Source organism: Shewanella sp. 10N.286.51.B2 (genome assembly GCF_041469265.1).
Classification (GTDB): Bacteria; Pseudomonadota; Gammaproteobacteria; order Enterobacterales; family Shewanellaceae; genus Shewanella.
Genome location: NZ_JBFRKH010000043.1, coordinates 1 through 57,671, shown reverse-complemented (window position 1 = coordinate 57,671; position 57,671 = coordinate 1). Strand labels below are relative to the sequence as shown.

The 57,671-nt window shown below is 42.8% G+C and carries 41 protein-coding genes and 1 pseudogene; 18 read left to right on the top strand and 24 right to left on the bottom strand.

Annotated elements, in window-relative coordinates; translation table 11 throughout:
- Positions 1-111: 111 nt before the first annotated feature.
- Positions 112-663: a thioredoxin family protein gene (locus AB4140_RS11940; RefSeq protein ID WP_102476031.1), complete on the top strand. Its 552-nt coding sequence runs from the start codon at positions 112-114 to the stop codon at positions 661-663.
- Between the two features lie 99 nt (positions 664-762).
- Here AB4140_RS11940 and AB4140_RS11935 read toward each other — a convergent pair whose 3' ends face one another.
- On the bottom strand, positions 763-1,689 hold the full coding sequence (locus tag AB4140_RS11935; protein ID WP_372001058.1) for an exopolyphosphatase: 927 nt from the start codon (positions 1,687-1,689) through the stop codon (positions 763-765).
- 12 nt (positions 1,690-1,701) lie between these two features.
- Positions 1,702-2,997: an ATP-dependent RNA helicase RhlB gene (gene rhlB / locus AB4140_RS11930; protein ID WP_102436991.1), complete on the bottom strand. Its 1,296-nt coding sequence runs from the start codon at positions 2,995-2,997 to the stop codon at positions 1,702-1,704.
- Positions 2,998-3,150: 153 nt separating this feature from the next.
- On the opposite strand from rhlB, the gene trxA reads away from it, so the two are divergent.
- Positions 3,151-3,477: a thioredoxin TrxA gene (gene trxA / locus AB4140_RS11925; protein ID WP_055023577.1), complete on the top strand. Its 327-nt coding sequence runs from the start codon at positions 3,151-3,153 to the stop codon at positions 3,475-3,477.
- Between the two features lie 345 nt (positions 3,478-3,822).
- Complete coding sequence (gene rho, locus AB4140_RS11920) at positions 3,823-5,088, top strand: transcription termination factor Rho (RefSeq protein WP_076539336.1); 1,266 nt, start codon at positions 3,823-3,825, stop codon at positions 5,086-5,088.
- Positions 5,089-5,216: 128 nt separating this feature from the next.
- Here the strand turns inward: rho and nrfD are convergent, their stop codons facing one another.
- From nrfD to AB4140_RS11900, 4 genes are all read right to left on the bottom strand, one after another.
- Positions 5,217-6,164, bottom strand: coding sequence for an NrfD/PsrC family molybdoenzyme membrane anchor subunit (nrfD, locus tag AB4140_RS11915; RefSeq protein WP_102436993.1), 948 nt, complete (start codon positions 6,162-6,164; stop codon positions 5,217-5,219).
- Positions 6,161-6,733 (bottom strand): 4Fe-4S dicluster domain-containing protein, encoded by a 573-nt coding sequence (locus AB4140_RS11910; RefSeq protein ID WP_144211395.1) that lies wholly within the window; start codon positions 6,731-6,733, stop codon positions 6,161-6,163. Before AB4140_RS11910 ends, nrfD begins: the two co-directional genes overlap by 4 nt.
- 12 nt (positions 6,734-6,745) lie before the next feature.
- Positions 6,746-9,022, bottom strand: coding sequence for a thiosulfate reductase PhsA (gene phsA / locus AB4140_RS11905; RefSeq protein WP_303503614.1), 2,277 nt, complete (start codon positions 9,020-9,022; stop codon positions 6,746-6,748).
- 260 nt (positions 9,023-9,282) lie between these two features.
- Positions 9,283-11,127 carry a sensor histidine kinase gene (locus AB4140_RS11900; RefSeq protein ID WP_303503616.1) on the bottom strand — a complete coding sequence of 615 codons (1,845 nt, stop codon included), beginning with the start codon at positions 11,125-11,127 and terminating at the stop codon, positions 9,283-9,285.
- Between the two features lie 163 nt (positions 11,128-11,290).
- Here AB4140_RS11900 and AB4140_RS11895 point away from each other — a divergent pair, with 163 nt between their 5' ends.
- Positions 11,291-11,881, top strand: a complete 591-nt coding sequence (locus AB4140_RS11895) for a response regulator transcription factor (RefSeq protein ID WP_372001075.1) — start codon at positions 11,291-11,293, stop codon at positions 11,879-11,881.
- 181 nt (positions 11,882-12,062) lie between these two features.
- On the opposite strand, the gene rhlP is transcribed toward AB4140_RS11895, so the two are convergent.
- From rhlP to AB4140_RS11870, 5 genes are all read right to left on the bottom strand, one after another.
- A complete protein-coding gene (gene rhlP / locus AB4140_RS11890) occupies positions 12,063-12,941 on the bottom strand; it encodes a rhombotarget lipoprotein (protein ID WP_102437001.1) in 879 nt (292 codons plus the stop codon).
- A 346-nt stretch (positions 12,942-13,287) separates the two neighbouring features.
- Positions 13,288-14,025, bottom strand: a complete 738-nt coding sequence (locus tag AB4140_RS11885) for a fumarate reductase iron-sulfur subunit (RefSeq protein WP_372001055.1) — start codon at positions 14,023-14,025, stop codon at positions 13,288-13,290.
- Positions 14,025-16,016 (bottom strand): fumarate reductase flavoprotein subunit, encoded by a 1,992-nt coding sequence (locus AB4140_RS11880; protein ID WP_102437005.1) that lies wholly within the window; start codon positions 16,014-16,016, stop codon positions 14,025-14,027. Before AB4140_RS11880 ends, AB4140_RS11885 begins: the two co-directional genes overlap by 1 nt.
- Before the next feature lie 84 nt (positions 16,017-16,100).
- Positions 16,101-16,841, bottom strand: coding sequence for a fumarate reductase cytochrome b subunit (locus AB4140_RS11875; protein ID WP_102437007.1), 741 nt, complete (start codon positions 16,839-16,841; stop codon positions 16,101-16,103).
- Positions 16,842-17,053: 212 nt separating this feature from the next.
- Entirely contained in the window at positions 17,054-17,959 is a 906-nt protein-coding gene (locus AB4140_RS11870) for a LysR family transcriptional regulator (RefSeq protein WP_102519935.1), read from the bottom strand.
- A gap of 317 nt (positions 17,960-18,276) precedes the next feature.
- Here AB4140_RS11870 and prmA point away from each other — a divergent pair, with 317 nt between their 5' ends.
- From prmA to ftsZ, 5 genes are all read left to right on the top strand, one after another.
- Positions 18,277-19,158, top strand: coding sequence for a 50S ribosomal protein L11 methyltransferase (gene prmA, locus AB4140_RS11865; RefSeq protein WP_102437011.1), 882 nt, complete (start codon positions 18,277-18,279; stop codon positions 19,156-19,158).
- A gap of 173 nt (positions 19,159-19,331) precedes the next feature.
- Positions 19,332-20,300: a tRNA dihydrouridine synthase DusB gene (dusB, locus tag AB4140_RS11860; protein WP_102437013.1), complete on the top strand. Its 969-nt coding sequence runs from the start codon at positions 19,332-19,334 to the stop codon at positions 20,298-20,300.
- Between the two features lie 18 nt (positions 20,301-20,318).
- Positions 20,319-20,624 (top strand): DNA-binding transcriptional regulator Fis, encoded by a 306-nt coding sequence (gene fis / locus AB4140_RS11855; protein ID WP_011494902.1) that lies wholly within the window; start codon positions 20,319-20,321, stop codon positions 20,622-20,624.
- A gap of 267 nt (positions 20,625-20,891) precedes the next feature.
- Positions 20,892-21,899 carry a YafY family protein gene (locus AB4140_RS11850; protein WP_102530748.1) on the top strand — a complete coding sequence of 336 codons (1,008 nt, stop codon included), beginning with the start codon at positions 20,892-20,894 and terminating at the stop codon, positions 21,897-21,899.
- A 53-nt stretch (positions 21,900-21,952) separates the two neighbouring features.
- A complete protein-coding gene (gene ftsZ, locus AB4140_RS11845) occupies positions 21,953-23,110 on the top strand; it encodes a cell division protein FtsZ (RefSeq protein ID WP_102476033.1) in 1,158 nt (385 codons plus the stop codon).
- 49 nt (positions 23,111-23,159) lie between these two features.
- Here ftsZ and AB4140_RS11840 read toward each other — a convergent pair whose 3' ends face one another.
- The 4 genes from AB4140_RS11840 to AB4140_RS11825 all read right to left on the bottom strand — a co-directional run bounded on the left by AB4140_RS11840 (position 23,160) and on the right by AB4140_RS11825 (position 31,150).
- The gene (locus tag AB4140_RS11840) at positions 23,160-26,210 is read right to left on the bottom strand and encodes a UvrD-helicase domain-containing protein (protein ID WP_372001052.1); all 3,051 of its coding nucleotides are present in this window, start codon (positions 26,208-26,210) and stop codon (positions 23,160-23,162) included.
- Positions 26,211-26,408: 198 nt separating this feature from the next.
- A complete protein-coding gene (locus AB4140_RS11835; RefSeq protein WP_372001050.1) occupies positions 26,409-28,808 on the bottom strand; it encodes an ATP-binding protein in 2,400 nt (799 codons plus the stop codon).
- Positions 28,809-28,829: 21 nt separating this feature from the next.
- Complete coding sequence (locus AB4140_RS11830; RefSeq protein WP_372001048.1) at positions 28,830-30,032, bottom strand: ABC transporter substrate-binding protein; 1,203 nt, start codon at positions 30,030-30,032, stop codon at positions 28,830-28,832.
- A gap of 164 nt (positions 30,033-30,196) precedes the next feature.
- The gene (locus tag AB4140_RS11825; protein ID WP_102519929.1) at positions 30,197-31,150 is read right to left on the bottom strand and encodes a LysR family transcriptional regulator; all 954 of its coding nucleotides are present in this window, start codon (positions 31,148-31,150) and stop codon (positions 30,197-30,199) included.
- A 536-nt stretch (positions 31,151-31,686) separates the two neighbouring features.
- On the opposite strand from AB4140_RS11825, the gene AB4140_RS11820 reads away from it, so the two are divergent.
- The gene (locus AB4140_RS11820; RefSeq protein WP_372001046.1) at positions 31,687-36,663 is read left to right on the top strand and encodes a S8 family serine peptidase; all 4,977 of its coding nucleotides are present in this window, start codon (positions 31,687-31,689) and stop codon (positions 36,661-36,663) included.
- A gap of 121 nt (positions 36,664-36,784) precedes the next feature.
- Here the strand turns inward: AB4140_RS11820 and AB4140_RS11815 are convergent, their stop codons facing one another.
- On the bottom strand, positions 36,785-37,582 hold the full coding sequence (locus AB4140_RS11815) for a PepSY domain-containing protein (RefSeq protein WP_102440227.1): 798 nt from the start codon (positions 37,580-37,582) through the stop codon (positions 36,785-36,787).
- The gene (locus tag AB4140_RS11810; RefSeq protein ID WP_102440228.1) at positions 37,579-38,232 is read right to left on the bottom strand and encodes a peptidase; all 654 of its coding nucleotides are present in this window, start codon (positions 38,230-38,232) and stop codon (positions 37,579-37,581) included. The genes AB4140_RS11815 and AB4140_RS11810 overlap by 4 nt, the downstream gene beginning before the upstream one ends.
- A gap of 322 nt (positions 38,233-38,554) precedes the next feature.
- Between AB4140_RS11810 and AB4140_RS11805 the strand changes: the two genes are divergently transcribed.
- Together AB4140_RS11805 and AB4140_RS11800 are read left to right on the top strand one after the other, a co-directional pair.
- The gene (locus AB4140_RS11805) at positions 38,555-39,715 is read left to right on the top strand and encodes a Kelch repeat-containing protein (protein ID WP_372001043.1); all 1,161 of its coding nucleotides are present in this window, start codon (positions 38,555-38,557) and stop codon (positions 39,713-39,715) included.
- Positions 39,716-39,866: 151 nt separating this feature from the next.
- Positions 39,867-40,355, top strand: a pseudogene (locus tag AB4140_RS11800) (hemerythrin domain-containing protein); the annotation flags it as partial.
- Between the two features lie 226 nt (positions 40,356-40,581).
- Here the strand turns inward: AB4140_RS11800 and AB4140_RS11795 are convergent.
- From AB4140_RS11795 to lptM, 6 genes are all read right to left on the bottom strand, one after another.
- Entirely contained in the window at positions 40,582-41,295 is a 714-nt protein-coding gene (locus AB4140_RS11795) for an HAD-IA family hydrolase (RefSeq protein WP_372001041.1), read from the bottom strand.
- Complete coding sequence (xerC, locus tag AB4140_RS11790; RefSeq protein WP_372001039.1) at positions 41,295-42,215, bottom strand: tyrosine recombinase XerC; 921 nt, start codon at positions 42,213-42,215, stop codon at positions 41,295-41,297. Before xerC ends, AB4140_RS11795 begins: the two co-directional genes overlap by 1 nt.
- 69 nt (positions 42,216-42,284) lie before the next feature.
- Positions 42,285-42,917, bottom strand: coding sequence for a DUF484 family protein (locus AB4140_RS11785; RefSeq protein ID WP_102440240.1), 633 nt, complete (start codon positions 42,915-42,917; stop codon positions 42,285-42,287).
- Positions 42,918-42,991: 74 nt separating this feature from the next.
- Positions 42,992-43,819 carry a diaminopimelate epimerase gene (gene dapF, locus AB4140_RS11780; RefSeq protein WP_102440233.1) on the bottom strand — a complete coding sequence of 276 codons (828 nt, stop codon included), beginning with the start codon at positions 43,817-43,819 and terminating at the stop codon, positions 42,992-42,994.
- Positions 43,820-43,864: 45 nt separating this feature from the next.
- Positions 43,865-45,109: a diaminopimelate decarboxylase gene (gene lysA, locus AB4140_RS11775; protein WP_102476048.1), complete on the bottom strand. Its 1,245-nt coding sequence runs from the start codon at positions 45,107-45,109 to the stop codon at positions 43,865-43,867.
- A gap of 53 nt (positions 45,110-45,162) precedes the next feature.
- On the bottom strand, positions 45,163-45,351 hold the full coding sequence (gene lptM, locus AB4140_RS11770) for an LPS translocon maturation chaperone LptM (RefSeq protein WP_241901024.1): 189 nt from the start codon (positions 45,349-45,351) through the stop codon (positions 45,163-45,165).
- Positions 45,352-45,432: 81 nt separating this feature from the next.
- Between lptM and cyaY the strand changes: the two genes are divergently transcribed.
- Positions 45,433-45,762: an iron donor protein CyaY gene (cyaY, locus tag AB4140_RS11765; protein WP_076539407.1), complete on the top strand. Its 330-nt coding sequence runs from the start codon at positions 45,433-45,435 to the stop codon at positions 45,760-45,762.
- 67 nt (positions 45,763-45,829) lie between these two features.
- Here cyaY and AB4140_RS11760 read toward each other — a convergent pair whose 3' ends face one another.
- Positions 45,830-48,259 (bottom strand): class I adenylate cyclase, encoded by a 2,430-nt coding sequence (locus AB4140_RS11760; protein ID WP_372001036.1) that lies wholly within the window; start codon positions 48,257-48,259, stop codon positions 45,830-45,832.
- A gap of 257 nt (positions 48,260-48,516) precedes the next feature.
- On the opposite strand from AB4140_RS11760, the gene hemC reads away from it, so the two are divergent.
- The 5 genes from hemC to AB4140_RS11735 all read left to right on the top strand — a co-directional run.
- Positions 48,517-49,446, top strand: a complete 930-nt coding sequence (hemC, locus tag AB4140_RS11755; protein ID WP_102440236.1) for a hydroxymethylbilane synthase — start codon at positions 48,517-48,519, stop codon at positions 49,444-49,446.
- Between the two features lie 5 nt (positions 49,447-49,451).
- Positions 49,452-50,168, top strand: a complete 717-nt coding sequence (locus AB4140_RS11750; protein ID WP_102440237.1) for a uroporphyrinogen-III synthase — start codon at positions 49,452-49,454, stop codon at positions 50,166-50,168.
- 133 nt (positions 50,169-50,301) lie between these two features.
- Positions 50,302-51,507, top strand: a complete 1,206-nt coding sequence (locus AB4140_RS11745; RefSeq protein WP_157936125.1) for a uroporphyrinogen-III C-methyltransferase — start codon at positions 50,302-50,304, stop codon at positions 51,505-51,507.
- Positions 51,504-52,676, top strand: coding sequence for a heme biosynthesis HemY N-terminal domain-containing protein (locus tag AB4140_RS11740; protein ID WP_102440239.1), 1,173 nt, complete (start codon positions 51,504-51,506; stop codon positions 52,674-52,676). The genes AB4140_RS11745 and AB4140_RS11740 overlap by 4 nt, the downstream gene beginning before the upstream one ends.
- A gap of 430 nt (positions 52,677-53,106) precedes the next feature.
- A partial coding sequence (locus tag AB4140_RS11735; protein WP_372001034.1) for a retention module-containing protein occupies positions 53,107-57,671 on the top strand: 4,565 nt, incomplete at its 3' end.

Sequence of the window (57,671 nt, the reverse complement as noted above, 5' to 3'; positions counted from 1 at the left end):
TTTGAATTTTACTTATATTAGTGATCTAGCTAACAGCTAGCTAATATTCAACTTCACTAACCTAAGGTTAAATGATTGAATTGTTTTATTGTTCTTTCTTGAGGCCTTATCATGCATAACACTGTTAAAACATTATTAGCTACAACCGCAATTTTCTTTGGCAGCCATTTGGTTGCTGGCTCAGCCATGGCTGGCAGTGGTTGTTCATTCGATGAAGAGCAAACAGGCTTCATGGCAACATGCAGCGAGGAGAAACAAGAAGTGATTATTACCGGACTTGTTGATATTTCAACACTTGAAAAAGACTTACCAGGTTACGCTGCAGAGTATGAGCAGTATAAAATTGATGCTGCCGCATTAACTGAATTAAAAGCGGTAACTACCCCAACAAATATCGTGGTAATTATTGGTACTTGGTGCCCTGATTGCCATCGTGAAACGCCACGTTTCATGCGCCTTATCGAAGAAGCGGCCAATCCGAATATTACCGTGACTTACATAGGTATTGATCGCAGCAAAGTTGATCCAGAAGGCCTAGCGGCAGCATATGAATTCACCCGAATCCCGACCTTTATCATTCAGCAACAAGATGAAGAAATTGGCCGAATCGTTGAACGTCCAACAGTGTCGCTGGAACAAGATTTAGTCAACATTCTGAAATAGTCTGTTTTGAAAGCCTCTTGAGTTTTTTCAGGCAAATAAAAACGGGATCAAATGATCCCGTTTTTTGTATTCGATTTTTATTACAAGGTCATTAAAGCATTAAGCCATTCTTGCAGCCAACATGCTTAGCACTCCTTCACGCAGCGCACCACCCGATAAATTAAGCGACTCAATATCAAGTAACTCAAATAAGGCGATTAAAATCGCAATCCCTGAGGCAAATGTCGGTGCTTTTTCAGCAGATAAGCCTTGAATATGATGCAGTGACTCATTTTGCTGTGCCAACACTTCGTCTCTAAAACGATGCAGCACTTTCAAAGTGATGATCTCAGACAGCTCGCGATGATGAAGTACTGACACCACAGACTGTACAGCCCCTGATGCGCCCACAACGCCTTGCCAACCCAATTGTGTCAGTTGTTGCAAGCAAGGCTTCAGCGCCATCAGTACCGCAGCTTTAGCTTGCTCAAAATCAGCCATTAGATAAGGCGTTTGCTTAAAAAACTGTTGATTAAAGCGCACACAGCCAAAGTCTAAACTGGTTTTAAACAGCACTTGATTACCATTTCCAATAATAAACTCAGTACTGGCGCCGCCAATATCAATCACCAAGCGTTGGCCGCCACCTTCTGTAGTGGCCGCCATACCTTGGTAAATTAATTCAGCTTCTCGCAAACCACTAATGACTTCAATCGGATGACCTAAAATCGGTAATGCCCGTTGGTGAAACTCATCAGCATTGCTGATCACACGTAAAGTTGCGGTGGCAAATACCGCCACATGCTCAGCTGCGACTTGATGTTTATCAAGCATCTCAGCAAACATTTGCAAACAATCTAGCCCGCGCTGTAATACGGCTTCATCAAGACGGTTATCAGCCCCAATACCTTCAGCCAAACGTATTTTACGTTTGTATTTTGCAATAATAGTGGGTTGGCCGTTCAGGGTGTGAGCGACCAACATATTAAAACTATTTGAGCCGAGTGTTATCGCGGCATATGCAGGCATTGCAGCTGTCACTGTCATTGTCATTGTCATTTACGAATGTCTACGTGCCCTTTGAGGTGGACGTCCACCACTGCGATGCGCACCACTTCTCGCACCATCACGCGTACGTGTTGTTGGGTGCTTACGATGGATACGAACCGGTGGCGGTAAATCGTCTAGCAAAGCTTCACGATCATAATTAGTGACTGGTATTGAGTGCTTAATATACGTCTCAATGGCCGGTAAATTCAGTGCGTACTCTTCACAAGCAAAACTCACTGACACACCTTTTTGTCCCGCACGACCTGTACGACCAATACGGTGAACGTAATCTTCACAATCATCTGGTAAATCATAGTTATAAACATGAGATACATCAGAAATATGTAAGCCACGCGCCGCCACATCAGTTGCAACTAACACATCAAGCGCGCCTGAAGTAAATTGCTCTAAAATGCGAATACGTTTTTTCTGCGGTACATCACCGGTTAATAACCCCACTCGATGGCCGTCGCCTTCTAACCATGACCACACCTTTTCACAGCTGTGTTTGGTGTTTGAAAATACGATAGCCTTTTCTGGCCAATCTTCTTCCATTAATGTCAGAAGCAAACGCATTTTATCTTCAGTCGAAGGGTAGAAAATTTCTTCTTTGATGTTCTTTGAGGTTTTTTCGCCAGGTGAGACTTCAACTTTTTCTGGATCATTCATATGATCGTAAGCTAATTCCTGAACCTTCATTGATAACGTCGCTGAAAACAACATATTTAAGCGTGACTTAGCATCAGGCATACGCCTAAACAAGAAACGAATATCTTTAATAAAACCTAAATCGAACATGCGATCAGCTTCATCAAGCACAACGGCTTGAATTGCATTTAAACTGATCACACCTTGGCGTACGTAATCGATAATACGACCCGTAGTACCAATTAAAATATCAACACCAGCATCAAGCACTTGGCGTTGAACATCATAACTCTCACCGCCATAAACAATACCGACTTTTAAACCCGTATGTCGTGCAAGCAATTTAGCATCTTTGGCAATCTGAATCGCAAGTTCGCGAGTCGGTGCCATGATGATAGCTCTAGGCTGATTAATTTGACGACCTTCTGGCTCAGCAACTGAGAGAAGGTGGTGAAAAGTGGCCACTAAAAAGGCCATTGTCTTGCCAGTTCCTGTTTGTGCCTGGCCAGCAATATCTTTTTGTTGTAATAAAATGGGAAGAGATAACGCCTGAATTGGCGTACAAAATTCAAAGCCATTTTCGTTCAAAGCCTGTATAACCTCTGACTTCAGAGGGAAGTCGGCGAATCTTTGTGTTGATAAATGTGTTTCGCTCATAGCGCAAGCATACCCGTTAGTGTTGCAAAAAAAGACTCGATCGTTTCAAATAGCTACATTAATAGAACGGTCACTTGAAAAGCTATTTAACCGTCCCAATATACATGGTAAGCCATTAATAAACTAGCAATGGTGCCAAATCTGGAGATCTACATGAGCGATAAAATTGTATACCTAAGCGATGACAGCTTCGAAAACGACGTCATTAACTCAGAATTACCAGTACTGGTAGACTTCTGGGCAGAGTGGTGTGGTCCTTGTAAAATGATTGCCCCAATCCTAGACGACGTGGCTGAAGAGTACGCGGGTAAGCTAACTGTAGCTAAATTAAACGTTGACCAAAATAATGTTTCACCTGCTAAGTACGGTGTACGTGGCATTCCAACATTATTAATGTTTAAAGGCGGCGAGTTAGTTGCTACTAAAGTGGGTGCTTTATCAAAAACTCAACTTAAAGAGTTTATTGACGCACAAGCTTAATCAAGTCTATTTATAAAATCGCGGCACTATTGATTAATGACATAACCTGCTAACCCCGTTAGCAGGTTATTGCTAAAAAAAACGCTATTTTAGTGTAATGAACAACAATCAATTTTAATAATGTTGCGTGTTTTACGTTTGAAAAGTGACAATCGGCACAATATATAAACAATTTGTGCCGTTTTTTCGCTAAAATTCTGGACGCACTGCCCATATAGTGCTAATTTATTCATCAGATTTTTCAACCAAACCCCTACTCGCTTATCAATCGACTATTTCAATTTCGTAAGACCCAAAGAAAGATTGATTGCAGTAAGCATCGTCGCGTAATACAAGACCCCCAACATGAATTTAACTGAATTAAAAGACACGTCTATATCAGATCTGGTTTCACTAGCAGATAGCATGAAATTAGAGAACATGGCCCGTGCCCGTAAACAGGACATCATCTTCTCTATTCTGAAATCCCACGCCAAAAGCGGTGAAGACATTTTTGGTGGCGGTGTGCTTGAAATCCTCCAAGATGGTTTCGGCTTTTTAAGAAGCTCAGATGGTTCATATTTAGCAGGCCCTGATGACATTTATGTCTCTCCTAGCCAAATCAGACGCTTCAATATGCGTACCGGTGATACCATCTTTGGTAAAATCCGCCCACCGAAAGATGGTGAACGCTATTTTGCACTCTTAAAAGTTAACGAAGTTAACTTCGATAAGCCTGAAAATTCTCGCACAAAAATCCTCTTTGAAAACCTTACCCCACTGCATGCAGAAGAACGTATGCGTATGGAACGTGGTAATGGTTCAACAGAAGACATCACCTCACGTATTTTGGATCTATGTTCTCCAATTGGTAAAGGTCAGCGTGGTTTGATTGTGGCTCCGCCTAAAGCGGGTAAAACCTTATTGCTACAAAACATGGCGCAAAGCATTACCTATAACAACCCAGAAGTGGTGTTAATGGTATTACTTATCGATGAACGTCCTGAAGAAGTAACCGAAATGCAGCGCATGGTAAAAGGTGAAGTTATTGCTTCTACCTTTGATGAGCCAGCAAGTCGTCACGTTCAAGTTGCTGAAATGGTTATTGAAAAAGCCAAGCGCTTAGTTGAACACAAAAAAGACGTGGTTATCTTATTAGATTCAATCACTCGTCTTGCCCGTGCATACAACACAGTAATCCCATCATCAGGTAAAGTGCTTACTGGTGGTGTTGATGCAAACGCATTACATCGTCCAAAACGTTTCTTCGGTGCTGCACGTAACATCGAACATGGCGGCAGCTTAACCATTATCGCAACAGCGCTTGTGGATACTGGCTCTAAAATGGATGAAGTTATTTACGAAGAATTTAAAGGTACTGGTAACCAAGAGTTACACCTTTCTCGTAAAGCAGCTGAAAAACGCGTTTTCCCTGCAATCGACTTTAACCGCTCTGGTACTCGTCGTGAAGAGAAACTAACCACGCCTGATGAGCTACAGAAGATGTGGATTTTACGTAAAATCCTTAATCCTATGGATGAAGTTACCGGCATGGAATTCCTTATCGATAAATTGGCAATGACCAAAACTAACGATGAGTTCTTCACTGCAATGAAACGCGCTAAGAGTTAATTCTCTTTATTGTTTTAATACAGTAACGAAACTGAATACAAAAATGCCGCTAACTGAGTTAGCGGCATTTTTATTGGGTTACTTTGTTTGCTTAACTAAATGTATTGTTAGTTTCTTTAATACCGTCACTAGCTAATATAACTTTGTCCGGCATAAACCACGAAGTGTCTTAGTGCTAATACCCCTAATATGGTGCTACACGACACCGTAATCAAAAAGCCTTTAGTATGCTTCCAGCTTTTGGGTGATAAAGTGCTGGCAAGTACAGGAACCACTAGCCCTAATCCCACAACACCAATCCAGAATACACTCGCCCAAGCACCCGTCGTTATTGCAGAGGTTGCTGCTTGCGCTGCAGGTCCTGAAAAGTTGAGCCCGACAAATAACAATACTAAACAAAGCGCTTCATTAAATGCCACAGGGTATTCAATACGGTGAACTTGCTCGATGCAATCTGATTCTTTCTTACTAAAGAACAAGGTTGCCACCAAAATATTACCCGCTGAGCCCACTGACAATGACGATGCTAAGAATAACGCCGGTAACACCGCAGTATTTAATATCGGATAACTAATTAACGCCGATAATAAAAAACCGGTATACACTCCCACACCCAACGCTAACGCAAATATCAGTTTATTTAAACTACCTTCAACTTTACGGCAGACGTTTATCACTCCCGCTAACCAAGGTGCAAAGCGTATAACTTGCTTATCAAAAACTAATATCGCGAACACAAACACCAATGGAATGTAAACCATTAGCGCTAATACTCCCCATGCCATCACAGAGGTAAAATTATAGTTGAGCAGGATATGATAAAACTCAAACGGCTTAGTTAAATCAAGTACCAACAACGCCATGCCTAAACAAATCGCAGCTGGACCCAGTACCGCAGCAGCTTTGATAACAGGTAAGCCTTCAGTAGGCAGACCTCGGCTTTGCTTGTACCATTTTAGTCCTATAGCCACCAGCATTGAACCTGCTGATAATCCTGCCATAAATAAATACACTGCGATTATCCAATTCCAGACAACCGGATCATATTGCTCCATTGAGCCCCAGATATTATTCATGCTTTAATCCCCCCTCTACGGCTAGGAATACGATAGACCCTTGGCTTAGTGCCAAGATTCGCCTTGTGCTGATAGTGCTGTTTAGTATCAAGTAACTTACTGACTTCAGAAGTCAGATCATTGGCATCACCAAAGGTTAACGCTTGGGTTGGGCATACACTCACACAAGCAGGATCTTCACCTCGCGCTAAACGCGATTCTTTACAGAAATCACACTTATCAGGCGCTTTGGTTTCAGGATTAATGAAGCGTACTTTGTAAGGGCAAGCTGCCACACAATACAAACAACCAACACATTTACCTTCGTTGATAGAGACAATGCCGTCATCATTTACGTAAGCTGCACCTGTCGGGCAAACCTTCACACAAGGTGCATCTTCACATTGCTCACACGAAACACGATTGTACTTAAAATGTAAGTTTGGGAAGTTGCCATAAGGCCCTTCTACTCGAACCTGAATACGAGTAACCGACTCAGGGACATTATTTTCACTGCGGCAAGCTACGTTGCAAGCTTGGCAGCCAATGCACTTGTTTTCATCGTGCACAAGAACATAACGTTTAGTCATAATGAACTCCGCTTAAATCTTAGCTATTTTGACGCCGGTGGTATGTAGATTCATACCTGTAACCGGAGCAGTAATATCGGGAAGAAGGTTGCCACAATGAATACCTTTACCTGTGGCACGAGCAAGCTCTTTGTTTTTAGAACCACAGCCCATATAAGCAAACACGGTGTCAGGTCGAATACCCGGTGTCACCAATGCATGGCCTTCTTCACTGCCGGTGTCGTTATAAATCCGAATAGCATCCCCAGTGGATATATTCAATAACTCAGCAGTCACGGGGTGGATCCACAAGGCATTGTCAGACATGAGATTGGCTAACATCGGCACATTTTGAGTGGCGGCGTTGGTATGAACAGCGACTTTACCTTGGATAAAAAATAGCTCATCCGCTTTTTTCATAGTCACTTCTCGGAACTTAATAATTCCGCGACCCGGTGCCATTTGTTCCACTTTGTCGGAGCTCAGTTCAATCTTGCCAGTAGGTGTTTTAAAGCTCATGTGGCTAGCGTAAGTTTGATCCTCATCAGGGGTTTTAGCATTGGGGTAATCAGCGACAAAATCTTGCACCATACTCGGCTCACGTAACATAAGAGGTTTACCATAGCTCACCCAACCGTCACGTTTGATTTTGTTCAACAGGGCAACATCTTTATCAACTTGGAACAGTTGCAATGTTTCCATTGAATCCCAAGGAAAAAAGTCGCCTTGACCTAACTTGCTGGCTAATTCTTTCCAAATTAACCAGCTTGGTTTGGTATCACCAATGGTATCAACCACTTTTTGACGCACGTAGTAAGCAGGATTTTTACCTGACTTATCGACAATTTCTTCGTCACGCTCGAGGTAAGTTGATTCAGGCAAGAAGATATCGGCGTAGGCAGCACTTTCACTGATGTAGATATCACAAGCCACAATGAAGTCGAGTTTCTGCATCGTCTTAACAATACGCGCTCTGTCTGTCATGGTTTGCATTGGGTTAGTTCGGCTCATAACCCAACCATGAAGCTGGTAAGGTACGGCGTCTAAACTGGCATCCAGAATCGTTTGATATATACCACCAGATGACCACAATAAAGAATACTGTTCATCAACCATATCGATACGCTTAGCATCAATCTTAGGCATATTTTTTACGCCCGGCTTGGCTAACGTAGGTGCAGCCTTTTCACCAGCAAATTTGTTGTATGTCGACGCTTTCTTACCAAAGTACAAACCGCCTTTACGCTCAATATTGCCAACCAAGACGTTGGCTGCATAGATGGCGCGGCGCATTTCAAATTCTTCAGTGGTGAACGAAGAACGATGGCCAAAATCAACAAGTGCATGCGGTGCAGCTGCGGCATATTCGTGAGTAATACGGCGGATATCTTCAGCAGGCACATCAGTAATCGATTCCGCCCATTCCGGCGTATAGGCTTGCACTTCTTTAGCAAAATCTTCAAAGCCAGACACATATTGTGCGACAAAATCTTTATCGTATAAATCGTCCTTTATTAAGGTATGGCAAATTGCCAATGCTATGGCGACATCGGTACCAGGTTTAATGGCATACCACTCATCCGCTTTGTCAGCCACAATTGAAAAACGAGGTTCGAATACCACTAACTTGGCGCCCTTTTCCATTTGCGCATTCATCATACCTCGTGTTTCAGACATGTTGATGCCTTCATACAAGTTATGACCAAAGTTAATAATGTATTTTGAATTGCTTAAATCACGCTTGGCTTTAGTGCCAAACATCGCTTTAGCTGCGACAACATAACCCGCAGGACAAGTTGATGCATGGGTGAACGTATTAGGGCTGCCAAAAGCTTTAGCAAGATGAAATAGATGACCTGACAAGGAGCCAGATTTAGAAGAGAAAGCGACCGATTCTGCGCCATGTTTAGCTTTAATCTTATTAAGATTTTCAGCGATGATAGAATAGGCTTCATCCCATTCAATTTCAGCCCATTTACCTTCGCCACGCTCACCAACACGCTTTAGCGGTTTAACAATACGCTGCTTATCATAAAGCTGACTATGGCCTGCTCCACCACGGGCACAAACCGCACCGCCATATGACTTGGCATTTTTGTTGCCTAAGATAGAGACGTTTTTACCATTAACAACACGGGCCGAAATAGGACAGCGCGTAGAACACATTTCACAGATACTAGCGACTGATTCTTCACTTCCGTGTAGCTCAGTCTTACCAAGGGCAGCAATAGAACCAGGTAAGGTTGCAAATGCACACCCTGCGGTTCCAGCTCCAACGCCCTTGATAAAGGTTCGTCGATTTAATTTCATGGTTTATCTCCCAACTGACAATGTTGCCCAAGAACGAAATCGACGGTCATCAACCTAAACTAAGGTCTGCTAATGTGATTGTCGTGTTCCAAGGTTTGCACCATTGTTAACTAGGTTTGAGAGATTGAATATTGTGGTAAACCACATATCTACAAGTCTATAGCATGCTTTGTGACGCTATTCACAGTTCAAAAAATCACCATCACAAACAAGTAAGTTTTACTATTGTGGTAAACCACATATTGAACAAACTCAGAGGTTTATGCCTGTATTTTTTGCTTACTACCGCGCTTTTTTAATGCTATCAGCGCACTACAACCATGGGATTCATCTTCGCGATTTTTAAGTTTAAAGATTCCCTCATGCTCTTTAATCACGTCATTACAGATGGCTAACCCAAGACCTAAGCCTTCTTCTTTAGTGGTAAAAAAGGTCGCCATTACCGCGTCAGAATCTTGCGCTAAACCAGGGCCGTTATCGATGATCACGATATTGACTTGCTGATCCTTAAAGTGGATAGATATACTAATTTCCCCAGTAGTTTCATACAGATGTTCATCAATCGCATCAATACTGTTTTTAATCAGATTGATCAGTACTTGTAACAGCCCAACTCTGTCAGCGGTAATAAAAAACGGCTCACCTTTAATATCTTTAGCCACTTTAATATCACGCCGAGCAAGCTCCAGCCGCAGCAAGGAAATACTCTCATCCACTAGCGTTAGAATATTTACATCATCCATTACCGCTTCTCGGCGCTTCAATAAACCTCTAATACGGTGCACAACCTCACCCGCCCTAGTGGATTGTTTGTGGATTTTTTCTAGCAGTTCTATGGCTGTTTGATTATCTGGTAATTGATGACTTTGTAGGCGCATAATACCGCCTTCACTGTAGCTGGTAATAGCCGCTATGGGTTGGTTTATCTCATGTGCGAGTCCTGCACCAATTTCACCAATAATAGCTGCACTTTGCAGCCGTTCTAGCGCGATTTCTTGCTGCTTTAATTGGCGCTCCGATGCAATTAATGACTCACTTTTTTGATGAAAACGGTATTCAATCCACAAGTGATAAACCGTTGCGACCACAAAAAGAAGTACTGCAAAAATGCCCCAGTGGCGATTATCATTCAACCAATTTCGTAAGGTTTCCCAGCGGTTGACGTCAGTCACCTTAACCCTTAAATCACTAAAGAGTTGAATAACAGCAAGCTGACTGATTGGCGATGTCCATCCCATCAATTGCGCTTTAATGGCTGCGGGGTGGTCTGAAGGTAAATCCATTAATGCTTGGGTAATTTCTTTGCTGAGCACATTACTCACACTTTCGTTCGCAGCAAAAGACCAGTTAGGATAGAGTTTGGTACTGCATTGGCAATCAAAGCCTTCGGGCTTACTTGGATTTAAAACTCGGTAATCAGCAGCATTAATTAACCCTCTAGCAATCATGTCTTCAAAGGTACATAACGGCGTAATCGCAGCATCGACATTGCCGTCGCGTACTTGATATAACAATGGATCAAGCGGAAAACCTAAAAACTTGACCTCACTAAAGTAATCTTTGGATTTCATACCTAGCTTGTGCATTAAACCGATTGTGGCTTGATACCCTCCCAAAGCATTTGGGTCACTTGCTGCAATCACTTTGTGTTTTAAATCAAATAGGGTGCGATAATCACTATTGGCCTTCACTATAATGGCTGATCCAATAGCCGATGTTGCCCCATTGTGGCGGCGCGATCGCATCGTCGCTAGCCAAGATAATGGATATTGATTGGAGAGATAAAGATATTGTCCAGGGTTGGTAATAATGAATTGAATGCTACCGAGTTCCATAGCCTCATTAAGCGCCTCAAAATCTCCTGGATAGACATTAAAATTCACATCATCAATATGTTTATTTAAATATGCCATCATCGGAGCCCAGCGCTCAGCTGCTTGTTGGTGCCCCCAATTAGCTAATACACCAACATTGAACTCTTGAGGCTTATGCCCGTGAGTACTCAACGCTTGAATGCGCATTTCTTGATTAATAGGCTCAGAAGAGGCTGAAAACGCTGGATACATTGAACATATAACCAGTAAACCCAATATAAAACGCAGCAAGTTAGCATCCTTAATAAATGAACTTTAATAAGCTTACGTTAGAGTCGTCCCTAATCAACGTGATGTGATTCATGCTTTGTGTAAATAAAGTTAGCTAAAGGTTTCAAACTGAGATATTTATCAATTATCGATATGGAGAGTTAAAGGAATTAGCGTGCAAAATATAACTTCTGGCCCGGTATATCTTGTCGATGATGATGAGGCCATTATTGATTCCATCACTTACTTGATGGATAGCTACCACTACAAAATCATTAGCTTCAATTCAGGCAGTACATTCCTTGAATCAATCGATCTGACCCTGCCCGGCTGTGTCATTTTAGATGCCAGAATGCCGGGACTCACAGGTCCTGAAATTCAACAATTATTAAGCGAAGCTCACAGTCCATTATCGGTAATATTTCTCACCGGCCACGGCGATGTTCCCATGGCGGTAGATGCCTTTAAAAAAGGCGCTTTCGACTTTTTCCAAAAACCAGTCCAAGGCAATGTGTTATCGAAATCTATTGAGAATGGTTTGAGTTACAGCGCCAATCAGCATTGGAAGCTTTCTAATATTCGCCTTATTGAAGGATTGTCTGCACGTGAAAAGCAAATATTCGAGCTCGTTATCGCTGGTAATACTAACAAGCAAATGTCGAACGAATTGTGCGTCGCGGTGAGAACCATCGAAGTGCACCGCTCGAAGCTCATGGATAAACTCGCAGTAAACAATTTGGCAGAATTAATGAAACTCGCGCCGTTGGTTCACTAACTAATTTCTCGTAAAACTGTTGATAAACACATATCTCCAGTAATCGATTTTAACTGTTCAAGTACTCGCAGAAAGATAAGCTAACGATGAGTTCTTCACTACAATAAAACGCGCTAAAGCTAACGTTTATTTGGCATTAAAAAACCACCATTAACGGTGGTTTTTTGTGTATTAATATTGATTAACCGCGACATGCTCTACGTCTAAATCCAAATACTATCAGCATGCTAAACATTGCCATATCTAACAGACCAAGTGCGCCACCTTTACCGCTATAACCTTCACTATGCGTTATTTTCACCTGCTCAGGGTTTTCTTTGACGCGCTTTTTAAAGCTATCCAATTGCGTTTTTAAATTCACCACCATATTATCAGCCGACTGCTCAAAACCCTGAATACTGTCAGCCCTTAACTCCTCGCTTAAATTAATCGGAGTTGAACTGCCCGATATCTGGCTGGTTCCGGGCGCCCTAAATAGCATCATTTTACTGTCGATATCGTAAACCACAGTATCCATTAGCGTATTGGTGTCATTTTTCTCACCTGATACCACATAAGCACCGACAATAGTCCAATAGCTCAATGATAGTATGCCTTCATCAGTAAACTGCACTTGGTCATAAGAAACCAAAGCAATCACGTCTATACCATACATAGTTTGTATTTGAGATAAATTAGCAAAACTGCCACCAGCAGTTAAATACGCAGTGGGGATCACTTCGATGCTGCTCACAAAATCCAATGCCCTAAAATTACTAGCAACACTTTCTAAAATTTCGCTTTTCTTCGATTCTGATAACCCTGCAGAATAACTATTTCCGGTCCAAGAGTTTCGAGATGAGCTGTCATGCTGACTTGCTGGTACAAACGCAACTCCAACCCGCAATGGAAGCGTTAACTGGGGGATGGCTGGGGTAATAACTGCGTCACTGGACTTCGGATAAAGGTAATCCATCACACTGCTTTTTGTGTTCACTTGCTGTGAGGCACACCCAGATAACAACAGCATAGCCACTATGCCAACCAACCCAATGTTCTTATTCAACGGCCAATGAATCATAAATCCCTCTACGTTTTTTGGTGTTTTACCTATTGCGAGTCATTGATTAGTAGCAGCCACAAATACTCATAACTAATACTCTTCAAACAACTGAATTAAAATGACTATATCATTACTACACATGATTGCATCGTATAAATTTAAACCCAAATAAACATGTTCTATTAAGATGTAGTCATCTTGAGATGTGAAACTGACAGTAGTAATAATACTGGATAAAGTTACTTTTCGACTGGACTCTATTTCCGCAGCTAATGCTATAAAGCGTGCAACGCTGAAAATATTTTGGCACAAAAAAGCCGCTTACCTAAACTGATAAGCGGCTTTTAATATTAAGCTGACTAAATTAACAGCTCACAATCGTTTGTGCCATTTTACGGCGTAAATAAGCAATTTGTTGCATATGCGGCAGATCTTTAGGACAGGCATCTTGGCAACCCAGTAATGTCATACAGCCAAATACGCCGTCTTGATTACCAATCACATGATAGAAATCTTCAGCAGTGCGAATATCACGGCTATCCATTTCAAAACGGGCAATTTTCATCATACCGACTGCACCAACAAAACTGTCTTTCATTTGCTTAGTGGCACACGCCGACACACAAACGCCGCATTCAACGCAGCGTTCAAGTTCATACAGTTTCGCCGCTTCAGCGGGATCCATTGGCGTTTCTAAGCGATGAATATCAATATCGTTCGCATCAGGTTGCAACCATAACTGTAAACGCTCAGCGAGCTCACGCATAAACTTACCGGTATCCACTGACAAATCACCAATTAACTCAAAACCAGGTAATGGCATTAAGGTAATTTTACCATCAGGGAAATTAGCCGTTAAGGTTCGACAAGCTAATGTAGGTTTACCATTAATCACCATAGCGCAGCTACCACAGATGCCCGCACGGCAAACAAAATCAAATTGCAGCGAAGGGTCTTGCTTTTCTCGCAGCATATTTAGCGCAATAAAAACCGTCATTCCCGGCGCTTCAGTGATCTCATAGGTGACCATTTTAGGTTTATCGCTTGGATCTTGTGGATCGTAACGAAAGATATTAAAACTGATAGTTCGTGGGCTGGTCATTAGCTCTTTTCTCCTGACGCCAAAAAGGTGTCACTTAATCTTTCATTACGCGGACGCAAGCTTTCTGGTAAATCAAATGGCATAACGGCTGCTTGTTTTTCAACGCGGTCTGCATCGTCACCCAGCTCAGCGAGGATTTTTTCAATTTCAACTTCACGGGCAGCTGTATCAGGATGCGCAATGGCATTGTCGTTACCATAACCACGATAACCTGGCGGCAACTCCATCTTCATCACATCAAGTTGCTCGTAAGTTAGCTTGGGCTCAAGGGCGTTTTCGTCTGGCCAAGTTGATAAAGTGCGGTTGAGCCATTCTTTATCATTACGTTGCGGGTAATCTTCACGAGCATGGGCACCGCGGCTTTCTGTACGGGCATTGGCGCCGCACGCAACCGTTAAGGCAACCCGCAGCATACGCGGCACACGTAACGCTTCCACCAGCTCAGGGTTCCCATGACGTTTTTTACATTTAAGGCCAATACTTTTACTGCGAACCAGTAATTCTTTTAATTCAGCAATGGCTTTTTCAAGCTCAGGACCATTGCGGAAAATACCTACGTAATCCATCATGATGCGCTGCATTTCCAGTTTGATATCAAACACATTTTCAGTGCCCTTACCGACTAACAAGCCGTTGATTTCTTGCTGCATCTTAGCCATGCTGGCTTCAATTTCGGCTGTATTGATTTCAAGGGTGTTCTTTTCACAAAAATCAGCCACGTACTTACCGATGATCATACCGCCAACTACAGTTTCAGCCAGAGAATTTCCACCTAAACGGTTAAAGCCATGCATATCCCAACACGCAGCCTCACCCACGCTAAATAAGCCTGCTAATTGCGGGCTTTCACCGGTAGCATTAGTACGAATACCGCCCATTGAGTAATGCTGAGTCGGACGCACTGGGATCCAGTCTTTGGCAGGATCTATGCCCAAGAAATTTTCACAAATCTCTTTCACTTCTCTAAGGTTGGTTTCAACGTGTTTGCGCCCAAGCAAAGTGATATCAAGCCATAAATGCGGCCCATAAGGGCTATCAACGCCTTTATCTTTACGCATATGTTCAGTCATGCGCCGTGAGACCACATCTCGAGAGGCGAGCTCTTTCTTTTCAGGCTCATAATCTGGCATGAAACGATGACCGTCTTTATCTCGCAGTAAGCCGCCATCACCTCGGCAACCTTCCGTGGTTAAGATCCCCACTGGTACAATCGCTGTTGGGTGAAATTGCACCGCTTCCATATTGCCTAATGTGGCAACGCCAGTATCTAACGCCAATGCTTGGCCAATGCCTTCACAGATAATGGCATTGGTAGAGACTTCATAAATACGGCCATAGCCGCCTGTTGCAATCGTCGTTGATTTACCAATATAGGCACGTAATTCACCCGTAATGAGACAACGGGCAATGACGCCGTGACAACGTTTGCCATCATGAATAAGCGATAATGCTTCAATGCGTTCATGGACAGGAATATCCATTTCAATGGCTTTGTTGTCAACGGCATACAGTAGTGAGTGGCCGGTGCCGTCGGCGGTATAGCAAGTACGCCATTTTTTAGTCCCGCCAAAGTCACGGGCATTAATTAATCCGTGGGCTTGCTCGGCTTCAGTAATGGTGACCTTTTCGGCGTTCACCACCACTTCACGATCGCCAGCACTAATACGTGACCAAGGCACGCCCCAATTAGCAAGTTCTCGCACCGCTTTAGGTGCGCAATGGGCAAACATGCGCGCCACATCTTGATCGCAGCCCCAGTCAGAGCCTTTTACTGTGTCTTGAAAGTGGACGTCTTCATCGTCACCCATGCCTTTAACTGTATTACCAAGGCTGGCTTGCATACCGCCTTGGGCTGCAGCAGAATGGGAACGTTTGGCAGGTATTAATGACAGCACCACGGTATCTAAACCACGCTCTTTGGAGGCGATTGCCACACGTAAACCAGCAAGACCGGCGCCGACAACTAATGAATCTGTATAAATAATTTTCACTGGCATTCCTTTAATACGGTATTAGGCTTTGTATTTCTAAGCGATAAACTCAATGGTGCATGACTGTGCACAGTCACTGTGTCTTTAACTCGGTACAAAAGGCGTTACGGGTAACTCCAACGATTGCCCAATAAAGATGTAGGTCAATAAACTTGCGATACCAATAATCATTAAGTAAACCACCATTATTTTGGCAAGCTTAAGCGCCGCCATACGCTTTGTGGTCACGCCCCACTTTACCGCTAGGCGATAGAGACCAAACATGGCATGCAATACCACAGCAGGTAATAGCAAGACATACAGCATCCACACATCTTGGTGGTAAACACGCTCAGCCGATAAATGCGGGCCGATTTCAGGATTGGTGATCATGTCAAACAAGTGAACGGGGGCGAGAAAGAACAGTAAAAAACCCGTAATTAACTGCCAAAACCAAATTTTAGTATCTTGGTGAGGCATAATGGTCATTTGACTTCTAAGTGCCCGCCATTGCTTTATTTGTGCAGGAAAGCGACGTAAGGCAAATACAGCGTGGATTAATAAGACTATCAGCATAAATGCCGAAATGAATTTAGTCAGAACAGGAAAGCCATGGCCAGTTTCACTGAACATGCCCCCTTCTAAGAAGTGGCCTACATGATAAAAGGCTTCTTTACTGATCAAAATACTCGACTCAAAATGCAGATGCATAATGATGAATATGCCAAGTAACAGGCCAGTTGCACTTTGAAGCATATCGGCCCGAGCGGCCCATACAGGATGAGAGAATCCGCTGGTCTTTTTTGCTGCAGAGGTTAGCGCTTCAAGAGCGGGTTGATCAGCCATAAATTTGCACGTCCTGTAAATTCAATATGACTTATGACCATATCAAGTTCACAAACGGTAGCAATAACCAAAAACCAGCAAGTGACCCAGATCACCCACCGCAAGGCAAGAGTCAGACGCAGATCACACCAACGCGAATCGTGAGATGTTAGCAAGCCACTGCGCTTTGAGATAAAGATTTGAACTTGATATCAAACCCTCTAAACATAAGACTAAATAGCCACAGCTTGTTGTAATTGCAGGCAATGTTGCCGCAGTTTATCACGCATTAACAACATGGCAGGGCTGACATGCTGTCGCCCTGCACAAATGAGATTCAACGGCATCGCCTCACTGGTAAATCCAGGCAATATCTGTTGCAGTCGACCGCTATTTAAATCATCTACAACATCTAAAGCCGATTTAAATACAATGCCTTGGCCTGATACTGCCCACCGACGAGTGACATCAGCATCATTGCTACTTCGATCACCACTCACCCGTATTTTAAAGCTCTGCTGCTCGTTAATTAACGTCCACAAATCATAATTACGTTCATCAACCTTATAAATTAAACAATTGTGCTGCGCTAATTCAGCTGGGCTTTTAGGTTCGCCATGATGCTGAATATAAGCAGAAGAGGCACATAACACCCGTTGAGTATGACAAATATTAAACGCCACTTGGCTTGAATCAGGCGCTACGCCATAACGTAACGCCATATCAATTTTATCGTGCTGAAAATGGCTAAGGCTATCGCCTATATGCAGTTGAATGGTTAAATCTGGATACTGCAGTAGAAAACTATCTAACCAAGGTAAGAATACATTCCGGCCAAAGTCAGAAGAGACTGAGATATTGAGCTGACCTGAGATTTTACCTTTTTCGGTTAACAAGGCTTGCTGGCCTAATTGCAATTGCGCCAGCGCCTCGCGACAATGGATCAGATAATGCTCACCTTCGGCGGTCAGACGCAAACTACGAGTGGTGCGAATAAACAGTACGCTATTTAACTGTTTCTCTAATCGTTTTAATGCTGCACTTGCCGCAGCAGCTGAAATATCTAGCTCAACTGCAGCAGCGCCAATACTGCCGCAATCAGCCACTCGCACAAACAGGTGTAAATCATTTATCTGCATTGTCTGGACCTTAATCTCACATCTTAATCATTCATTACTAAAATAATTTTGATAACGATACAAATATTACCCTCTAAATCATCATAGTCAATTTGACTCAAATACACTCATCGCGGTGAAATAGTCCCACAACCTGTCCACTTCTGAAGTGTAAAAGCCAATGTTTCACAACAAATATCAGCCGTTAAATAGTTATCATTTGGCGCGTTTTTGCTTTTTGGCCGATAAACCCAAAGGAATATCTGCCACCTCGTTATGGCATCAGCTATAATAGCCGCCAATTCATGTTTAATTTTATTATCAGTTAGGAAAATCCCATGCCTTGGATCCAATTACGAATTCACACTCATCGCGATCATGCAGACATGCTAGGCGACTTATTGATGGATCAAGGTTCTGTGTCTATCACCTACGAAGACGGCCAAGATGAACCAATTTTCGAGCCTAAACTAGGTGAAACACCTTTATGGCAAGACACCATATTAATGGCCTTATTTGATGCTGGCACTGATTTAGCACCGACCATAGAGTTATTAGAGTCAGTTCCCTGCTTAGGTAAAGGCTTTAACCATAAAATTGAACAAGTAGAAGATAAAGACTGGGTTCGTGAATGGATGGACAGCTTCCACCCCATCAAATTTGGTCAGCGTTTATGGATTTGCCCAAGCTGGCGTGACATCCCTGAACCAGACGCAGTAAATGTTATTCTTGATCCAGGTTTAGCCTTCGGTACTGGTACTCACCCAACCACCGCATTATGTTTAGAGTGGTTAGACAGCTTAGATTTGTCAGATAAAGAAGTTATCGACTTTGGTTGTGGCTCAGGCATCTTAGCCATTGCTGCATTAAAGCTTGGCGCGAAGAAGGTCACCGGGGTTGATATTGACTATCAAGCCATTGATGCATCGACAGCCAATGCCGAGCGCAACGGTGTTGTCGAGCAGTTGTCACTGTATTTACCCGAAAACCAACCAGAAAATTTACAGGCTGATATCTTAGTCGCTAACATCTTAGCCGGCCCACTGCGCGAGCTTGCCCCATTGATTGCAGAGAAAGTCAAAACAGGTGGTAAGTTAGCCCTTTCAGGCTTACTACAAGAGCAAGCAGAAGAAGTATCACAATTCTACAGCCAATGGTTCATCATGGATGAAGCGGCTCACAAAGAAGACTGGAGCCGCTTGACAGGCACCCGCAAATAACGGTAAAGGCAGCACACCCCTTATGGCAGCTAGTTTTACGCCAAAAGGGGCGCTGACGACTCCACAACTAAAAGTCAAGCAAAAAAGTTATCTTTAGTTCATTTATTGACCTTTTCAGGACGGTAAAAAAGGGCTAATATAGCGCCCCTTTGACGAGCATGGTGAATAACTCAATGCAAATTGGCCCCTATCAACTGAAAAATCAGCTGATCGTGGCACCAATGGCAGGTGTCACCGATCGCGCTTTTCGAAATCTTTGTTTACGTTATGGCGCAGGCCTAGCGGTTTCAGAGATGCTTTCATCTAATCCCGAAGTTTGGGATACCGATAAAAGCCGCCAGCGCATGATGCATTCTGGTGAAGAAGGTATTCGTTCAGTACAAATTGCAGGTGCAGATCCTGATTTAATGGCTGCGGCCGCCCAGTTCAACGTTGAACAAGGCGCTCACATCATTGACATCAATATGGGCTGCCCTGCCAAAAAAGTGAATAAGAAGCTTGCTGGATCAGCATTAATGCAAGATCCCCAGCTAGTAAAAGCGATTTTACAGGCTGTTGTTAGTGCAGTTGATGTACCGGTAACGCTAAAGATTCGCACAGGCTGGCAACCTGAACACCGTAATGGTGTTGAAATTGCTCATATTGCCGAAGATTGTGGCATTGCCTCCTTAGCCGTTCACGGCCGCACTAGGCAGTGTATGTATAAAGGCTTTGCCGAATACGACACGATTAAAGCAATAAAACAAAATGTCTCAATCCCTGTTGTTGCCAATGGAGATATCGACAGTCCAGAAAAAGCTAAGTTCGTCTTAGACTACACTGGCGCCGATGCTGTAATGGTAGGACGAGGAGCCCAAGGCAGACCGTGGATTTTTAGAGAAATTCACCACTACTTGGAAACAGGTAACAAATTACCGCCAGTTGAGGCAAGCGAGCAACGAGAAATCATGCTCGAACACCTTAACGCTTTGTACGAATTGTACGGCGAGTACAAAGGTGTCCGATTTGCTAGAAAGCACATGGGATGGTACCTAAACCAAGAAGAGCAGCGTCAATTTCGTGCTGACTTCAATAGGCTTGAAACCGCTGAACAGCAATATTCCCTTGTGGAATGTTACTTTGATGAATTAGTTAATTTTTAATATAAAGAGCAGAATAGAATGTTTGATCAGACAACTAACACAGAAGTTCACCAGCTAACCGTAGGTAAGATTGAAACCGCTAACGGTACAATCAAGCCACAATTATTACGTGACGCAGTTAAGCGCGCAGTAACAAACTTCTTCTCTCAGTTAGACGGTCAAGAAGCGTCTGAAGTATATGAAATGGTATTAAGTGAAGTTGAAGCACCTTTACTAGACATCATCATGCAACACACACGTGGCAACCAAACACGTGCAGCGAACATGCTAGGTATTAACCGTGGCACTTTACGCAAAAAATTAAAAAAATACGGCATGAACTAAGAAGCAATTCTTAAGCTGTTGTATTGAAACGGGCTTTCCAGCAATGGAAAGCCCGTTTTTGTTGATATGTCCCCCCATATGTACCCCCGTTGTTTTGTTGCCCCTTCCTGTATTCGATTCCGCTTTCCTTCAACGTAATTCCCAAGCTAAAACTTTAACTTTTACTCATGGTTAAATATCAGATAATGATACAAAAAATGCTTAGTGCGTCAGATTCTGTCGCAGGGTAGTATTATGCTCATGGCATAGATAATCGGGAGAACATCGATGCAAATCAATATCCAACGCCAAATTGCCATGCTGGAACAAATACCTGCTCATCCAAGGCGCATTACCGCTAATGACATCACTGCAAGACTGCAAAGTCGTGATTTTGATATTGGATTAAGAACCGTGCAGCGGGAATTAAAAGCCATGTACGACATGGGGCTGTTTGGCATAGTGCTCGATGACAGAAGCAAGCCTTTTGGCTGGTCGATTGCCGCCTGTTGGCGTGGTCTTAACTTGACCTTGATGGATAATCACATGGCATTGGCATTTTACACCCTAAAGCACAGTGCTAGCCAACTGCTGCCTCCCCAAAGCCTTAAGCAGTTGACCCCTTATTTTGACCGTGCAGATCAAATATTAGGAAATGATCCTGATAACCCTTGGCTTTACTGGGCCTGCCGCGTGGCGCAGTTACCTAAACCTTTTCCTTTTATAATTGAGCAGCAAGATCCACAAATATTTGAAGCTGTGCAATCGGCACTGCTTAACAAGCGCCAGATTGCCTGCCAAATAAAGCGAGTGATCCAAGGGAAAAGCTATTGGCTTGATTACACGCCCATTAATCCTGAAGGTATACAAATATCAGATGGTGTCGCACTACTGACCTTTACCATTGGCACGGTTGAGCCAAAACTTTTTGCCAAATCCATCGACTTACTACGTAATGTGCGAGTGCTGGACACCCCTTCCATTACTCGAAGTGAAGCTAATATTGCCCGTAGAAAAATGGAAAACCAAGCGGAGTTGATTGATATTGAATTGCTTTTTTCTGCATCAGCAAACTTTATCATGCGCAATGCCAAGCTCAGTGACAATCAAACTGTTAAGCAGTTAGAAGATAAACGCTATCTGGTTGAAGCAACCGTTGAAGACACCTCAGGATTAAGAACATTGTTGTGGAGCATGGCTGACAATGTCGAAGTGCTAGCACCGGCCAAATTAAGAGCCCATTTCACTCGATTAATTAACAAGGTCAATGCGCGCTACCAAAATGCTGCGTCTTAGGCTGTCGCATCCTTAAGTTACCCTGCATAGCATAACTTCAAGGAGATGAATCGATGTTTGACTTACTGACGCAAAACAGCCCATCACCTCGCATTGCCGTTTTCGGTGTGGGAGGCTGCGGCTGCAATACCATAAATCAACTTAGCCAATCTCCATTCAATGACAACGTCCTGCTGATTGCCGTCAATACTGATGCACAATCACTGCAGGCCTCTCAATCTAGCACTCGATTACAAATTGGCATTGAAGCCACTAAAGGATTAGGTGCGGGCGCTAAGCCCGAAAAAGGTCAAGCTGCTGCGCAGGAGTCTGAAGCACAAATAAAAGAGCTTATTGAACTCGCCGACATCATTTTTATTACTGGCGGTATGGGCGGCGGCACTGGCACTGGCGCCATCCCGTTCATGGCTTCAGTCGCCGCAGCGCTAAATAAACCATTAATTGCCGTGGTTACCACCCCTTTTAGTTTTGAAGGCCAGCAAAGGAATCTTCTGGCCAATAAAGGCGTCGATAAATTAATGCAGCACGCCAATGCTGTAATCGTGTTACCTAATGACAAACTGGCTAAAACTCTGGATAAGAAAGTCAGCCTAGTTAACGCCTTTTTTGAAAGTAACCGTATTTTGCAAGATGTATTGCTGGGGTTAACCACCACCATTAGCCAATCAGGTTTGATTAATATCGATCTCAATGATTTCATTGCGGTGGTAAATCACCATGGACGAGCCGCTATGGGAGTGGCGAAGCAAATGCCAGGTGCAGATATCCAAGTGACGATTAATAGCGCCCTTAAAAATCCATTACTGGAAGACGTTGAGCTGACTCATGCCAAAGGAGCGATTGTCAGTGTGATGGCATCTGAAAATATTGAGCTCAGCCAATATAATATGATTGGCGAAACCCTGCAGCAGCAACTCGACCCTAGTGCATTGGTGATAATTGGATTAACCATAGTGCCTGAGCTGGATTGCGAGCTGGAATTGATGGTGATTGCCACCGGTATTCAAGCCACAACCGACCAATCAGTAATCATTATGGATGATGCTAAAGTACCGCCTTCAACAGACCGCTTTGCATCAGTAGAGCTGCTTAATCTTCACGATTTTCTAAAAGAAAAGTCTGTAGGCAGTAACGATGATAATCATTGCTTAGCTGAGCTCGATGTCCCGACTTATACCCGTAACTTAAATCAAAAAACAGCAGGGCAATAATATCGGCCCCTAGGGTGAGCCGCTAGCTGCTGCTATATCTTTGATAGCATCAGAGAAGGCTCACTCCTTTCAAGTCGATCGACTTCGGCAGTACTAACTTGGCTTTATCAACTGCATGGGTGCAACTTTGCCTGCTGTTAGCCTTGCTACTTTGACGATGACTACCACGATAATTTTTACAGCCCCAGAATTCCCCCCGAGCGCTTTTTCTTAGCACCATATCTGCGCCGCAAACGCTGCATAACGGTGTGGTATGGGCGCATTGATCATTAAGACAGACTTTAAAGCCTGCAAAGCGTTTACGGGTCATGGGGCTTGCACAAAGCTCGCAGCCTTCTTCTTTGTGGTCGCACAAAGGAAAGTGGCAACAGGAATAGAATGATTTAAAGTTACCGGTTCTTTGCTTTAATACTCCTGTGGTGCAGCGAACACAGTTAATATCTTCAAACAGCCTTTGCACTATAGAGGTCGTAAATTCTGCTTGCTCAATGGCATAACCATCTTGAATAAGCTCTGTGACAAACGGGCTGACATCAGTCATATCAGCCAGTACATAGGCGCGATGCTTAGCACGGGTTAACGCCACATAAAATAACCGTCGCTCTTCAGCGTACTTAAAGTCTTCTTCTTTTGCTAAAAAGGCATCTAACAAAGGCGGGATGATTTTATTTGATGGAAAGCCATGCTGGCCGGTTTTCATTCCCATGATTACCACATAGTCAGCCTCTTTACCTTTAGCGCCATGAAAGGACTGACACTCAATGGTTATATTGGAGTATTGCTGATTCAGTAGTCTTAGGGCATTACTATCTGGCAGCTGAAACCAAAAGCGGGCCAGTAAGTACACTGTCGGTTGCTTTGCGCCAGCTTTAAGCTTATTGACCCTAGCACTAATCGCCGACAATGCTTGCGCTAACGCATTAGGGCTTGGGTTGTCAGCTGTGGCGGCTTCATGTTCGCCGCGCTTAATCACTGATACCGCCGCTTGGGTCACTGTCACGTTGGAGCGAATCTGTTTTTTAAGCTGCGCCGGATTTTGAGTGACAAACTGGGTAGCAACATCGCCAATGCTGCTATTAAATCTAAATGTTTGGTCAAGATAGCTTGTCGCAGCTGCGCCAAAATAGTCACTAAAATGGGTCGTTAGGCTGACATCTGCGCCACTAAAACGATAAATAGCCTGCCAGTCATCGCCAACACAAAATAATGAGGCTGTGGTTTTACTCTGTGCTGAGTAAGCCTGTGTTAATGCTTTAACTAAACGCGCTCTAGGCTCGGAGATATCTTGAAATTCATCCACCATAATATAACGCCACGGGCTAATGAATTGCCCTGTTTGTATATAGTTAAGCGCCTTGGCAATCATGTCTTCAAAATCGATATCGCCATTTGCAGCTAACTGCTGTTGGTAAGCGGTTAATATGGGCTGGAGCAATTCAAATGCCTTACGGCTTTGCTTGGGATCAGTAGCTTGATTAAATAGCTTGTCTAGGCCTTTATTATCAAGGCAAGCCGCTTTGTATAAACCAATAAGCTGACTAAATAATTTGGCTAATTCAGTCACCCGCCCAAGCTCATTAAGGGTTGCCAGTATCGCGTCATCGGGCAGCGGCGCATATTGCAGTTCAAATGCCGTTAATGCCTGTTGCAATTCTGCCGTTAACTGGCCCTTTTTATGCTGATAGTAAAATAGCTCAATACAGGCAGTATCATGCTGTTGATGTAACTCGCGTTTCCACTGTATCGACTCAAGATAAGCCTGATTATCGATATAACTGGCGGTATTATTAGCCTCATCAATGCCGTAATATTCAATATAAACATCATATTCTGGCAGGTAAAAATCAGGCTGGTACTGGCGAAAATCAACACTACTAACATCATGCTCATACTTGGCTTCATAGCGATATTCAATGCCGTTTTTAAATAGCCAGTTAGCAATATACAGTTCGCCGAAACTCTTAACCCGCTCGCCTTTAAGCGTGCGAATATCATTGTCAGTTAAGTATTGGAAGTACTCGCCTTCGGATTCAAAATCAAATGGGCTTTTTTCCACATAATAATATTGGCTAAAAAACTCACACAGCCGTTTGCGGAAAACCTCATCTTTAAGCAAGTAATCAAGCTGGAGTTGTAACCATTTCTCTTTGGCTTGGTCATCTTCTGCCAATGGTGACAAACTGGGCTGCTTGCCTTCCACTGCTGCAATAATCCTTAAACCAAGGCTGTGAAAGGTGCTGGCTTTTATTGCATCTGTGGCCAGTTTTTGTTTGATGCGGTCATCCATTTCATCAGCGGCTTTGCGGCCGTAAGCTAACAATAAAATATCCGCTGCTTGCGCTTGACCGCTGGCAACTAAATAGCCTGCACGCCCCACCATTACACTGGTTTTACCGGTGCCAGCCCCTGCCAGTAATAAATTGTTATCATCATCTATAACGCAAGCGCGGCGCTGTTTATCGGTTAATGGCTTTGATTCAACATTATCAAAAAAGTCTGCATATTTGACTAATTGCCTGTCAACATAAGCCGAACGAATTTGCGCTATCTTGGCGTTATTCCAATGATAAAAGCCAGATAATTTCACTAACGCAGCGTTAAGCGTTACCGATAACCCCGCCGATTTACACCATGGAAACCAGCGGCGATATTCACGTTTAATGCGAGGCTGCATTTGCCCAAGTAACGACTGACGTAAATACTTATTCGCTAAGGTATGCTCAATGCGGGCAACTAACTCACACAGCTGCTGCTCATGAGCTTGCGCCCAATATTGTTCAATGTCTTGTTTAAATTTGGGGTTAGAAAAATATCCCAGAAATGGCACCTGATAAAACTGGCCTTGGGCTTGAAATCGAAGCAAACTGCCTAAAAAGCTTGGGGTAAACTCGGCTGGCGCAACCAGTTGCTGCCAAGTAAATTGTTGCAGCTGAGGTACAGGTTTTACTGTAAACCAATGCCTAAATAAACGACCTTGCTGAGCACGAAACTCAATGCCATTAGCCGATAATTTAATGGCATCTGCAGCGCCTAAATACAGGCGCCCAAACCAACTATGCTTGATCGTTTTTTCTGATTTTTTAAATTTTTCTGGTAACAATTTACAACCTACGACTTAATGGCTGAACAGCAAACTATTGATATTTAGGCGTCACTATAGCTTAATCTTAAGCGCCTAAGCATGATCTTTATCTGCTAATGATTTAGCGATGGGCAATTGAGTTAACCGCAACTGGGGTTAATGAGATAGACAGGCGTTTTATGTAAGCAGGCTTGCGGGCTATCGCTATGAGTAAGCTCAAAAGATAGCGATTAAGATCTCGTCTAATTTAGAGCTATGAATAGGCTTAGTGACAACCTCAGTACACCCCATGCTGATCATATCGATACGGGTTTGCTCAAAAGCATCTGCGGTACAGCCAATAATTAACGGCTCATTAGCCAAGTTTAACGCTTTAATTGCCTTGGTCGCGGCAATGCCGTCCATCACCGGCATATGATTATCCATGATCACCAAGTCAAAGTGTGTTGCTTGCACTTTATCGACACCAATTTGACCGTTTTCAGCGACCTCACAATCAAAGCCGCGTTTGTTGAGGAACATCTTCATCACTTTTACATTGATTTTATTATCTTCAACAATAAGCACTTTTAAACCTGAGCCATCAAACATAGAGCTATGATGACCTGTGACCTGTTGCGGTTTGGCATCTAATTTAATCGGTATACTCACTCTAAACTGGCTACCTACCCCCAGCTCACTATTGAGTTCTATGCTACCTCCCATAACATTCACCAGCTCAGAGATAATCGCCAGCCCCAGCCCAGTGCCGCCAAACCGACGGGTGGTATCCGCTTCAGCTTGAGAGAATGCCTGAAAAACATAATCTTGTTTATCTTTATTAATACCAATACCGCTATCAGACACAATAATTTCTAATAACGGCTCAGCCTCATTATTGATGACGTTAATTGACGCGGCAATATGGCCTTGAGGGGTAAACTTCCACGCATTATTGAGCAAGTTTTGTAGTATTTGTTGAATTCGGATCTTATCAGCGACACAAACTTTATCTTGCTCGCCTGCCGACTCAAAGCTAAATGCCAAGCCTTTTTCATCGCACAAGGCTTTATAAATCGGTTCAACTTCCGACTTGAGTTCGTTGATGGTAAAACGGGTTAAATTTAAGGTTAATTTCCCCGCTTCAATTTTTGAAAAATCCAAAATATCATTGAGCACAGATAGCATGTGCTTTCCTGATCTCAATAAGGTATTGACCATCTCTTCTTGTTCAACATTAAGAGAAGTGTCTTTAATCAGTTCTGTCATACCTAACACGCCATTCATTGGAGTGCGAAGCTCATGACTCATTGATGCTAAAAACTGCGATTTTGAGATATTTGCGGCATCGGCTTTTTTGGCAGTGAGTTTTAACGAGTCTTCCAATTCTTTGCGCTCAGTAATATCACGCTCAACCGCCATAAAACCTTCTAGCTCACCTGAATCATCATACAGCGGCCCAATTTGCACCTCTAACCAATAGGCTTCGTTACTCTTGGTGTAGTTAATTATCTCAAAAGTACCAAAGCCTCTATTTTTTATTAGCTCACCAATTTTACGAGCCGTTACTTTGCTAGTCTTTGGCCCTTGCAGTAAATCTGCGGGTTTCATGCCCAACACTTCATGTTTTTTATAGCCTGTCATCTTCTCAAATGCACCATTGACCCAAATTATTTTGATATCAGGATCGGTAAATACCACCGCATCTCGCATATATTTGACAACCCGCGCAAGTCGAGTTGATTCAGCCTCTTTATTTTTTAAATTTTCCGCCTGTTGCTCAAGTAATTGCTGTGAGCGAGCTAATGACTGAAAGGGGGATACTAAGATTTTTCTACCCAAAAAATACAAGAGTAAAATGGTCATACTGGTAGCAAGCAGCATTCTAAGAAATAAGCTTCGTAAGAAGTCTGACTCTATTTTTTCAACAAATTGTGGCGATGATGCATACAGAAGATAAATATCAAATTGGGGGATCATTTTCGCTTGAGTCTGCCAGCCACCCTGGGGAGACATAGCCCAGTTAAACCTGTCTTGTCTGATCCCAAACCAATGATTTTTATCTGCAATTAATCGACCTATTAATTGCGAGTCATTTAACTGGATAATATAAGCAGTCAAGCCCTCAGCTAATGCGTGATATCGTATCGGCTCAGTGATTAATAAGTAATCTTGGCCACGCTCGTTAAAAAAGATATAGTTGTTATCATTAAGAATTGACTCATCATTAATCCCCTCAACCAGGTAATGTCTTAGTTGCTCCCCAAGCTCAAACTCAAGATAAATGCCCTCGCCAGCAAAGTCATACAGGTTCACAAAAGTATCTACATCATGTGGTTTTATCAGTGATAGTTGGTCATGTAAGGTATGTTTATCAACAACACCTTCTAGCGTCGCGCTGATAACATCAGGGTAAGTGGATATTTTATTAACATCCCTTTCATGGGCGCCGATGAACTCGGCAACGTATTGTTCAATTGCAGAAAATTTACCTTTTAAATTCTCTTCATTGATGAGTTTTGCAGTTTCAGCGGCCTGATTGGACACAAAAATATAACTGGACGCCATAAAGGTAATGGCCCCCAACAAAATAAACAGCGAAAATAAATGCATTCCATTTTTTTTATCAAACCACATAATAAATTCGACGCCTTAGGCTTACTGCTCAATCAATTTAACCGCATTAATATCATCGTATATCGCCATACATAAATCGTTTTCATCTAGCGCCTCATGGGCATCTGGGGCGCTATGGCTAAATACACTAAATGGTGCCTGATATTGTTTTATTAATCCGTCAACCGGCGCTGTCATCGACTCCAGTGCCTGCTTCATTGCGATGCGATTAGTGACTATATTGTCAGTAAAACTGACATTATTGGCGGCTGCGATAAAAATTTTACCGAGATCATAACCATGAACAAAGCCTGCCGGCGATTTGATGTTTTTATCAACAAACTGCTCTGGAAACATAGCTTTAGCATCATTAAAAACCTGCTGATTAAAATCAGTTACCTCTGAGCTATAAAAATTAAAGCATGATTGTATGAAGTGTAAATTTGCTTTATTGCGGATCTCAAATGGCACCACAGTGGCAAAATCCCCACCGGTAATCCCCCAGTGACTGTATATTGAAATATCCAAACCCAGCTCAGCCACAGCGGCTACGATTAACGCCCCTTCTGTAGACCCTGCGACCATAAATAAGCAGTCAACTTGTTCTTTTTGGGCGGTTGCTAATAATAATCTTGCTTGCGCTGGGTTTATCCCCCAAGCAAACCAAGTTTCCCCCACTTCAGTCATGCCATAAGCCTCAAGGGCAGAAGTCATACTGCGATAATTAGATTTACCCCAAGCGGTATTTTCGAGCATCATGTGTGGTTTTTTACATTGTTTTTGCATCGCAAAATCAACTAAGTGCTTGCCAACTTTTTGATCATCTACCGAAAGCCGAAAAACAAAATTATCTTTTGAGGGGTATCGAGTAATTGGTCCACCAGCAGCCCAAGGGACAAGGGTGAGCAATTGTGACTCATTAATAAAATCTCGATATTTTATTAATGGCGGGGAATGCAGACCGCCTATAAACACTATCCCATTAGGATCTTTCAAAAAACGGTCCATATTCTTTTTGCTTCTGCCGACATTACCTCGATGATCTAAGGTGACAAATTCCACACCAAGGCCACCAAGTTTATTATCTGCCTGTTCAAATGCGACTTTAAAACCCTGTTCAATTGCTAATGACGATTCAATATGACCCGTTCTATCGGCATCAAAGTAAACTTTAAAAAACTTAGGAGAGGCGAGTATCTCGAGGGAATAACTAAATAATAGAAGCAAAAATACAATTTTAAGCATACTGACAATCCTTGGTTGGCATGCGGCAATTTTAGTCAAGCATCTTAGTTATAGCCTACCCTCTGAAAATAACCATATAAATTGTAATGCTATTTGTGCCAGTAACGCAGTCATGCCAAGCTAAGTTAGTTTGATACTCGTTAGGTTTGCCCTACTTTTCAGCCTTACGCAATTTGTATATCTAAGTTTTCAAGCTCATTAACTGAGTCCTTAACTGAGTTAGCTCGCTGCACAATAAACTCGCTAAACACCTTAATCGATTGGCTTTGTTGGTTTTCTGCTAGGCTAACAATACTGAACTTAGCATTCAGTTTCGGCATCAATTGCGGGCTAAGCTGCACCAAGGTGCCCGCTAATAATTCATCACGTACTGCTATTTCTGGAGTTAGCACTACTAAATCTGAATGAAAAATAGCGTCTTTAATTGAGTGAAGCTGATCAAAACGAATTAAACCGGCAAAATCATCTCTTTGTAATTGAAATAAGTCTTCAAATTGATTGGCGATGGTAATGGGCAATTTCAATGGGATCGCCAAAGGATAATCTCTAAATGTCGCTAAATATAATCTCGGCAGCTTAGTAAGCGGGTGATCAGGACGACAACAAAATATCACCGGAAATGGTGGCAGCGCTTGTAAGTGAAGTAATGGGTTATCTTCAAGCTCAGTCACTTTGGCTTCCGCAACAAACAAATCCAACTTTCCTTGAAGTAACAGCTCTGTTAATGATTGCCAATGATCCACTTTAAAATCAATGGTCATTTTGGGACAAGCCTGAATAAACTGCCCCAATATAGGGCCCACTAAACAGTTTGATGGAATAGGGCTGGCGCCAATGCTAATTTCATGCTCATTTTCACCATGAAAGCTGGCGATATCGCGTTTTAGTTTATCGTGCTGCTTTACAATGTTTTGGCTATGAGCTAATACCATTTCCCCCAAAGGGGTTAGCGTCATATTTTTAGAGTCGCGCTGAAATAGCTTACCACCAACTAATAATTCGAGTTTTTGCAAGCTTTTGGATAGTGACGGCTGAGTAATATTTAACTCTGCGGCAGCTTTATGAAAGTGTTTTAATTCAGCCAATACAACAAAGTATTTAATGTGACGTAATTCCATATCAATCCTACTTATATTTAAACTGAATTATTTAAATTAATATTTTCGTGCTAAAATTTATAAAATAATGTTCACCAACTAATCTTTATCAAATAACATAAAACACTAACTATTAAGCCAACTATTAAATAAATTATTATCTCTAGCTATAAAGATACTTAACGCTATTTAGCAGTAAAAATGTACCATTGTTATTATTTTATTAGTAAAGCTAATGGCGATAGTTCAATTAGCCTAATAATCACAACAATCACCCTGTAGTGACTGTTTCACTTTGTATCACCATAGGCGCCAAGTAAACTCAATTCACTCCATTTAATCTCTTATATAGCTGATATTTTTATCTAAAAAAAGTCAAACCATTGGTTTTTAAGCTTATTTATTTTATTATTTGATCGCTAGCCTTTATTGTTTTTCACAAAAACTATCAGTTGATTCATAAAATGCATTGGCCGCTAACGCAATTACACGTTAAATATTCATGTGACAAATTTGTTAAAAATTTGCATTCACAAATAATAACGGAAGAAACGACAATGAAACTGAACAAAGTTCATATAATGACCCTAGCGGCCATTTATGCGGGTGCTGCCGGAGCGAGTGCTGATAGCGCCAATGCTGATGGTGCATACTCGGCCAATATTAAGCCTATAGTTATTACCGATGCAATTAAGCAATATAACGACAATAAAAATAAAGATCGTTTATCTGGAGAGGTAGTGACACAAACTCGAAATAGTAATGGACGTAATGTTCATCGTGCTATTTCAAGTGTTGATCAAAAAGTTCCCTTTGTTTATGAAGATGATGTTGAAGGTGAGCAAACTTATATTATTCAGTTATCTGACAAGCCAGTTTCATTATATCAAGGCGGTGTTGCTGGATTAAATGCTACGACTCCTCGAACCAGTAAAATCCCGGCGGCATTAAGCCCACAGCTGCATGATAAAGTTGATATCAATAGTACCGATGTACAATCATATCGTAGTTACCTTAGTGAAAAACAAGCTAGCGTAAGCTCGCAAATTACCAGCTTGGTAGGTAACACTAAAACTATCGCTAACTATCAGCTTGCCTTTAACGGTATGTCGATGCGTATGACTCAAGATCAAGCAGCAAGCGTTGCCGGCTTATCTGGTGTTGTCAGTGTGACCCGTGAAATCATCTACCAATTACAAACTGATGTGGGTCCACAGCATATCGGCGCTGACAAGTTTTGGACCGGTGAAGTCACTGGCGAAGAATTTACCGGTAAAGGTATTGTTGTAGGCGTGCTCGATACCGGGATTAACACCGACCATGAATCGTTTGCAGCACAAGGCGATGATGGCTACGTACATCAATTACCAGCACGATATGATGGCTACATTGGTGATTGTGAGCTAGAAGAGTTTGCCAGCATGTGTAATGACAAGCTTATTGGTGTGCGCTCTTACCCTGTGATTACCGACACTTATAGCGATGAAAGTTTTCAACCTGATAAAGGCTGGTGGGAAATCGAAGGTCCATTAAGACCTGCAAATGGCGAAGATTACAACGGCCATGGTTCACACACCGCCTCTACCGCTGCCGGTAATATCATATTAGATAGTACCTATATGGTGCCTGATGTTGGCGTAACCAGTGACGGCAAACCAACGGACTTAATGTTACCGCGTATTTCAGGTGTCGCGCCGCACGCTAACGTCATTATGTACCAAGTGTGTCACCCAGGTGACGGCAGCTTTAATAATTATACCGGCTGCCCTGGTTCTGCATTACTTGCGGGTATTGAAGATGCAGTCGCCGATGGCGTAGATGTGATTAACTACTCAATTGGTACTGCTTATGGCGCATTCCCATGGGAAGACCCAATGGAGATGGCCTTTTTAGCAGCACGAGAAGCCGGTATTTCGGTATCAGCCTCAGCGGGTAACTCTTTTGACCCTTCTGAAGCAAATGTACGCCGCGGCGCAATTGATCACTTATCCCCTTGGGTGACCTCTGTTGCAGCAACCACTCATACACGTGAGTTTAGTGTTGAAGGTAAAATGCTTACTGGCGCAACTGGCGGCGAGCAAGAGCTACCAGAACTTGTTGGCGGCGGGATTACCGAAGGTTATACAGGCCCTGTGGTTGAAGCAAAAGCCTACGGCTGGGAATATGAAAAATGTAATGAAGCCTTCCCAGCAGGCTTTTTTGATAACTCTCCTGAAGGCATTCCATATGACACTGCGCCAATTGTAGTTTGTAAGCGTGGTGATATCGCTCGTGTACAAAAAGCCATTAACGTAGCCGAAGGCGGTGCAGGTGGTTTTATTTTACGTAACGCCAGCTCTACAGAGTCGGTTAATAACGACCCTTATGTGATCCCCGGTATTCACTTGCCTTATAGTGGTTATTATGGTGATGCTTCAACTAACTGGTTTGGTTTATCAAGCTGGTTATCTAAAGGCAGTGATCATCAGTTAACCATCACGGCTTCAAATGTGGTGACGACTGAACGTGTGCCTAATGCGTTAGCTGACTTCTCATCTCGTGGACATAACTTTGATAACCCTGAAGTCATGTCACCAAACCTTGCCGCTCCTGGTGTTGATATTTATGCGGCATGGGCTGATGAAATGCCGTTTTCTGGTGTTGGTATTCCAGGTGACTACAACACCATTAGTGGTACTTCAATGGCAGCACCTCATGTTGCAGGTGCAATGGCATTATTAAAGCAAGCACAGCCAAGTTGGACACCGGCACAAATTCAGTCAGCATTAATGATGACTGCGAATTTAGCTGAAGTGACTCGCACGGTTGAAACTTACCCCTTTGTTGATTTAGAGCCAGCAGGCTTTAGTGATGCAGGTAGTGGCGTGATTAACGTTGCTCGCGCATTTAAAGCGGGTTTAATCATGGACGAAACCGGTGATAATTACCGCGCGGCTAACCCTAAAAATGGCGGCACAGTCAATACCCTCAACGTGCCATATTTTTACAATGAAGGCTGTAGCGGTACTTGTACCATGATGCGTACATTTACAGCGACCGCAGATGGCAACTGGACTGTTGATGCACAAGCGTTAGCAATGGAAGGGGCTGACATGTTGTCGCTTGAAGTGTCACCTAAGACATTTAGTCTTAGCAAGGGTGAAACACAAGCCATCATGCTCACAGCAACAGTGTTAGAAGTGCAAGCACCGGGTGCAGATTCATCATCTCTACGCTTACTAGGTGATGTGACTATTACCCCAGCAAGCACGGATATGCCAATGCAACATTTACCGGTTAGCATTCGCTACAGTGGTACCAGTATGCCTGAAAATGTGGTCGGTAATATCCACCGTCAACAAGGGCATATTTTAACCCCTGAAATTAACACTGAAGAAATTCAAACCTTTAATAGCCGCATTAATGGCTTAGTTAAAGCTGAAATTTTTGATGTGCAAATGCAGCGCAGTGATGTGCGCGACTTAGACAATACCGCGCAATCACGTATTGATGATGGCCAAGTGGTTAACTTCTTTGACGTACCAGAAGGCACTAAGCGTATTGTGTGGGAAGTGGTTAAAGCTGACTATAATGCTTATGCATCAATCGATATTGGTATGGATGTCAATAACGACGGTGAAATCCAGTGGAATGAAGAAGCCATTTGTTATTCTCGTATTGATAACAACGATTACTGCGCGATCAATAATCCAACTCCAGGAACTTACTGGGCTTATGGCTCTAACTATAAGTATGATTATGAAGATGCAGCTAACCTTGCTGATAATATGACCTTCGCTTTAGCTATCATCGGTGATCAAGATGACGCTAATCTGACTGCCGTTGGCCCAGATTCATCAAATGGCATGGACCCTTACCGCGTACAGTTAAACTATGATTTAGCTGATGCTGTAGAGGGCGATGTTTATTATGGTTATGTGGGAATTGGTAGCGACAGCTATAACGATGATAACTTAGGTTATATCCCAGTACAGCTTATTCATGACGGTAGCGACACCGAAATTGAAGCAAGCCATACTAGTGCCAAGGCCGGTGATATTGTTGAGTTTGAAGTCAGCCTAGCGCCTAACTTGTTAGGTGGTGAGCGTCAGTTAACCTTAAGTACTGAACTCGCTTCAGGCTTCCAGTTAATTGAAGACAGCGTTCAGGTTTCTGGCTTACCACAATACACTGAAGACATGACAATTGATGGTAATACCATTGCCTTTAATACTGTGCAACCTTCGTCATTAGATACCCCACGTCACTATGTGTTTACCACGAGTCTAGAGGATGCGACGTGTCGTATTCCTGCGCAAATGCAGGCCGCGAGTGACACCTTTGTGGATGTACCAAGTGAGTTTGGTTTCTCTGATTTAGGCATTACTGGCTACTCTAACCAATATTTGAGTATTCCAATGTCAGCGAATGATTTACCTCACGTACCTTTATACGGTGCAGAGCAAGACATGCTGCATGACTTACTTGAAATCTCACCATTTGGTTATGTGAAATTTGACGAAATGCCAGATTTCTATAATTACCATTATGAGTTTAATGATGTGTTCCAAAGCTTCCCTGACACTATGGTTGCCCCATTGTGGCGTGGTGATGTGATGATGCCAGAAGTGGCATTCCGTGAAGATATCGGCGCAGTCACTAACCTAGTATATGGTGCTGTGGTTGATAATTATTATGTGTTCCAGTGGAAAGGTGGTGCAGAAATTAATAACCGCTTTACCGGTAACCGTAACCCAGATGCATCAGCTTACTTTGATGTTGAAACCATTATCTCAACTAAGTTAGATTTTGCCCCTGGTGCCCATGAAATCATGTTTGGTTATCAAGCGCTGCAAACGGCTAACGATCATTTTGGTTCAATTGGTCTACATGGTTATTACGGTGAGCGTGGCACCTACCAGCCTGTCGGTGGTTGGTACAATGACGGTTTTGCCTACAATAACGTTGATGAAAAAGTGGCTGAAGGCATGCTAGTTTGTGCTGATTATCAAGGCCCTGAAAGCTCAGCATTAACGGTTAGCTTCTCTGCCCGTGTATCAGCTGCAGCTGTTGGAATGGATAATGCAGTAAAGGTTAGCAGTCAATACGCTGATTCAGAGTTAGTGACGGTATCCCATACGGTTTCATCAGCAAGTAATATTCAAGTTGCAGGTTTTACAGACCAAGTAATTGAAGAGAATAGCTCTCTTACAATGAATGTTGTCTATGCTGACCTTAAAGGCACAGTCAATGGCATTATGGTGGCAGGTGATAACATCACTGCTAAAGTTGAAGGTGATAGCATCACGATTACCCCTGATGCTGACTGGTTTGGTGAAACCATGGTATCTGTAACTGTGCATGATATGGCTTACCCGTCTGATCAAGCAACCACCAGCTTTAAGCTAACGGTTAACTCTGATGGCGTAGAGCCTGTAGCGCCAGCACCTGAAGTTCCTGTTGTTGAAGAGAAAAAATCAAGCGGTGGTAGCTTAGGCTTCTTAGCATTAGGTGTACTAGGTTTATTCGCTGGTCGTCGCCGTAAGCTTCACTAAATATTAAGCTTCACGATTATATAGGCATGTTAAGCAAACAATACCTATGAGAAAGGCCCTCTGATGAGGGCCTTCTTTTTAGTTTGATTTTATTAAACCATGAAAATAACTACACTTAAACTCAGCTTTTAACCTTTAAGAACCGCGTTAATTTATAACGCTTATTCACTAAGTTCTCTCCCACCCAATACAAACCTGACAGTGATAAAAACAAGCCCATTAAGCCAAAAAACCAACTGAAAGGATTATTGAAACTGCCTTGATGTAAGTAATCCATAAAATGTAATTTGAACATCAAATCTGCCAGTTCAGTGTCGCTATTTTTGTGGCCAATTAACTGGCCATTAATGGCATTGATGTATATTCGTGTCTCAAGATCATCATCCATGTTGATTTGCCATAAGGGATTGCATTCTTTAGGCCACTCGCTAATCGGCGGCTTAAGTTTATTAGCACTGATAACGCTGCCAGGCCCCCTATAACTGTCGATGGCCAGCGTGGTTGCTAACGATAGGTCAATATGAATCACTTCACCGCTATAGGCATTCACTAAGGTTTGCTGCTGACACTCATGTTTATAACGCATTGCGGTTTCAGTCAGTAAATACACGGGATTGCTGTCCAATGATATGAGTGCTAATTGCTGTTGATTCGGATGGTTTGTCAGTACTTGCTTTGCCGTTATTAGTTCTGCAGCATTGAAATTATAGTCTTCATGGGCAGCATGATGACTATATGCCATGCCTTTTAGCGCCTCGTGTGGGGTGATATTAAAGTAAATACCAGTCCCTAGCCAAATCAAAAATTGTAGGCTAACTAACGCGCCTACCCAGTAATGCCAGACTCGGATCAAATGCTGTAACCGCTTGGCTTTCTTGCCTGGTATTTTACTTGTTCTCACGCTCGATTTAGCACTCATTTCACATACCTCTTTCGGCGTTGCCACACTAACACCAGGCCAGAAAAAACAGCGATAAATGCGCTTATTGAAGTATAAAAGAGTAACTGATTATCAATGGCTTCACCGTCGTTATAATCCATGATGTGCCACTTCCAAAACAAGTCAAACAAGCGCCAGTATTCATGTCGGCGGGTTACCACATCGCCACTTTTAGCGGATATATAGAGGGTTGTCATGCCAATATCATCAAACTCAGCTCGCCACACAGGTAGATGCCTTGCAGATAACTCAGCTGGTGCATTGTGTTCGATAAGGCTAATGGAGCTTAATTGGGTCGCTGAAACCGATGGTAAATATAAAGCTGCGATTTGACGTGCCTGTTGCTCATTAAAGCGTTCAAGTACCTGACCCGTTTGCGCATCGATGAGCAGCTTATCATCTGTTAAATTGACTTGATAAACCGCTTTACTAAGCACGCTTTTAAGGGATATTTGCTGGGCTTTAGGGTAATTTTGATAGACGTTACCTACCGAGTATTGCACTTGAGAAGGGTCAATAACTTCTACTTTGCTAACCACATGATCACTGCGAATAAAGCCAATATCCATCAACACAAAGTAGCTACCGGTCACGCTCCATATGATGATGGGAATCGCCAGCACCAGCATTAGCCACCGATGGAGAAAGTGGGCTGAGAATATTTTTCTATATGATTTATGGATAATCAAAATTTGTCGTTACCCTTGTTATTATTTTAATTTATGGTGCGAATACAGTTAATTTCCACTAAATAATAAGCGTCTAAATTACCTGAAACACCTTAATTTTCATAGAAATTTAATTGTGATACTTTCTTATCAAGGCTTCGCTCGATACTTTATTTTGTGTAAAGTATGCTTGCATATACCGAAAAAAATACTGCTTACCATACGAATAATTACACTGCTCGCTACACTAATAAATACAGTGCTAACCCACAAAAGGATTTACATGAAACTGCCTTTAAAACTCAACTCGGCTATCTTATTAATCATTTCTGCACCGATTGCTTTTGCAACCTATACGCCCTTGCCTGAGTCAGTTTCAAATAATGCCATCGCCAAAGTCACTACAGATAATGCCCAGTATTTACTGAGTTTTACCGGGCTTGCTGAAGCAAAAGATTATCTCGCGGTGCATAATAAAGCGTGGGCGCTTGATTTATCGAGTCCCAATAACCAATGGCAGCCCATTAAAGATGTTCCTTTTGTCGCGCCTTTGGCTGGAAGATTAGCTTCTATAGCTGTGGGTGTTGATGATCAAGCTTATGTTTTTGGTGGCTACACTGTGGCTAAAAATCATGAAGAAATTAGCACTGTCGATAATTACCGTTTCGACATCAGCGCTAATGAGTACCAACGTATTGCCGACATGCCCGTCGCTGTTGATGACACGGCTGCCAGTGTTTACCAACAACGCTATGTATATTTATTTGGTGGTTGGCACAACGACGGCAATGTTAATTTAGTGCAAGTGTATGACACTCAAACCGATACTTGGTCTCAGGCAAGTCCGATACCTGCCCCGGCGGTGTTTGGTCAAGCGGTGGCCATGGTTAACAATAAAATTGTCTTGTGCGATGGTGTGAAAGTTCAGGCTAATATAGGTAAACGTCGCAGCTATGCATCATCACCCGTGTGTTTATATGGTGAACTGAACCCAGAGAATCATTTAAGAATTAGTTGGCAATTACTGCCACATTATTCTGTTGCTAAGACGGCAAAAAGTGACATGAACAAGCCTGCTATTGCGCATTATAGAATGGCGGCAACAGGTGTAGGCTCTAATAAAAATAGCAATAAAGACAGTGATAGAGACAATAACAAAGCAGGCTACGCCATCTTTATTGGTGGCAGTGACAACCCATACAATTATAGTGGTATCGGTTATAACGGCGCTCCCAGTACCCCACAGCAATATCAATATAGCTTCGACTTTGCTAGCAACAGCTGGCTTACCCCAATAAGGCTTGCAACACCCTCAATGGATCATCGCGGCCTCATTTGTCATCAAGATAAGCTGCTAAGAATTGGCGGCATGGTGAGCGAGCAAAAAGTCAGTAATCTTGTGTTGAGCTCACCGCTAAAAACTGATCAAGGTTGCACTCAATAGCAGTACTCATAAAGAGACATATTGCGCCATAAAACGTGATCCAGATAACACTTTTATGGTGCTTGTATTGAGCAACTTAAAGATGCATATAATATGCATGTAAATTATATGCATCTTTGGAATATTCATGACCACAGCTTCAAGCTTTGAGCAATTACAGGCACTGCCCCTCGCATCACTCATTGATTATATTGAAGTGACTCATCATCAATATGTACGTGAAACGGCGCCTTTACTGGTGGAATACACCCAAAGAATGGTGCAAGCACATGCTAGCGACCATGCAGAAATTCAGCCTTTAGCTAACCTTGTACAGGCCTTGGTTTCAGACTTAATGCCACATCTTATGAAGGAAGAACAAATTTTGTTTCCTGCCATGAGACGTTTAGGTGATGGCTTGGAAGTGAACGGGTGCTTTGGTCATATCGGTAACCCAATCAATGCCATGGAACACGAGCATGACCATGCTGGCACCATCTTGCAACAATTACGAGAATTAACCCAAAACTATCAAGCTCCTGAAGGCGCTTGTAGTACTTGGCAGAAGTGTTACAAGACACTTGCTGAGTTTGATGCAGACTTACAGACCCATATTAATATTGAAAATAACCTGTTATTTCCAGCGGCATTAGCACTGTAAATAGAGCCAGATTTGTTTTATCCCAGTTTCATCATTGTTTTCGCTCCAATTTAACATTCATCATGTTTAATGGTTCTTGCTCCCCAGCAGAACCATTTTTTTTTGGCTATTTTTCGCCAAAAGCAGCCAAAAAAAATGCCCGTTAAGGCACTTATAATTTGAAAAACACAGTTCAAAGTAAGGGAGTTAAAATAAACTCTTTTACAAATAGATATTGCTAAAAATATTAGCCAAACAAGCTTGTAAGATCATCTAATTGATGGATTTCAATATGGGGTAAAATATATTTGGCTTGCCTGTTGTCACTCGCTTGATGATTTAACCACACACTTTGACAACCCGTTTTTCTGGCACCTAACACATCACTAATGGAGTGATCGCCAATATGCAGTAATTCACTGGGTTTAATGTCTAAGTGGCTACAACTGAGATCAAATAAGTCACTGTAAGGTTTCATCCTAACCCCATGACCGGGATGCAGCACAAATTGCAATACTTCATCAAGACCAATGCGCGATGCATCAACATTACCATTGGTAATACCCACTAACGGAAAGTGCTTTCCTAAACTGGCAAGGTAACTTAATACTTCATCCGTTATCTTAAAATCACTACGGTGAAAGCTAAAACATTGCATCCCTTGCTGGGCACCTTGGCTAGCTTGAGCTTCACTGTAGCCCCATAGCAGTAAGCCTTGGCGTAACACTTCATAGCGCGCGGCAGTGGTGTCATGGGCCAACTCTTGATGCTCTGCAATCACCTGAGATTTTAATAAGCGCCACTGGGAAACATCCCAATTTAACGGCGCTTTAAAGTTATCTTGCATAAAATGTGATAATTCAGCTTCAGCTTTAATAATGTGCGACACGTTGTCATACAGGGTGTCATCTAAATCAAAGCTAATAGCTTTAAACGGTTTCAGTCTTAGGTATTGTTTCATTATTTCCCCTTGGCTTTTTTCGCTCTAGGGTGAGCGCCATCATACACTTTCGCTAAGTGCTGAAAATCAAGGCTGGTGTAGATTTGGGTCGTTGACAGATTGGCATGACCCAGCAATTCTTGCACCGCTCTTAAATCAGCACTTGATTCAAGCATATGCGTTGCAAAGGAATGGCGCAATTTATGCGGGTGAACTTTTGCAGATAATGCTTGCTCCTGACCCCATTTATTCATCCGCAGTTGAATGCTGCGGTGAGATAAACGTTTTCCCTGTTGGCTGATAAATAACGCGTCACCGGCTTCAGCTGATGGCATTTCAGTCCGTGAATCAAGCCAAGTCTGTAACGCGCTAAGGGCTATTTTACCCACAGGTACAATCCGCTGTTTACTGCCCTTACCCATGACTTTGACTTCATGCTGCTGAAAATCAATATCGTGAATATCTAAACTCGCGAGCTCCGCCAGACGTAAGCCACTAGAATAAAACAGCTCCATGATGGCTTTATCTCGTTTACTCAAGGGGTCGCTAGCATCGATATCTAATAAATGCGTGACCGCATCTAAATCCATATTTTTAGGTAAAGGCTTAGCTTGCTTAGGGGCATTAAGGTTTTTCGCTGGATTGGCATTAATCACTTGCTCACGGACTAAAAACTCAAAGAATTGTTTTAAAGAAGATAAACATAAAGATAACGAGCGCGGGCTTAAGCCTTGGCGGTGAAGTTTGGCTAAAACGGCTTGTAATTGCTCACGGCTTACCGCCAGCCATGAATCATCATTCTCGGTTAATTCATCGTGAGTAAATATTATTTTGCTGGCACGATTAATTTCATACAGGTAATTGCGCACACTGTAGGGGGATAATTGACGTTCTGAAATAAGGTAGCGTTCAAATGAGGCTAACCAACTTAGCTGACTCATAACACTACCTCCAAGCAGATCATGATAAAGCTAAAACAGTAATGTTAAAGCTTAAAAAAGTTGTGACATTTAAAATTTCGGCAGCATATGGTCGAGTAAATCGCGTATTTGTTCAAAAAACAAATTATCCATATCCGGATGAAAATGCGCCGCATCAGCTGATGCAACCCCAAAAATCACCTGACCATTTTCATCTGACAGCTTGGTCAATGCTACTGAGCCGACTTCGCCACCAAATAAACGCTTAGACTCTGATTGGGTTAAGCGGCCAAAATAATAACCTTGCTGAATACGCTGACGCCAAATCTTAGCCAATTCGCTGTCAATATCATGCACGGTTATCAGCCTTACATGGGTAAAGCCGAACTCTTGCTTAAGGCTTTGTGACACCAACTGTCTTAATTGGCCTAAATCTTCACACTTTAGAATGTCTAAGGATAACTGCCGATTAAAGCGAAAAATTTTCTCGTTCTCGGTGGCTATCTTCATTAATGAGGTAATTTCTTCTTCAAGCTGGGTAACTCGGGTGCGCAGCATTTCTTGCCTGCGCTCGACCAATGACACTGCGCCGCGTTCGTGATGAGATAAACGCATCGCCAGCAATAATTCAGGGTAACGATTAAAGAACTCTGGATTTTGCAGCAAATACTCGCGGATCAGGTGCTCATCGATGGCTAAATCCTCCATCGATAATGTCGGCATGCTTAAGTCAGCGCCCAAATCAGCTGCTGCTTTGGCATTTTGGGCGAGCATTTTTTTGGTATTAATTACATCGGTCATAACTGGATTTGTCCATCAAATACATGTTCAGCAGGTCCAGTCATCCATAACGGCTTGCCCTCACCTTCCCAGTTAATGTTTAAACTACCACCGGGTAAGTCAACTTTAACTTGGTTATCTAACTTATTTTGCAAAATCCCAATGGCCACTGCAGCACAAGCGCCGGTACCACAAGCCAATGTTTCACCTGCGCCGCGCTCATAGACTCTAAGCTTAATATGGCCACGATTAACCACTTGCATAAAGCCAACGTTAACCCCTTTAGGGAAACGCTCATGACGGGTCAGCATAGCGCCAATTTCTTCCACCTCTGCAGTGGCAACATCATCCACATCTAATACACAATGGGGGTTGCCCATAGAAATGGCACCACAAAGAAACGTTTGCTTTGGGCTTGTTAATAAATAGGTTTTTTCGCTGCGTTTGGCCCGAAATGGGATTTTACTGGGCTCTGTGATAGGCACGCCCATATTCACGGTAACGCTGCCATCACGCTCTAAGCGCAGGGTCATTTTACCTGAGCTGGTGCTAACGCGGATTTTGTATTTATTGACTAACCCTTTGTTACGCACAAAACGCGCAAAGCAGCGGGCGCCATTGCCACACTGCTCAACTTCACTACCATCTGCATTAAATATGCGGTAATGAAAATCTAAATCTGGGTCGTAAGGCGGCTCGACTAATAGCAGCTGATCAAAACCGATCCCGAAGTTACGATCGGCTAATCGGCGAATTTGATCTGGCGAAAAAAACACATTCTGTGTTACGCCATCAACCACCATAAAATCATTACCTAGACCATGCATCTTGGTGAATTGGATCAAAAGTGTCTTCCTTTATCGAACTATTATGAACGTATTGATAAACTATTACGGCAGTATATGTTCACCTTGCCACAATTGTTCAATCTTTTCACGCTCACGGATCACTTGATTTTGATCTTTATCGACCATGACCTCTGCCACACGTGGACGAGAGTTATAGTTAGATGCCATCACAAAGCCATATGCCCCACTTGAACGTACAGCTAAAAAGTCACCTGCTGCCACATTTAACTGACGGTCTTTACCTAAAAAGTCACCGGTTTCACAGACTGGGCCGACCACATCATAAGCAAAGGTTTGCGCCGCAGTTTGGTTAACAGGGATAATGTTTTGCCAAGCTGAATACAACGACGGACGAATGAGATCGTTCATGGCGCCATCCACAATAGCAAAGCGCTTATCGCTGTTTTCTTTTAATGACAACACTTGAGTGACAAAAATGCCGGCGTTAGCTGCAATGGCGCGCCCGGGTTCAAATATCAATTTTAGTGGTCGATCGCCCAAGCGCTCAAGTAAGGCGGCGGCGTACACATCAGGATGCGGCGGAGTTTCACCATCATAAGTCACCCCTAAGCCACCACCGACATCGAAATGCTTAATTTCAATGCCCTGCACTGCTAAGCGGTCAATTAGCGCTAGCATTCGGTCCATGGCATCTAAAAACGGGCGCATTTCAGTTAACTGTGAGCCAATATGACAATCAACCCCTTTAACATCTAGATTAGGCAAACTATGGGCGCGAGCGAACACTTGCTCAGCTTCATCCATGGCGATACCAAATTTGTTTTCTTTAAGCCCGGTAGAAATATACGGGTGAGTGCCGGCATCCACATCTGGGTTAACTCGCAATGATATTGGGGCCACTTTACCTAAACGGCCAGCTACCTCATTAAGTTGCTCAAGCTCAGCGCTTGATTCAACATTAAAGCAATAAATACCAATATTCAGTGCTTGTTCCATTTCCGCCGTTGTTTTACCAACCCCAGAAAAAACCACTTTTTTAGGGTCGCCGCCAGCGGTAATAACCCGGGCTAATTCACCGCCAGAAACAATATCAAAGCCACTGCCTAAACGTGCTAATACGTTCAGCACCGCAAGGTTAGAGTTAGCTTTAACGGCATAACAAATTAAATGAGGGTGCGTTGCCACGGCATTATCAAAGGCATGCCAATGGCGCTCTAAGGTTGCGCGCGAATAAATATATAGCGGCGTACCATGCTCACGAGCCAATTGCTCTACTGAGCAGCCTTCAGCAAATAAGCTGTCTTGTTGATAAATAAAATGATCCACTATGCGATTCCTTGTTTATTATTCTGTAATACTTTTATGCGATAAAGGCGGCTTTAACCTAGCTTTTGAGGCAATTGTTGAGACTGAGTCTGAGGTTTAACTTGGTTTTCCTCAAGGGTAGACTCTGGCGGTTTTCGCTGTTCCTGATTGGTTTCTGCGTCAGGAGTTTTATATAAAGGGCCTTTTTGTCCGCAGCCTATAATGGATAGGCTAGCAAGCATTACGAATAAAAACAGTCTCATTTTTCTCAACATTCTATGCATCTGGGGAGTTATAGCCTTATAATCGCATTCATAACCTAGAAAGCACAAGGATTGAAATGCATGGCTATGACAGATACAGAGTTTCATCAATTGGCAGATGAGATGTTCAGCAAGATAGAAAATGCCATTGAAGCTGCTATTGACGAGCAAGATGCCGATGTAGACATCAATGCCAGTGGTAATGTTTTACAGCTTGAGTTTGAAGATGGTTCGCAAATCGTCATCAATAAACAAGAGCCGTTACATGAGCTCTGGATTGCGACTCGCTTTGGTGGTTATCACTTTGCGTTAGTTGATGGAAAGTGGTTTGATGAGCGTAATGACAATATATTCATGCCGTTTGTGATTGAGTCGATTAAAAAGCAAAGCGGTATTTCGCTGGCGATTTAATCCCTCAGGTGTACTAGCTCAAATTGTCGATATCTAAAGTGATAATGTCAGCAAAACTGAATTGGGTTTAGAAGTCTGAACTCAATTCATTTATCATCACCCCAAATGGCACCACGTTTAACTCACCGTTTATTCTTTCTAATTTAAAAAATTGCGGCATATTAAAATAATGCTGTGATGATACCCCCTGCTCAAACGCAAAGCTGTGGCTTTCTTTTTCCACCAACTCCTGCATCGACATATTTTCATATAATTGATGTTTAAGCTCGTTTGCTTCATCAATAATAAACACATCTAAAACATCAGGTCGCTGGCGTAAAAAGTATTGCTTTGCCCCTTTGGAAATATACAACTTAATCACATTGGGGATACCGCCGTAGGGATCAGCTTTGATGATGGCAGCTGGCGCATTCAGCTGCGGCTTTTTAAAACGCTGCACTTTTATCGGCCCAGCTTTAACCGCGTCATCACCCAAGAGGTTATACACCAAACCCATGGGATTAAAATATAAACCATAACGATGGCCGCCAAGCTGTAACGGATGCATTAACCCTGAGAAAGTGCGCGCCTCATAACAGTATTTGACGCATTGAGAAAAAATCCCCTGCAGCGCATCATGTAATTGTTTTTTCAGCCGCTGGGCACAGGCGACAATATTAATTTCTACTTGCTCAGGTTTACATTTTAAGCCTATAGCAACAAAAGACAGCGCCTCTAATAATCCCAATGGACCTTTAAAACGATGACAATGCCACTCGCCCCAACTATTGAGACAAATGATATCAATGGTAGACAACATATTTTGCTGTTTTTTGCCTAAGGAAAAAACATTGGAGTTCATGTAATCAATCATGATCTCTTGCCCTTGCCACTTGATGGTTGGGTCTTTATCAAGATTGGCCACAACAATAATTTTTTTATAAAAAAATGGCTGACACAATTCAGCTTTGGAGACTTTGCTTGTCGCCGTCATCAACGGATTAAGGCTTAATGCCAATTGAGTCAAGCGGGCTTTACGGTGTTTACTGCGGCCATACTCTTGCCACTGAGTGTCCGCAGTAGAAATATCATTCATCACCGCCCACGCAATCAATGCTGTGGGTGTGTCGGCTTTAATAATGGCTGACTCACCCAATAGCTGCCCAGAATTATGCGGCTGTCGATATAAGTAAAATCGTGACTCTTTAAGGCTATGGATAATGGTTAAATGAGGCTCGATTATTGAGCCGCTCCACAGCTTGTTTAAAGGTAATAATTGATGCTCATCGTCACTGAAATAAGTATGAAGTTTACGGGCAAGGATCCCTAATTCTTCCACTCTAAAGCGATCGCTTAATGCTTGTTTTGAGGCAAAGTCCAATAAGGTGCGATAACTGATTAGTAGCAATTCATTAAGCTGCTTGTTAAACCATTTAAGTTGCCCTGAATGCCAGTGCTGGCTGTTATCCAGTGTTTCTAACAAACTATGGGGCCAACCCCAGTCCTCAACCAATTGCTGCATTTTATCTCTGCGCCAATCTCTGGCCACGCAGCGATTTGTTAAGTTAACACCGCACTTAAGATAAAAACAGCGGCGGACAATTTCGAGGCGGCGCGTGTCCCGTCGCCCGAGTAGATATGCTTCAATACGCTGATATAAAATTAAATAGGCATCATTGGATTCAGCAAAATCCCCTTGCAGGCACTGTTGCCAAATCTGCTGGGTAATAAAATTTGCTTGCGGGTACTCTGCGGCATAGGTTTCCAGCAGCAATACCTTAAGCAAGGCTTTATGGGGTTTATTGAGCCCCTTATAGAGTTGCCATAATGAGGCGCCAAAATATTCAGTTGCCGGCATGGATTGTACATCGCCTAAAAACAACACTTCGTTATCAGCGTCAGCACCCGGCCACCACCCCGCCGCTTTACCAGACAAACGAATATGGGAGCGATAAAATTCTTCTAATAATAACCAATGCTGGGTGCTGCCACTGTGCTCTTCGCCAAGGGAGCTGTAACAATTATCAAATGCGCTGCATTCTCTAAACTGTAATGGGTGTACCAGATAAAAATTCACTTCAAAATCAAAACTTGCAAACCACTGAGTCAATTGGTCTGTTTTTTCAGTAACTAATGCTAAATCAGCATGACTTAAGCTTGATTTGTAAACCAACCACACATCAACATCACTTTTAGGGTTTTGGCCAAAACTTGCGGTGCTGCCCATGGAATACACTCCTTCGAACGCACTGGGCTGGGCTGCTTGCAGATCTAAACTGGGTAAATGCAGACTGTGACGCGCCTGTTCCATAGCAGGTGTCATGTCAAATTGGCTGATCCCAAAAGGCGTTAAAGCGGAGTTACTGCCGGGCAGTTGCACATTATGATGATGGATCAAATAAGGAATGATATCGAAAAGCTGTTGCTGAATTGGCGACAATAAGGATTTAACCCGTTCATATCGAACAAGATTGAGTTGATTAGCTATCTCGATGGAGCGATAAACCTTTTGATTCAAAGTATCATCCTGTTACTAGCACTAAGTTACTAATTATCAACATACTGCAGCGCAGTTAAAAACCATGTTGATTAGCGTTAAATAAATTAGTAGAAACGTGATCATGTTAGCACTTTTATTTAAATACACCAGCAAATGAGATCTGTATCACAAAAAAACTACGTGCATAGTTCAAACAATCGCTATCGATTTGTTACATCTGCTTTCTGGCAATGTTAGCATTATTGCAATTAAGTCTATTGATGGAACTCTTTGGCATGTCTCAAAATGTTATTCGTATCGCTACACGTAAAAGCCCACTTGCAATGTGGCAAGCAGAATTCGTAAAAGCAGAACTTGAACGTATTCATTCAGATTTAACCGTAGAGCTATTACCAATGAGCACAAAAGGAGACGTTATTTTAGATACGCCTCTGGCTAAAGTTGGCGGTAAAGGTCTTTTTGTTAAAGAACTTGAAGTTGCCATGCTTGAAAATCGCGCTGATATCGCGGTGCATTCAATGAAAGATGTACCGGTAGACTTCCCTGAAGGTCTAGGTTTACAAGTGATTTGTGAGCGTGAAGATCCACGTGATGCATTCGTATCAAACACTTACAAAACCATTGAAGAATTACCACAAGGCGCTGTTGTGGGTACTTCAAGTCTTCGTCGTCAATGTCAAATCCGTGCGGCTCGCCCAGATCTCGTCATTAAAGACTTACGTGGCAATGTCGGTACTCGCTTAGCTAAATTAGATAGCGGCGATTACGATGCGATTATCCTTGCTGCTGCAGGTCTTATCCGCCTAAAACTTGATGAGCGTATTGCCAGCTTTATTTCAGCTGAAGACTCACTACCTGCAAATGGCCAAGGCGCTGTCGGCATTGAGTGCCGCATGAATGACGAACGCGTTAAAGCATTGCTTGCGCCACTTGAGCATTTAGAAACTCGTTACCGTGTTTTTGCCGAAAGAGCGATGAATATGCGCTTAGAAGGTGGCTGTCAGGTACCAATCGGTGCTTATGCTGAAATTGATGGCGATAGCTTACATCTTCGTGGCCTAGTGGGTAACCCTGATGGCAGCCAAATCATTGAAGGTAATGTGACTGGTTTAAAAACTGATGCGGTTGCATTAGGTGAGCAACTGGCTGAAGATTTACTTAGCCGCGGTGCTAAAACCATTCTAGACGCTGTTTACAACCAGTAATCGAGATGAAAGTCTTACTGTCGCGCCCTGAGGGGCGCAATCAAGCTATGGCAGATAAGCTTAAAGCGAAAGGAGTCGACTTCATGGTCACTCCTTTATTAGCTGTGGTACCTACTCACAACCGGATTAACCCCAACACCCTCACCCAAGCTGACAGCTTAATTTTTATTAGCACTAATGCGGTAAAGTTTGCAGCCATTAGCCTTAATGATAAATTTCCAGATTGTCGCTATTACGCCGTTGGCCAAGCCACCGCTGATGCCCTGTCGCAATATAACATCACTCCTGAAATTGCCCCTGAAGACAGCCAGGACAGTGAAGGCTTATTATCACTGACATCATTAAGCGATATTAAAAATCAACACATTGTTATCGTAAGAGGTATTGGCGGCCGCGAAACTATCGCTGAGCAACTGACTCTCAGACAGGCCAATGTTTGCTACTGGGAAGTCTACCAACGCAGCCTGCCAAAGCTAGATTCAGCCTTGGTTTGCAGTCAGTGGCAGCAATTCGGCATTGATACCATAATCGTCACCAGTGGCGATGTGCTAGAGAATCTAATTAAACTTGTTCCAAAAGAGTTATTTGCATGGTTGCAATCATGTCATATCATAGTCCCCAGTAATCGAGTGGAGCAAAGAGCAAAAATAGTCGGGTTAACTCACGTCACCAATGCAAGTGGCGCGAATACTCAAGCTGTTTTAGCTGCATTATCTGTTTAATCATTAGCGAGTCATTTGTATTTGCGATAATGTTTAATCCTGCCAAACTGTAACTTTGCCTTATCGTGTTTTTGCTCGCATTAATGATTTGGTCGCACTGTGGATGATCAAACTAGGTACTCAAGGACAGCTCATGGAACACAACAAACAAGATCCTAATCAACAAGCTCATTCAGACAATGATGTGATTGAATCAACTCCTGTTATCGAAGCAGATAAAGTGAGCGAACCTGAGTCAGAAAATCCCTCATCAACCACACAAAAGCAAGCCACAAACTCTGAGGCTAGCCCAGAAAAAAAACACCGTAGTAAAAGTTCATGGTGGGTGCGTTTCAGTATTCTTATTTGCCTGATCATTGCCATTGGCGGAATAGGCCTAAGCTATCTGCTATGGATGGAACTGCAAGAGCAAAAACAGCAGCTGCAAACTCAAAACCAACAAACCAGCGTAATAGGTAGTCAAGTCACGCAAGCGCTGGTAGAACCCAATAAACGCATTGCAGTATTAGAAGCCCAGCAACAGCAAAATTCACAGGCTTATCAGCAACAAGCGCAGTTAGCTAAATCACAACAGCAATTACAGCAACGGGTCGCTACACTAGCTCAGCGTAATCCAAATAACTGGATGGCATCTGAAGCTGAATACTTAGTCCGTATGGCAGCTAGAAAACTGGCTCTTGAAAACGACCCTAAAACAGCAGCAAGTTTATTAACATCTGCTGATGAGCGTATTGAAGCAATGAAAGATCCCACCTTATTGCCGATACGCCGCGCACTTGCCAATGATCTCGCCCGAACTAATTCCATCAAAACCACTGATGTGGCAGGCACCATTTACGCTATTGATGGCATACTTAATCAGTTAGATACCTTGCCATTGAATCGCGCTAAAGCCCAAGCAGCAGAAGACTTGGCGGAGCAAAATGCCATCTCAGATTCAGTAGATGACTGGCAAAGTAATTTAGCCAAGACTTGGCATTCAGTAACGGATGGTTTTATCACTATTCGTAAGCGCACTACAGATCTTGAGCCGCTACTAGCCCCAGATCAGCAATGGTATCTGGTTGAAAATATCCGCAATAAATTACTCCAAGCTCAGTTAGCCCTGTATCAACATGATCAAGTTAATTATCGCCAATCGGTTGGCTTTGCGCGAACGTGGATCCAGCAATACTTTGATTTAGACGAAGATAAAACCCAAGAAGCGCTGCGGGCTTTAGATGCACTAATGACGGTCACCATTGAAGAAATAAACCAGCAAAAATTTGAGTCTACCCGATTACTTCAGCAGCTCATTACTTACGGTGAGTTGGTTCCAGCAGAGGAACCACAGTCATGATTAAAACTCTTGCATATGTGATTATCATTTTAATCGGTTTTTGTATCAGCCCATTTATCATCGGCAACACAGGCTATATTTATATTGCGGCGGGCGATTATCAAATAGAAACCAGTTTAGTCTTTGGTTTACTGGGGTTAATTTTATTTTATGCAGCGCTACAGATAGTTGAATGGCTGATTATTTTCCTACTGAATATCATTATTCATAGCCGCTATTTACCTGATCGCTGGCGCAAACAAGCCGCTAAAAAACATACCTTACAAGGGGCCTTAGCACTGGCAGAAGAAGACTGGCCTAGTGCTGAAAAAGCCATGTCTAAAGGCGCAGCAAAAGGCGAACTGCCGGCTTTGAATTTATTTGCCGCCGCCCGCGCTGCTCATCATCAACACAATAGCCAAGCCCGTGATCAATATTTAGCTCAAGCGGCAGAAGATCCGCTAGCACAAACCGCAGCCAGAACCTCAAAAACTCGCTACCTTATCCAACAGGGTCAATTAGCTGAGGCGAGAATAGAGCTACAATTACTCAATCCAACCAGTAAAAGTAAAACCCCAGTGCTAAAATTAGCCTTGGATTTATATCAGTTACAGGGTGACTGGCAAGCATTAAAGTTACTTTTACCTGCTATTAAAAAACGTCAAATCGTTACTGATGAGATATTTAATAATATAGAGCAACAAACTAATATTGCCCTATTGACTGCTGCAACTGAATCTAACGAACAAGATCTTGAGAAGTGTTGGCACTGGCTTAGTAAAACAGAGCGCAGTCAACCGACTCTCATCGCCATTTATGCTCGCGGCTTATGCCAGTATGAACGTAAAAAAGATGCCTTAAAGCTGCTTTCTAAGAGTTTGAAAGTCGAACCCAGTAACAGCATTTTATCGGCCTTGCCCCACATACTAGATGCTGACGATGATGAAATAAGAAAACTACTGCAACGTTACCAGCAAACCCATGAGCATGATGCTGGATATCAAGTGTGTTTAGCCAAGTTAGCCATGCAAAAACGTGATACTAAAGTCGCAAAAGAGCACTGGACAAAAGTATGTGACGTATCACCATTACGACAGCATTGGTTGGCATTAGCGCAAGTGCAAGAGCAACTCGGTGAAAATACCGCTGCACTACAAAGTTATCGAAAAGCGGCTAATGCTAGCGAGTAAAACTTGTGCAAATATTAAGCAATAATTTCATAATGAATTAATCGCTTTCTATAATCAGTTAGACACTAAAGCCTGCCATTTGGCAGGTTTTTTTATCGCTTTTTTCTACGTGAAACAAGCTAATCTAGCAACAAATATCTCATGAATAGCCTACCAACATCACCTAATTCTAATGTATTAAAAATTTAACATTTGCCTGTAATCACTTAGTTGTACTGATTTACAAGACTTTTCTATTTCCCTCTTAAATTCATTAGTTTATTACGAAGAACTAGATGGTCAAAAAATTGACCTATAGTAAGGCTACTGCTAAAATTGTTAACTTGCGGTTAATTTAACTTTCAAACTTATAACAGCAAATGCCTCGATATGCATAGTTATGCTAACACTATGAATATCAGGTTAAATGCGGGTTATTGGAGCTAAGGTCATGAGTTCTGTTGTAACGACAAAAAATGGTGTTTTAAATTCAACTAATGGAGAGATTACTCTCACATTGAACAATGAAACAAAAAACATTCTTCCAGGAGATACTATTCCTGCAGGGGCAGAACTCCAAGTAGCCGATGGCATTGCGTTTGTGGTGACCTTTGACGATGGCACTATTCTCAATGGTGACAACATAGCTGATAACTTATCGGCCGAAACTATCATAGATATGACCACAGATGAGCTCACTGAGATTGAAGCCCTACAGGCATTAATTGAATCCGGTGAAGATCCAACCGCTGAACTACCTGAAACCGCAGCAGGTGAGACAGCAACAAATCAAGGTGGTAGTGATTTCGCTTCATTAGCTCGTGAAGGCTCGGAAACTATTGCTACAGCAGGCTTTGATACCTCTTTTGATGCACCAGATATTTTAACCGCGAGTCTTTCATTAGGTGATGATGGCGTTGATGCGCTAAATAACAACTTTAATGTAGCTCAGTTTACCGATAATTTTGTCAATGGCGTATCCTTTACCACCTCTTCTGGATTATCAGGTTTTACCGGTGATTTGGGTTCACCGGGATCATTTGCTTACCTTCCTGGCGACACTATTACTTTCATGGTCGGTGGCGTCACTATTGCTACTTTTAGCGCCGATGTTATTCAAGGGGATATTTTATTCCTACAGGATATTGCTGGTACTTTGCTGTCAGATACCAACATGGATTATGTTGAGAACATGGCTATTTTCCTTCAAGCCTTGGATAACGATTTATCCGACGGTATTGATGACGGTATTTTAAATACCAATAGTCTGATCAATAATGATGACAGCTACAGCACTAATATCAATATCTTATTATCCGTTCACGAAGCATTAGCCAATTATATTGATCCCACCACGGGCCAACCATTAAATATAGCAACAGCAGGTAAAGAGATGATCTCTCAAGTACTTGCTGAATTAGGTATTATTTTTACCCGTGATACCGAAAGACAAGAAGATGGCCAAAATGTATTTGAAACCATTGCGATGGAGCATGTTGCAGATACCATTGATGACATTGCAGGCGATAGAACCCCTGATGAACATGACGAACGTACCGTAGATATCCTTGACGTACCCGGTGGGTTAATTACCTACAACTATAATGAATTAGATGGTCAAATTACTTTCTCAGCCAACGATTTACTAGAAGGTGCTGTAGGCCAACAGGTTATCGACCAAAACTTATTGGTTAGCAATGTTAGACTCAGCGCAGCTTTTGAGGACATTGGGACTTTACAAGATTTAGGTGATGGCAATTTTGTCATTATCTTAAATGAAGGTATTACCCAATACGATCTTGAAGGCCTAAGTATTGATTACCGTGTAGAAGATTGGACCGTCTTCAGAGACGTCACTTCAGCGACCCAAGATCAATATAAATCACATCTATCTGCTAATATTCCAGATGTTTTTGAAGATGTTGGTTTTAATCAATTCACTTTAAATAGTGAACTCACATTTGAAACCGATCAAGAACTGTTCATCACTTTCACCAGTGAATTACTCAGTGAGCAACTCGGTTACCCAATTGCCGAATATGCTGATGATTATTTAGTTCCTCTTGAATACTCGAATGATGGTGGCCTAACGTGGCAGACCATGACTGTAGGAGGGATTGATTCAAGTGCTGATCTTGCTAGACCTATATTTAGCTTCAACCTTGAAGCAGGTAACAATAGCATCCTAATTCGCGTGCCTATTTTTGATGATGCCATTATTGAACCAACTGAATATTTCAATGCCATTGTTACTGGTGAAAATGTTTATGATGAAGAACTAGAATTTGCCATTTTTGATAACGACGGTAACGGTTCAGACTTACCTGTTGTCGATATTGACTACGCCGTTGTTGTAGAAGGAATGGAGTTTGCATTATTCACGCTGACGTTAAGTGAACCAAGCACAGAAACCATTACCCTTGATTATAGCTCAGAAGAGCTAACCGCTTTATTCGGTGAAGATTTCACTAATGTAAGTGGCACTGTGACTTTCCTCCCTGGTGAAACTACAGCTTATATTAGCGTCCCTATTACAGATGATTTAATCGTAGAAGGTAGCCCTGAATTTGCGCTAATAAACTTATCTAATCCAACCAATGCTGTACTAGGTGATACTCAGGCTACGTTACGTATTTATGATAATGATCTTCCTGATAATACAACCATTACTTTAGATATTGATCCCGTCACTGGCGATAACATACTGACGCCAGATGAAGCGACTGGCACGATTACAATTACAGGTACCGTGACCGCTGATGCTTCTATCACTACCGGTATCATTATGTTGACCATTAATGGTCAAGAATACCAAGCGATTATGCAATCTGATGGTACATTCTCAGTAGATGTCGATGCGACTGACTTATTAAACGATCCCGACACTGTAATTGATGGCATTGTATATGGATACGGCGCTGATGGTGCTAAGGGCACAGCAACTTCTACAGAAGACTACGATATTCCTACTGTGGCAGAAAATGACAGCATTATTGTTGCAGAAGACACTATCGCTGCAGGTAATGTTCTAGATAATGATACCGATACCGATGACACACTCACTGTTATTCGTTTCGAAGTTAATGGCGAAACATACTCAACTGGTACGTCAGTAACATTAGATGATGGCGTGTTAGTTATAGATGCTGATGGCAGTTATTCGTTTACCCCAAATGAAAACTGGAACGGTAACGTACCGGTGATCACCTACACCACCAACACGGGATCAACAGCGACCTTAACCATTGAAGTCACCCCGGTTGATGATGCATCGGTATTAGTGAACGACACCAACACGGTCGCCGAAGACACACCCGCCACCGGTAACGTACTGGATAATGATGCTGATGTGGATAACACCTTAACCGTGGCCACCTTCACTGTGGCAGGCGATGCCACCATTCATGATTCGGGCGATACCGTGTCTGTCGAAGACGGCAGCTTAATCCTAAATGAAAACGGCACCTATACCTTTACCCCAAATGAAAACTGGAACGGTAACGTACCGGTGATCACTTACACCACCAACACGGGCTCAACAGCGACCTTAACCATTGAAGTCACCCCGGTTGATGATACAGCGGTATTAGTGAACGACAGCAACACGGTCGCCGAAGACACACCCGCCACTGGTAACGTACTGGATAATGACGCTGATGTGGATAACACCTTAACCGTGGCCACCTTCACTGTGGCAGGCGATGCCACCATTCATGATGCAGGCGATACCGTGTCTGTCGAAGGCGGCAGCTTAGTCCTAAATGAAAACGGCACCTATACCTTTACTCCAAATGAAAACTGGAACGGTAACGTACCGGTGATCACTTACACCACCAATACGGGCGATACAGCGACATTAACCCTTGAAGTGACGCCTGTTGATGATAATACGGTACTTGAAAATGACAGCAATACTGTTGCTGAAGATACCGTCGCTGAAGGTAATGTTCTCGATAACGACGGCGATATCGATAACGACTTAACCGTGGTGAGTTTTGAAGTTGATGGTGTCACTTATACTGCTGGTACAGAAGTTACCGTTGAAGGCGGAACCCTCGTCATCAATGAAGATGGAGCTTACACCTTCACCCCTGAAGCTAACTGGAATGGCCAAGTTCCAGTTATTACTTACACCACCAATACTGGTGATACGGCAACATTAACCCTCGAAGTCACCCCTGTTGATGATGCTGCGGTACTTGAAAATGACAGCAATACTGTTGCTGAAGATACCGTCGCTGAAGGTAATGTTCTCGATAACGACGGCGATATCGATAACGGCTTAACCGTGGTGAGTTTTGACGTTGATGGTATCACTTATACTGCTGATACAGAAGTTACTGTCGATGGTGGCACCCTAAACATTAATGAAGATGGTGCTTACACCTTCACCCCAGAAGATAATTGGAATGGCCAAGTTCCGGTTATTACTTACACCACCAATACGGGCGATACAGCGACATTAACCCTTGAAGTGACGCCTGTTGATGATACTGCGGTACTTGAAAATGACAGCAATACTGTTGCTGAAGATACCGTCGCTGAAGGTAATGTTCTCGATAACGACGGCGATATCGATAACGGCTTAACCGTGGTGAGTTTTGACGTTGATGGTGTCACTTATACTGCTGGTACAGAAGTTACTGTCGATGGTGGCACCCTAATCATTAATGAAGATGGTGCTTACACCTTCACCCCAGAAGATAATTGGAATGGCCAAGTACCGGTTATTACCTACACAACCAATACTAGTGACACTGCAACACTGACACTCGAAGTGACTCCGGTTGATGACCCAAGTGACTTTACAGATCAAAGCTTCAGCTACGCTGAGAACCAGACCGAAGGCGCTGAAATTGCCACGGTCGATGCCAGCGACTTAGACGGGATCGTGGGCTTTGTCTTCACCGACACGGGCACCAACACCAGCCAAGATGGGTTCTTCCAAATTAACAGCAGTGGTGTCATTACCATTACCGCCTTAGGCGCAAGCTCTGCGGTCAATGACTTTGAGAC

Excerpts from the sequence above, each read along its gene's own strand:
- AB4140_RS11785 (WP_102440240.1), bottom strand. The coding sequence starts at position 42,917 with ATGCCGACATTATCGATGGAGGATTTAGCCATCGATGAGCACCTGATC.
- xerC (WP_372001039.1), bottom strand. The coding sequence starts at position 42,215 with ATGAGTCAGCTAAGTTGGTTAGCCTCATTTGAACGCTACCTTATTTCA.
- prmA (WP_102437011.1), top strand. The coding sequence starts at position 18,277 with ATGCCTTGGATCCAATTACGAATTCACACTCATCGCGATCATGCAGAC.
- AB4140_RS11935 (WP_372001058.1), bottom strand. The coding sequence starts at position 1,689 with ATGACAGTGACAGCTGCAATGCCTGCATATGCCGCGATAACACTCGGC.
- AB4140_RS11745 (WP_157936125.1), top strand. The coding sequence starts at position 50,302 with ATGGAACACAACAAACAAGATCCTAATCAACAAGCTCATTCAGACAAT.
- rho (WP_076539336.1), top strand. The coding sequence starts at position 3,823 with ATGAATTTAACTGAATTAAAAGACACGTCTATATCAGATCTGGTTTCA.
- nrfD (WP_102436993.1), bottom strand. The coding sequence starts at position 6,164 with ATGAATAATATCTGGGGCTCAATGGAGCAATATGATCCGGTTGTCTGG.
- AB4140_RS11750 (WP_102440237.1), top strand. The coding sequence starts at position 49,452 with ATGAAAGTCTTACTGTCGCGCCCTGAGGGGCGCAATCAAGCTATGGCA.
- phsA (WP_303503614.1), bottom strand. The coding sequence starts at position 9,022 with ATGAAATTAAATCGACGAACCTTTATCAAGGGCGTTGGAGCTGGAACC.
- AB4140_RS11870 (WP_102519935.1), bottom strand. The coding sequence starts at position 17,959 with ATGCAGATAAATGATTTACACCTGTTTGTGCGAGTGGCTGATTGCGGC.
- AB4140_RS11885 (WP_372001055.1), bottom strand. The coding sequence starts at position 14,025 with ATGACCAGCCCACGAACTATCAGTTTTAATATCTTTCGTTACGATCCA.
- rhlP (WP_102437001.1), bottom strand. The coding sequence starts at position 12,941 with ATGATTCATTGGCCGTTGAATAAGAACATTGGGTTGGTTGGCATAGTG.
- dusB (WP_102437013.1), top strand. The coding sequence starts at position 19,332 with ATGCAAATTGGCCCCTATCAACTGAAAAATCAGCTGATCGTGGCACCA.
- cyaY (WP_076539407.1), top strand. The coding sequence starts at position 45,433 with ATGGCTATGACAGATACAGAGTTTCATCAATTGGCAGATGAGATGTTC.
- AB4140_RS11940 (WP_102476031.1), top strand. The coding sequence starts at position 112 with ATGCATAACACTGTTAAAACATTATTAGCTACAACCGCAATTTTCTTT.
- AB4140_RS11850 (WP_102530748.1), top strand. The coding sequence starts at position 20,892 with ATGCAAATCAATATCCAACGCCAAATTGCCATGCTGGAACAAATACCT.
- AB4140_RS11830 (WP_372001048.1), bottom strand. The coding sequence starts at position 30,032 with ATGCTTAAAATTGTATTTTTGCTTCTATTATTTAGTTATTCCCTCGAG.
- rhlB (WP_102436991.1), bottom strand. The coding sequence starts at position 2,997 with ATGAGCGAAACACATTTATCAACACAAAGATTCGCCGACTTCCCTCTG.
- AB4140_RS11835 (WP_372001050.1), bottom strand. The coding sequence starts at position 28,808 with ATGTGGTTTGATAAAAAAAATGGAATGCATTTATTTTCGCTGTTTATT.
- AB4140_RS11810 (WP_102440228.1), bottom strand. The coding sequence starts at position 38,232 with ATGCTGGTGCTGGCGATTCCCATCATCATATGGAGCGTGACCGGTAGC.
- lptM (WP_241901024.1), bottom strand. The coding sequence starts at position 45,351 with ATGAGACTGTTTTTATTCGTAATGCTTGCTAGCCTATCCATTATAGGC.
- AB4140_RS11825 (WP_102519929.1), bottom strand. The coding sequence starts at position 31,150 with ATGGAATTACGTCACATTAAATACTTTGTTGTATTGGCTGAATTAAAA.
- AB4140_RS11820 (WP_372001046.1), top strand. The coding sequence starts at position 31,687 with ATGAAACTGAACAAAGTTCATATAATGACCCTAGCGGCCATTTATGCG.
- fis (WP_011494902.1), top strand. The coding sequence starts at position 20,319 with ATGTTTGATCAGACAACTAACACAGAAGTTCACCAGCTAACCGTAGGT.
- AB4140_RS11740 (WP_102440239.1), top strand. The coding sequence starts at position 51,504 with ATGATTAAAACTCTTGCATATGTGATTATCATTTTAATCGGTTTTTGT.
- AB4140_RS11815 (WP_102440227.1), bottom strand. The coding sequence starts at position 37,582 with ATGAGTGCTAAATCGAGCGTGAGAACAAGTAAAATACCAGGCAAGAAA.
- ftsZ (WP_102476033.1), top strand. The coding sequence starts at position 21,953 with ATGTTTGACTTACTGACGCAAAACAGCCCATCACCTCGCATTGCCGTT.
- hemC (WP_102440236.1), top strand. The coding sequence starts at position 48,517 with ATGTCTCAAAATGTTATTCGTATCGCTACACGTAAAAGCCCACTTGCA.
- AB4140_RS11805 (WP_372001043.1), top strand. The coding sequence starts at position 38,555 with ATGAAACTGCCTTTAAAACTCAACTCGGCTATCTTATTAATCATTTCT.
- AB4140_RS11875 (WP_102437007.1), bottom strand. The coding sequence starts at position 16,841 with ATGGCTGATCAACCCGCTCTTGAAGCGCTAACCTCTGCAGCAAAAAAG.
- AB4140_RS11795 (WP_372001041.1), bottom strand. The coding sequence starts at position 41,295 with ATGAAACAATACCTAAGACTGAAACCGTTTAAAGCTATTAGCTTTGAT.
- AB4140_RS11910 (WP_144211395.1), bottom strand. The coding sequence starts at position 6,733 with ATGACTAAACGTTATGTTCTTGTGCACGATGAAAACAAGTGCATTGGC.
- trxA (WP_055023577.1), top strand. The coding sequence starts at position 3,151 with ATGAGCGATAAAATTGTATACCTAAGCGATGACAGCTTCGAAAACGAC.